This is a genomic window from Dyadobacter sp. OTU695 (genome assembly GCF_038440355.1).
Taxonomy (GTDB): Bacteria; Bacteroidota; Bacteroidia; order Cytophagales; family Spirosomataceae; genus Dyadobacter.
Window position 1 is genome coordinate 1 of the sequence record NZ_JASATN010000030.1, and the last position, 57,671, is coordinate 57,671.

36 protein-coding genes (1 of these 36 running past the window's edge) are annotated in these 57,671 nt (G+C 48.1%); 16 read left to right on the plus strand and 20 right to left on the minus strand.

Annotation, left to right across the window (positions count from 1 at the left end):
* The 4 genes from AAHB90_RS30325 to AAHB90_RS30340 all read right to left on the minus strand — a co-directional run.
* Positions 1-510: SDR family NAD(P)-dependent oxidoreductase (locus AAHB90_RS30325; RefSeq protein ID WP_342089068.1), on the minus strand; the 510-nt coding region annotated here is incomplete at its 3' end.
* Between the two features lie 78 nt (positions 511-588).
* Positions 589-1,527 (minus strand): NADP-dependent oxidoreductase, encoded by a 939-nt coding sequence (locus AAHB90_RS30330; protein WP_342089069.1) that lies wholly within the window; start codon positions 1,525-1,527, stop codon positions 589-591.
* Positions 1,528-1,636: 109 nt separating this feature from the next.
* Positions 1,637-2,377 carry an AraC family transcriptional regulator gene (locus AAHB90_RS30335; protein WP_342089070.1) on the minus strand — a complete coding sequence of 247 codons (741 nt, stop codon included), beginning with the start codon at positions 2,375-2,377 and terminating at the stop codon, positions 1,637-1,639.
* Complete coding sequence (locus AAHB90_RS30340) at positions 2,374-2,715, minus strand: winged helix-turn-helix transcriptional regulator (protein WP_090153783.1); 342 nt, start codon at positions 2,713-2,715, stop codon at positions 2,374-2,376. The genes AAHB90_RS30335 and AAHB90_RS30340 overlap by 4 nt, the downstream gene beginning before the upstream one ends.
* 119 nt (positions 2,716-2,834) lie before the next feature.
* Here AAHB90_RS30340 and AAHB90_RS30345 point away from each other — a divergent pair, with 119 nt between their 5' ends.
* Positions 2,835-3,626, plus strand: a complete 792-nt coding sequence (locus AAHB90_RS30345) for an alpha/beta fold hydrolase (protein ID WP_342089071.1) — start codon at positions 2,835-2,837, stop codon at positions 3,624-3,626.
* Between the two features lie 656 nt (positions 3,627-4,282).
* Here AAHB90_RS30345 and AAHB90_RS30350 read toward each other — a convergent pair.
* Positions 4,283-8,287, minus strand: a complete 4,005-nt coding sequence (locus AAHB90_RS30350; protein WP_342089072.1) for a hybrid sensor histidine kinase/response regulator transcription factor — start codon at positions 8,285-8,287, stop codon at positions 4,283-4,285.
* Between the two features lie 1,862 nt (positions 8,288-10,149).
* On the opposite strand from AAHB90_RS30350, the gene AAHB90_RS30355 reads away from it, so the two are divergent.
* The 4 genes from AAHB90_RS30355 (at position 10,150) to AAHB90_RS30370 (ending at position 22,049) form a co-directional block, all read left to right on the plus strand.
* A complete protein-coding gene (locus AAHB90_RS30355) occupies positions 10,150-10,824 on the plus strand; it encodes a LuxR C-terminal-related transcriptional regulator (protein WP_342089073.1) in 675 nt (224 codons plus the stop codon).
* A gap of 433 nt (positions 10,825-11,257) precedes the next feature.
* Positions 11,258-17,518 carry a T9SS type A sorting domain-containing protein gene (locus AAHB90_RS30360; protein ID WP_342089074.1) on the plus strand — a complete coding sequence of 2,087 codons (6,261 nt, stop codon included), beginning with the start codon at positions 11,258-11,260 and terminating at the stop codon, positions 17,516-17,518.
* Positions 17,519-17,907: 389 nt separating this feature from the next.
* Complete coding sequence (locus tag AAHB90_RS30365) at positions 17,908-21,045, plus strand: T9SS type A sorting domain-containing protein (protein WP_342089075.1); 3,138 nt, start codon at positions 17,908-17,910, stop codon at positions 21,043-21,045.
* 668 nt (positions 21,046-21,713) lie between these two features.
* Positions 21,714-22,049, plus strand: coding sequence for a hypothetical protein (locus AAHB90_RS30370; RefSeq protein WP_342089076.1), 336 nt, complete (start codon positions 21,714-21,716; stop codon positions 22,047-22,049).
* Between the two features lie 624 nt (positions 22,050-22,673).
* Here the strand turns inward: AAHB90_RS30370 and AAHB90_RS30375 are convergent.
* The gene (locus tag AAHB90_RS30375; protein WP_342089077.1) at positions 22,674-23,432 is read right to left on the minus strand and encodes a helix-turn-helix domain-containing protein; all 759 of its coding nucleotides are present in this window, start codon (positions 23,430-23,432) and stop codon (positions 22,674-22,676) included.
* A gap of 488 nt (positions 23,433-23,920) precedes the next feature.
* On the opposite strand from AAHB90_RS30375, the gene AAHB90_RS30380 reads away from it, so the two are divergent.
* Positions 23,921-24,565 carry a response regulator transcription factor gene (locus AAHB90_RS30380; RefSeq protein ID WP_342089078.1) on the plus strand — a complete coding sequence of 215 codons (645 nt, stop codon included), beginning with the start codon at positions 23,921-23,923 and terminating at the stop codon, positions 24,563-24,565.
* Positions 24,566-24,830: 265 nt separating this feature from the next.
* Positions 24,831-28,877: a hybrid sensor histidine kinase/response regulator transcription factor gene (locus AAHB90_RS30385; protein ID WP_342089079.1), complete on the plus strand. Its 4,047-nt coding sequence runs from the start codon at positions 24,831-24,833 to the stop codon at positions 28,875-28,877.
* 149 nt (positions 28,878-29,026) lie between these two features.
* Here the strand turns inward: AAHB90_RS30385 and AAHB90_RS30390 are convergent, their stop codons facing one another.
* The 10 genes from AAHB90_RS30390 to AAHB90_RS30435 all read right to left on the minus strand — a co-directional run bounded on the left by AAHB90_RS30390 (position 29,027) and on the right by AAHB90_RS30435 (position 42,238).
* Positions 29,027-29,290 (minus strand): GlsB/YeaQ/YmgE family stress response membrane protein, encoded by a 264-nt coding sequence (locus tag AAHB90_RS30390; RefSeq protein ID WP_342089080.1) that lies wholly within the window; start codon positions 29,288-29,290, stop codon positions 29,027-29,029.
* 41 nt (positions 29,291-29,331) lie between these two features.
* On the minus strand, positions 29,332-29,802 hold the full coding sequence (lysM, locus tag AAHB90_RS30395) for a peptidoglycan-binding protein LysM (RefSeq protein WP_342089081.1): 471 nt from the start codon (positions 29,800-29,802) through the stop codon (positions 29,332-29,334).
* An 84-nt stretch (positions 29,803-29,886) separates the two neighbouring features.
* Positions 29,887-30,312, minus strand: coding sequence for a hypothetical protein (locus AAHB90_RS30400; protein ID WP_342089082.1), 426 nt, complete (start codon positions 30,310-30,312; stop codon positions 29,887-29,889).
* 29 nt (positions 30,313-30,341) lie between these two features.
* Positions 30,342-30,611 carry a hypothetical protein gene (locus AAHB90_RS30405; protein WP_342089083.1) on the minus strand — a complete coding sequence of 90 codons (270 nt, stop codon included), beginning with the start codon at positions 30,609-30,611 and terminating at the stop codon, positions 30,342-30,344.
* A 52-nt stretch (positions 30,612-30,663) separates the two neighbouring features.
* A complete protein-coding gene (locus AAHB90_RS30410) occupies positions 30,664-31,680 on the minus strand; it encodes a bestrophin family protein (protein ID WP_342089084.1) in 1,017 nt (338 codons plus the stop codon).
* 699 nt (positions 31,681-32,379) lie between these two features.
* Positions 32,380-33,138: an SDR family oxidoreductase gene (locus tag AAHB90_RS30415; RefSeq protein ID WP_342089085.1), complete on the minus strand. Its 759-nt coding sequence runs from the start codon at positions 33,136-33,138 to the stop codon at positions 32,380-32,382.
* A 172-nt stretch (positions 33,139-33,310) separates the two neighbouring features.
* On the minus strand, positions 33,311-36,172 hold the full coding sequence (locus tag AAHB90_RS30420) for a DUF6923 family protein (protein WP_342089086.1): 2,862 nt from the start codon (positions 36,170-36,172) through the stop codon (positions 33,311-33,313).
* 1,722 nt (positions 36,173-37,894) lie between these two features.
* A complete protein-coding gene (locus AAHB90_RS30425) occupies positions 37,895-40,294 on the minus strand; it encodes a TonB-dependent receptor (RefSeq protein ID WP_342089087.1) in 2,400 nt (799 codons plus the stop codon).
* A gap of 118 nt (positions 40,295-40,412) precedes the next feature.
* Positions 40,413-41,165: a LytR/AlgR family response regulator transcription factor gene (locus AAHB90_RS30430; protein ID WP_342089088.1), complete on the minus strand. Its 753-nt coding sequence runs from the start codon at positions 41,163-41,165 to the stop codon at positions 40,413-40,415.
* Positions 41,162-42,238, minus strand: a complete 1,077-nt coding sequence (locus AAHB90_RS30435; protein WP_342089089.1) for a sensor histidine kinase — start codon at positions 42,236-42,238, stop codon at positions 41,162-41,164. The genes AAHB90_RS30430 and AAHB90_RS30435 overlap by 4 nt, the downstream gene beginning before the upstream one ends.
* 220 nt (positions 42,239-42,458) lie before the next feature.
* Here AAHB90_RS30435 and AAHB90_RS30440 point away from each other — a divergent pair, with 220 nt between their 5' ends.
* Positions 42,459-42,770 carry a transposase gene (locus AAHB90_RS30440; protein WP_342089106.1) on the plus strand — a complete coding sequence of 104 codons (312 nt, stop codon included), beginning with the start codon at positions 42,459-42,461 and terminating at the stop codon, positions 42,768-42,770.
* Positions 42,771-43,403: 633 nt separating this feature from the next.
* Here the strand turns inward: AAHB90_RS30440 and AAHB90_RS30445 are convergent.
* From AAHB90_RS30445 to AAHB90_RS30460, 4 genes are all read right to left on the minus strand, one after another.
* A complete protein-coding gene (locus AAHB90_RS30445; RefSeq protein WP_342089090.1) occupies positions 43,404-44,480 on the minus strand; it encodes a lanthionine synthetase LanC family protein in 1,077 nt (358 codons plus the stop codon).
* Positions 44,481-44,541: 61 nt separating this feature from the next.
* Positions 44,542-45,885: a RagB/SusD family nutrient uptake outer membrane protein gene (locus AAHB90_RS30450; RefSeq protein WP_342089091.1), complete on the minus strand. Its 1,344-nt coding sequence runs from the start codon at positions 45,883-45,885 to the stop codon at positions 44,542-44,544.
* 11 nt (positions 45,886-45,896) lie between these two features.
* Positions 45,897-49,097, minus strand: coding sequence for a SusC/RagA family TonB-linked outer membrane protein (locus AAHB90_RS30455; RefSeq protein ID WP_342089092.1), 3,201 nt, complete (start codon positions 49,095-49,097; stop codon positions 45,897-45,899).
* Between the two features lie 15 nt (positions 49,098-49,112).
* A complete protein-coding gene (locus AAHB90_RS30460) occupies positions 49,113-50,444 on the minus strand; it encodes a redoxin domain-containing protein (protein WP_342089093.1) in 1,332 nt (443 codons plus the stop codon).
* Between the two features lie 553 nt (positions 50,445-50,997).
* Here AAHB90_RS30460 and AAHB90_RS32890 point away from each other — a divergent pair.
* The 8 genes from AAHB90_RS32890 to AAHB90_RS30495 form a co-directional block, all read left to right on the plus strand.
* Positions 50,998-51,342, plus strand: coding sequence for a helix-turn-helix domain-containing protein (locus AAHB90_RS32890; RefSeq protein ID WP_446717943.1), 345 nt, complete (start codon positions 50,998-51,000; stop codon positions 51,340-51,342).
* A gap of 426 nt (positions 51,343-51,768) precedes the next feature.
* Complete coding sequence (locus AAHB90_RS30465) at positions 51,769-52,362, plus strand: hypothetical protein (protein ID WP_342089094.1); 594 nt, start codon at positions 51,769-51,771, stop codon at positions 52,360-52,362.
* Positions 52,363-52,383: 21 nt separating this feature from the next.
* The gene (locus tag AAHB90_RS30470; protein WP_342089095.1) at positions 52,384-53,163 is read left to right on the plus strand and encodes a M23 family metallopeptidase; all 780 of its coding nucleotides are present in this window, start codon (positions 52,384-52,386) and stop codon (positions 53,161-53,163) included.
* A gap of 20 nt (positions 53,164-53,183) precedes the next feature.
* Positions 53,184-53,768 (plus strand): hypothetical protein, encoded by a 585-nt coding sequence (locus AAHB90_RS30475; RefSeq protein ID WP_342089096.1) that lies wholly within the window; start codon positions 53,184-53,186, stop codon positions 53,766-53,768.
* A gap of 1,261 nt (positions 53,769-55,029) precedes the next feature.
* Positions 55,030-55,515: a hypothetical protein gene (locus AAHB90_RS30480; RefSeq protein ID WP_342089097.1), complete on the plus strand. Its 486-nt coding sequence runs from the start codon at positions 55,030-55,032 to the stop codon at positions 55,513-55,515.
* Between the two features lie 93 nt (positions 55,516-55,608).
* The gene (locus tag AAHB90_RS30485) at positions 55,609-55,932 is read left to right on the plus strand and encodes a DUF4134 domain-containing protein (protein WP_342089098.1); all 324 of its coding nucleotides are present in this window, start codon (positions 55,609-55,611) and stop codon (positions 55,930-55,932) included.
* Between the two features lie 285 nt (positions 55,933-56,217).
* The gene (locus AAHB90_RS30490; protein ID WP_342089099.1) at positions 56,218-56,544 is read left to right on the plus strand and encodes a DUF4133 domain-containing protein; all 327 of its coding nucleotides are present in this window, start codon (positions 56,218-56,220) and stop codon (positions 56,542-56,544) included.
* Between the two features lie 5 nt (positions 56,545-56,549).
* On the plus strand, positions 56,550-57,671 hold the 5' portion of the coding sequence (locus tag AAHB90_RS30495; protein ID WP_342089100.1) for a TraG family conjugative transposon ATPase. 1,338 nt of this gene lie beyond the right edge of the window; only the first 1,122 of its 2,460 coding nucleotides appear in the window; it begins with the start codon at positions 56,550-56,552; the stop codon falls past the right edge of the window.

Genomic DNA, 57,671 nt, shown 5'->3' on the forward strand with positions numbered 1-57,671 from the left:
CGCCACGGTGCCATTGATCCCGGCCTGTTTGACCAGACCGATCGTGCGAAGGAAGTTTTCCATAAAATAGGCAGAACGGATATGCAGCACATTCACACCTTCGAGCTGATTAAGCCTCACTTCTTGCTCGCCCGTGCCGCCCATGATGCCGTTGCCCTCGTGCATATGCGAGCCCAGACTGCTCATATTGACAATGTACCGGATTCCAGAGCGCTGGATCGCCTCGATTAATGTGCCGGTGACCTGTCGCTGGTATGCCCGTGTGTTGTCTGCTTTCACATTGTCCGGCAGGAGTACGAACGCACTGTCCGCGCCGGTGAAAGCCCGGGTGAGCTGATCCGCGTCGGTGATCTCCGCTGAGACGATCTCCACATCCTGCTCACGGTACGTTTCCAGTTTTTCGGTATGTCTTGCCACCAGCGTCACGCGGTGGCCTTCGCTAATCAGGATTTGGGCAATTTTACTCCCTACCGTGCCGGTGGCGCCGAGTACTACGATGTTCTTTTTCATTGTGTTGGTTGTTTGATTTTATTTGAATTGATACAAATGTCCCCCGCTGCGGGAGGAAAAACTTGTATCAGATCACTGTTATTCAATCACTACTTTACCTGTGTAGCCGCCCTGCTCGCCGTAGCGGTATGCTTCCTGAAACGCGTGGAAAGGAAAGACTTTATGAATCTGGATATCCAGCCCTTGCCCGGCCGCTTGCAGCAATTCATTGGTGTATTTTGTGGATGGACTGGCAAGGACGATCACGTGCTTTTTACCCGTGAAGAGGTTTTGGATCAATGAAGTAGGAATTTCTATCGGGTTAGGCGTGGGGTTGAGAAATCTGGAATGCGGCTTCATGATCTGCTTCGCATTCGCATAGCCCATTTTGCCCGACAGGTCGATGACGATGTCGTAGGTTTCGTTACCGGACAGCACCTGTTCTTTGCGATAATCGATCACCTGATCAGCACCCCATTTTTTCGCGAACGCAATGCCGTTCGAGCTGGTCACCGCTGTTACATGGGCGCCTTTTTGTTTCAGAAGTTGAAGCAGTATCATCCCGAAACCACCGGTAGCGCCATTGACCAAAATGTTTGTGTTTGAATCAATGCGCCCCATTTTTTCGATAGCCGTCAAGGCAGCAGTACTCACCACCGGAAGCGATGCCGCCTGGGCGAAAGTGATATTCGAAGGCTTTTTCCAGACTTGGAAAGCAGACACAGCGATGTACTCGGCGGAAGCGCCTTCCTTCATCATGTTTTTGACGACCCCGAAAACTTCGTCCCCTTTTTCGAATCCGGCAACTGCGCCGCCTACCTCTTCCACAATGCCGCTGAAATCAGCACCAGTGTATTTCGGGAATTTCGAGCCCGACATCAGTTTCACTTCCCCTTTTCGGATTTTCCAGTCCATCGGGTTGATGGAGAAGGCTTTGACCCGGATAAGTACTTCGCCTGATTGGATAGCTGGCTTGGGAAGTTCGGCCATTTGTAACACATCCACGTTTCCAAATTCCTGATACACGATTGCTTTCATGATATTGTTTTGTTTTGTTCAAAATGATATCACAAAGGTGCGGACGGGGCTGTGGACAAACTTGTATCAGATCACTGTTGTAGCGATGGCAACCGGTAAATGGAGGCGTTTAGTAGATTCGGATCAGGTCGCTGTTGTGTTTCAACGCTTTCGGCGGCATCCCAAACATCTCGTACATGTACTTGTTGAATTGCGGCAGGTCATAAAAGCCGGTGTCATAGGCAACATCGGTGAGCGTCCGACTTTCGTCGGAGAGAATCAGGTAAATGGCCTGCCGCAGCCGCGTCCACAGCAGGTATTTGGACAAACTGCTGCCTGTTTGCTGCTTGAAAAGCGAGGCCATACGGGATGGGGAAAGAAACACGATATCGGCAAATGTCTGCGGCGTAATATCCGCCTGAAAATAGTTCTCGGTAATGTAATCGACGATTTTGGCCACCCGCTCGTCGTATGTAGCGGCCGGAATACGCGCCAGCAAGGCTTCCAGCATATTGCCGACTTCCAGACTGTCTGTGGATGTCTGGAAAAAAGCATTTGAAACTGTGGGTGTTTCAAAAACAACATAGCTCTCATCCGCTTGAAATCGCCCTGCCAGTTCTAGTCCGATGGCAGAATACGGTTCGATGTTGAGCACATTCAATGTACCTTTCCCGGCCACACAGAAGTGGGAAACGTGCGGTTTAATCAAAAAACCGTGGATGCTTTCATGCTTCACCCCATCAATGGTCGAGTCGAACGGGGTATCATTGGTCAACACGATCTGGTAAGCCGAATGATGATGGATCTCGACGGTCAGATTGCGGGCGATCAGCGCGAGGATAAAGGGATTGTGGGTGAAAGCCGTTTTCATTTGCCTACAATTTCGTCCCGGAAGTGCTTGCCCCAGTTCCGCAGCTCATTCAAAAGCTCGCGCAGCGACATGCCCAGCGGCGTCAGCGCATACTCAACCGTCACTGGCATGCTGTCGTGCAGAGTGCGGGTTATGAGCTTGTTTTCTTCCAGCGCCTTTAATTCCTGCGAGAGCATTTTGGGTGAAATGTCGGGAATATCGCGGTGGATTTCTCCGAAACGCTTGGTGCCGTAAGTGAGCGAAATGACAATCGGAATGCGCCATTTGCCCTGGATCACCTCCATGGCATCCCGAGCTGCTTTGAGCTCGTACTGGCAAACAGGTTCTGTGCTTTTCATAGGGTTTTCAAATCGGCTGCTTACCTGGTGGTAACTACTTACCCAGAGGTAACAACTATCTTTTGGGAAGTGAATGTAGGTAGTTTTGTCGCATTGATCACCATCATTGAAGCAAAATCATGAAATATCTCATTCTTATTCTCGCATTCACTTTTAGTACCGCCGCATTCGCACAAAAGCACAAGCCCCGCACATTCATGCTCATCCACGGCGCATGGTCGGGCGGCTGGGATTACGCCAAAGTCGATTCCATTTTTAAAACAAAAGGCGACATCGTGTACCGGCCCACACTCACCGGCCTGGGTGATCGGGTGCATCTGGCGAATGCCGATGTCAACCTGAGCACATACATCGCCGACATCGTCAACGTAATCCGCTACGAAAAACTGCACAATGTCATCCTGGTAGGCCATAGCTTTGGCGGAATGGTCATTTCCGGTGTCGCCGAGCAGGTGCCCGACCGCATTGGCCAGCTTATTTACCTGGACGCGATGGTCCCCGACAACGGCCAAAGCGCGCGTGACGTCTGTGGTGAACTTTGGGATAAAATGATGGTGCCGTTTGTGAAGGACAGCGTTATGCAATACCCCTTCGGCCAGGCCGGTAGCCTCATTCCGGGAGACGTTCCGCAGCCGATCAAGACGTTCACCGAGCCTTTAAAAATCACCAACCCACAAGTCAAAAAGATCCCGTCCGCATTCATCGTCATGATCAAAAATGGCCAATCCAATCCTCTCAATGACAAAATGGGCCTGAACAAGGCTCGTGCCCGTGGGTGGAAAGTTTATTCGCTGGAAGGCGGGCACTATGCGATGCGCGAACAGCCGGTACAGCTAGTGAAGAAGTTGGAAGAGGTGGCGGCCAGCCGCCATATCAATAGTTTTCGGGTCGCTAAGCGTCACTTTAGGTGAATTCGTAAGCTTTTAAGCTGAGTGGGTATCCATATACCCCCACTATTTCCAACTGGATTCACAATTTGCAACCAAGACATCACTCAGGAAACTGTATATCTTGGATTGTTGGCGACCAGCACAGTAGGTAGCTGCCCAGTTTGTCAGCCGTTCAGATTAAGCTCCTGGTAAGCCTTCATAATTTTTCTTCTTGTTGGCTAATTACCCTGTAAAGTACTTGCCCAGACATGTATTCTGGTTTTTACGCCAGATGCCCGACGGCCCCCCTTAGAGCAGCCCAGCAAATACCAGCCATCGGCTTGCAGGCCGGTGTCAAACTAAGAGCACGCTTACTCAGGATTGTCGGCCAGCAATTAGTGCCTCGACCGCACTGAGGACCATTAGAAAATCACCAGTTCCGGTAGTGCAGATGTCAGAAGTTACTTCAAACGAACAATTTTATGCGGGATTGCAATATTGCCCCAAGCCGCAATAAATCAAGTCCGACGTCTTCAAAAAACAAAGGTCAACAACGTTATTGACCTAATTGATGTCCCAAAAAATGGAGTCCGTAGATTACGGGTTATATAGTCGGTCGACTGTCCCGTGCCTGTTTTCCGTTTGTCAAACCTCCCGGACGTACATTTTTTGTTACAATAAATTCCCATGGCCACAGTTCATGAAACTTTACCCCTCTTTGTTTCAGTCGGTGTTTTGCCAAAAATCTTTTTGAATTCTGTACTAAAGTACTTGCTGTCATCAAAGCCGATCATTGTGCTTACCTCGCTGACGTTATAAACTCCCGAATCAAGCAGCTTTTTAGCTTCATTAAACCGGACCGTTTTCATGAAATCATTGATGGTCAACCCTGTAAGTGACCTCAATTTTCTGTACAACGATGATACACTCATTCCGATCTGCGTGGCAAGTTCATTAACCCCAAAGTCTCGATCGGAAATATTCTCTTTAACAAGTGAGCTGAGTTTAGTGATGAATTCCTGGTTCTTGTCCTGGGCAATGTTTCTGCTCTCCAGTTGGTCCGCTACGACAGACTGACGGTAACGCTCTTTCAAATCGTCTCGCAGCCGGATCAAGTTGCGCACCTTTAGTTCAAGAATCCTCGGATCGAACGGTTTAACAAGATAATCGTCAGCTCCCGAGGCGAGCCCTTCGATGATTTGCTGGTTCTGTGCCCTTGCCGTCAATAACACGACTGGTATATGTGAAGTCGTAATATTCTCTTTCAAGTGGCTGCATACCTGCAAACCATTCATATCAGGCATCATGATGTCCGACAGGACAATGTCCGGAAGGTGCTCATTTGCAAGATGCAGGCCGCGAAGCCCGTTTTCGGCTTCCAGCGTGTTGAACTCGCTTTCGAAAAGCTCCCTGATAAACACGCGTAACTGATCGTTATCCTCGATAATGAGAATCGTATTGCCTTTCTTTGCAGAAACGCCGTTGTGGGCCTTAGGCAACGTTGCCACCGTTTCCAATAAGGTGCTGCCAATATAATCGCTGTTTTTCGGGGTGATTTGCTCGGGGGAAAAGTGCCGGTTTTCACGCAGCATCCGGATTGTTAACGTTGTACTGCCGGCCATAGTTTCGGTCTCGGGACGGCTTTCGGCGGTAAGATAGCCGTGATGCTGCTCCACAATGCTCTTGGAAAGCGCCAACCCGATCCCATAGCCAGGTTTTTCCGAATCCGCCTGATAGTAATACGTGAATAGTTTCCGCAAATGCTCTGCCCGTATTCCGTTGCCGTTGTCGTGGACGGTGATACTGACCTCCTTGGAGGCCTCTACAATGCGCACCACTACTTTCCCCCCCTCCGGTGCGAACTTATATGCATTGCTGAGTAGGTTATAAAACACCTTTTGCATCTGGGCGATATCCAGCCACAGCAGTACTGGCGTGTCCGGGCATGCTAGCGTCGTTTCGATGTCCTTTTCCTTCGCAGTATGCTCAAATGCGGCAATGACGCTTTTCATAATTTTGACCACGTCATGTTCTTGCACTTGCAGCCGGACCCCTCCACTTTGTATCTTACGGAAATCAAGCAGCTCGTTGACCAGCAATAGCAACCGGTCCGAGTTGTTTTTGGCATATCCCAAGTAATGCTCAACGGTTCTGCCCTCGTGCGCATGCTGGAAGGCTTTTTGCATCGGCGCCGAAATCAACGAAAGGTGTGTCCTGATTTCGTGAGAAACATTGGTGAAGAAGTCGAGTTTGACCCGGTTCAGCGCATTCTCCTTTCGGAACGAGCTTCGTAGCCAGAAAAACCTTGTAACCGCATACACTGTGGCAGCAGTCAGCAGAATATAGGCCAGGTAGGCATACCAGGTTTTCCACCTGGGTGGCAGTATATTGATTTTTAAGCGAAGCGGATCAGGGTTCCAGTAACCGTCCCCGTTCGCAGCCCGTACGGTGAACACATAGCCTCCCGGCGGCAGGTTCATATAGTTAGCAGATTGGCTACCCGTGTAGGTCCAGGTATTGTCGAACCCTTCCAGCTTGTAAGCATACTGGTTTCGTTCCGACCTTGGAAAACTCAACAGGGAAAAACTGATCGTAAAAATGTTCTGATCATGGCGCAGGGTCAATTCCTGGGTTTGATCGAGGTTTCGCGCCAGCAAACCGGTGTCGTCACCGGCTCTTACCTCCCGGTCCAATAATTTCAGCTGCGTTAACACCAACCGGGAAGTGCCGCCCCTTGCTGTCACCTGGCTGGGCGAGAACTGAAAAATCCCTTTGTTGGTCGTAAAGTAAAGCATACCGGTGACGCTCTTCACGCTCGATGCAGGCCGCGAAATTCCGTTGAAAGGAAGGCCATCTTGGTAGCCGTAGGTTTGCAGGGTGTGTTTGTCAGGGTGGTAGCGTGTCAACTCGGCCTCGGTAGCAAGCCAGAAATAGCCTTCATTGTCTATTTGGAAATCCTCGATTTTTAAAAGCGCAATTTTCGGGTCAAGCCGGAATTTGCCCGACGAGGAATCGAAGCTTTGCAAACCTTGCCGGGTGACTGCCCATATTCTACCTGCGCCATCTTCTGCCATTTGCCATACCCTGGCAAAGTTTCCACGCACTCGGCTTTTGTCGGTAGCCACTTCTTCAAAGTCGGTCGCGCCATGTTTGAGCACGAATACTTCGTCTCCGCCGCCTACCCAGAGATTTTGCTTCGAATCTTCTAACATACTGTGGGCGTAGGTGACAGATCTGTATTTTCTGAACCGGCCTGTATGTTTGTCAAACAATAGTGCCCCGAAAGTGCCTATCAACCAAAACCGGCCACTCGAATCCTCTAGAATATCGTACACCCTACCGTCGTCTAGCAGCTTGTCACTTCCAACGGCCACAGTAGGATAATGGTGGTAGACCCCGCTTTCAAGATTGAAGCTTGTCAGTACTGTATTTCCTGCGGCCCAGAGCATATTTTCCGTGTCAATGTAAAAATGATAATAGTCTGAGGAGGGTCGTAATTTCAGATCGAACGATCGCGCCTGTATACCTGAGGCGTCAAACAAGAACAACTTTTTCTGATCCTTCCCGATTACCCAAAGTTTACCGTCCCGGCAGTTCCCCATCCATGAATTGGCATAGCGAACATCGGAGATGCCGTTTACCACAAAAGGCCATGGAAGGAAACGGGGAGAATTAGGGTAAAAATTGCTGACGCCAAAATAGTACGTTCCCAGCCATATCCCTCCCTGTCGGTCCAGACACATTGTCTGAATGAGGTTGTCGGCCAGGCTATATATGTTGCCGGGTTGGTTTCTGTACCAGGTAGACTTTCGGCTCGCAGGATCGAACAACGCCAACCCGGAGTGCGTCGCCATCCAAAGTTTGCCCTTGCCGTCAGGCAGGATCTGAGTTACCACGGGAGTCCCCCCCTCAGGGTCGACGAAGCCCGTCATTGGTATGAATGTATTCGTTCCAATATCAAACTGCACGATCCCGCCCGCACTCGGCCCCAGCCAGATTACATTTCTTTTATCGAGATACTGAGTACGGAAATCGTTAATTAGCGGCGATTTATTGGCTGAACTAAAATAAAAAAAACGTTGAGGGGCCCCATTGGCGGGTAAATGGACGATCCCATTATCGCTTCCAGCCCAGAGGTCACCTTCGCTTGTTTGGCTCACTGAAAAGATGTCCTTGTCAAGCCCACCAGGACGGTGAAGAATATAAGTGATCTTCGTTCCGCCCTTTGTAATCACGATAGCGTTCAGCCCGAAAGGGGTTCCCACCAGTATCCTGTGGTCACGGTCTTCGAATATGAAATAGATGTTGTTATTGAGTTCGGGGTTGGTGTTGGGCAGATTGTGATCAATGTGCGTAAAATTGTCTGTCTCCCGGTTGTAAAAATCGAGGCCGCCCGTTCCACCTATCCAAAGATTGCCTTTTGAGTCGCAAAAGACCGCATTTAACATGTCGGAGGAAATCGAGTGTGGATCTGAGGAATTATGCGGGTATTTTTTTAGCGTACGCGAGTCATATCGGAACAGGCCCGCATTAGTAGCAAACCATATGAAGCCCTGTTTGTCCTGGACTATCCCTCTGGTATCGGACATAGACGCACCTTCCATACCGGTCAGATTCCTAAAAGCCTGTGCTTGGACAAAACGAGTAGAACAGATGATCAGAATAACGAGCACAGCCCGGCGAAAGACAAACAAAGTTTTCAAAAAACGTGAGTTAAATTAATCCCAACTATATAGAGCAAGTTGATGAAGAAGGTGCTCTTACACTCCTACTGAACACCATAGTGGTCAATCTTTCATTAAAATCCGCATCATCCCAGTTTGGCTTTTCATTGTATTTCAAGACGAGCAGGATAAACAAGAATGTGCGCCGATTTTTGGCGCCACTTGAAACTGTGAATCAACACATTGGCTCACACATCCTCATTTTTGGGAAAGTGATCTAAACATTATGGTTATTTTGAACAGCATCTCTACTCGACAGATTTCATTAAGAAAATGCTTTGCAAGTATATATCAATTTAAATTTCTATTCAAAAAAAGTTGTGGGGGGGGGGTACTGACAAACAGGATGGTTCTCTGGGAATTATGAGCTGTCTGGTTTATCGCAGGGATGTCAAAGCATTGTATTCTTTTTAAGCCCCACAATTTATGGGTAAGGCTCTATTCTTACAACACGAAATAATTGACAAAAAAACCTCCCGAAATTGCTAAAACTGTCCACCACGAATTTGTAAAAAAAATTCAATATTTACAATTAATTAGATAAACAGACCAAAACTCTTTCAATACTAGAAATTATTGTCTTTGAGATGACTAATAGGAAATTTCAAACGGCTGCGTCAATATCACATCATCTAACGCGTCCCATATTAGTCTATTCAAATAGATTTCCGTTGCACTATAACCTGGGTCAAACTCCTAATAATTGATCAGATCTTATTAGTATTATGCTTAAACATACATATCCTCAAACTCCCAATACCTATTATTTGCATTCTCTCGACTTATTACCAAATAATATTGTGAATAGGAGGCTAATAGTTGATAATTAGTTTATATGGGCACGGCGGTTTTGAGAGAATTCTTTTTATCAAGTGTTGAAATATCCCTTCATTCATTTTATACCTGTTGAACCTGTAAGTGTACTCATTTATATAGGACTGCAAATGGCGAACAGAATGGTGAGTGCCTCTTAACCAGGCCTTGAACATCAATTACGCTGCGATGCAATTGGTGGAAGTTTTCCTTTTTTCTCAGATTTTTCGCGTCTCAGATTGGGAAATTAGATCCCAAGCCCTTTGTAACCAATCCATCCATCGGCACGAACCAAAGCATCTTTATGAATATTATCGCTCATAAATTTCTTCAAGTTCTTTTTATCAGCCATTTCAATAACACGGCCATACATTCGGGAAACGCCCGGCGTCGGCCGTCCGATTTCATTTCCGTTCTACGGCAACGACCATTATTTTCTTTTTAACCTCATTGCGACCGATGGATTCATCATCTTGGCCACCAACACAGGTTGGTCTAAAAAACACCAGTAATTGACAAGATTTTCATAGCTGTGTTTCTCCATTTTTTTCGATGTTTGCAAAGAGGTACAAGGACTGTAATATCCAATAGCTCAGAATTCCTATGCCATGACAAGATTAATACTTCTGGTTTGTAAAATCTCTGGCTACCAAAGATTTGTATTCGGCTGTATCGTAGGTTGTTCCATCCAAATAACTGAATATGAAGCAGGTTCCGGCGAAGCCTTTAATTGGGGCTCCCACTGAATGTCGATAGCTGATCGAGGCGTAACCGTCAGCATCTTTATAGATATGGCACCGAAGCCCCCTCCGACAAACCAGCCAGGTCCAACCGGGTCAAATGGATATATGGTAACAATAAGGAGACTAACCCATACCGATTGCGGCTGCAATTAAAAGATCATTGAAGCGCTCAGCTAAGATGTTTTTCTTCTCTATTTGCCAATATTTATATGATTTGCTTTCCCGGGACTGAAAGACCTCGGCATTACAGTGTTAGAACATAAAATGTATCTTAATAAAATGAAAATGCCACCCACCTACGCCAATGTGGACCTAGTTGCTATTATTGACCCTCGCCCAATATTCAAAACTGGTTTCAGGGAAACTTTGGCCCAAACACGAAAATCCATAGAGATTATTGAAGCAGACAATTGTCCGGAACTGGAAAGGAACTATGCTCACCGCGCCCCGGGGGTTATCTTTATTTCCGGCACAGGCCATTCAGATTTGGAAATTATCAACCTGGCCAGCAGCCTGAACCGATACAGCCCACTTTGCTCGATAGTCGTCTACGATAACCGTAAATCTTGTGATTTCTTGTTCACCTTTTTTAAGAGGCGTATTGCGGGATATCTGTCTGAGGATTTCGATGCCCGCGACCTGGATATGTGCCTCAATTCACTTGCCATGGGCTTCCGCTATGTCAATAGCAAAATTGCATATGAGCTCATCACCCGCAAACAGCCCCGCCAAAAACAACCACGAAAAACGGAGCTTTCCAGGCTGGAACAAAAAGTAGCCGGCTGCCTGATAAGAGGGATGACGACTTCCCAAATCGCTCATACCCTGGACAGGCGCAGTTCGACAATCAGTACCGTCAAGTCGAATATCTACAGAAAAACCAATGTGAATAACATTATTGATCTAGCCAAAACCTTAAAAAAACAAGATGCATCATTTGAGGCTTTCGGGGAAAATTGACACTTGTTCTACCTCAAAATCGATCGATTTATAGAAAAAAATCAATTTGAACCAAAAGTCATCTAAAATTGATCAGATTTTCACACATGATTTGTAAACATTATGGAAATATTTGCATGTAGGATTAGATAGAATTTGTTTGACAAATTAAAACTATTTTGATTCAGGCGCCTGCATCAGAATAAACTACAAATCGTCATGTCTAAACCTAAACAGATCCGGCCAACCACCCTTCTCTGAATTTTTCAGACACTCAGAAAATGGTTACGTATATAAAGAAACGTTCTTTATATGCATGAATCTATTTTGCCCTTGTTTTCGCAATATACACTTACTCTGGTAGTGAGCAGGTGCAGGGTTGAGATTACCCAGTAGCACCTACCATTCGCCACCCGGTTCTCTCTTAATTATTTTTTATTTAACTAACCATAACATGAAAAAAAAGTTACGCAGTGGCCTGGCGATCCTTGCCCTGACGGTGCTCGGCTTGGCAGGGGCCCGGGCACAATCACCGGGGGGCGTCGCGGCTAATTTAAAGATCTGGCTCAGGCCGGAGGCTTTCTCCCCATCCAGTTGGACGGATGCATCCGGCTCCGGAAACAATTTTACCCAGACAAACACGGGTCGGCAACCATTCCTGGTGCCCGCGGTAGGGGCGGAGAAGTACAACTTCAATCCATTTGTCGATTTCGGTACGACCGGCAGCGACGCGCGCTTCATGGTTGTGCCCACTGGCAGGCCGTATAGTGCAAATGGCTCTAACAGTACACTCTTTACCACTTCGGTCAATCGAAACGTTTCGGGCTACTCGGATATCATCGGTTTTGGCGCAACAACTACGGGGGCAGGGCTCATCAATGCGAATTCTCCGGTGTACACCAACCTGGCTTCCAACATTATTCTATACCCCTACACCACAAACGCAGGATTACCGCAGGTCCAGGTAGGGAAAACGTATTTAAATGATGTCTCTTTCACAGTCGGCACCGCAGGAATCAAGTACGGCCAGAATGGCCAGACAGGAACTGTAAACAATACTTTTGCCGCCGGTAATGCAGCTCATGCCAATGGGGCTGTTTTGGGTTCACAGCCTGAGGTACGAAACGGCCTGATCGGCGAGGTAATCGCATACGAGCGTGATTTGACCGAAGACGAAAAGATCAGGGTACGTAGTTACCTGGCTATTAAATATGGACTGACCTTGCCCCATAATTACGTCGCTAGTAATGGTACGACCACATTCTGGGACCAAGCTGCCAACACCGGCTATAACAACAACCTTGCCGGGATCGCCCATGATGCGGGCACGATGCAGAACCAGAAGCAGTCTATGAGCGTCAACGATGGCAAGCAGGTATTGATCTCTACAACAGGCCTTGCCGATGGAAATGCCACCAATACAGTTGCACTTACCGATGGTCAGTTCCTGACCTGGGGTGATAATGGGCTCGCCAAAGCGCCGGTAGTTGCTTTTACGGGCGCGGGTATCAATTTCCGTTTTGCAGCGATCTGGAAAGCCCAGAACTCGGGTAGCGTAGGCGCGGTGCGCGTTGCCTGGCCTGCGGGTTTGACAAATCTAAAACTGATTCAAAGCTCCGATCAAACCATCGATAGTTCGGATCCTGTCACTGACATGAGCGCCAATACGCAGGTTATCAATGGTCTTTCCTATAACTATGCAGACGTAAGCATAGCTGATGGCCAGTATTTTTCTTTCGCTGCTTACGTTCAGTCGCCCGGCGGTGTCGCCACGGCCGCCTGGTACAAAGCGGATGCCCAGGGAACAATTTTCTCTGACGGCGGTACAACTGTGGCTACCGACGCACAGCAAGTCCAGCAATGGAATGAATACCAGGGTAAAGGTTTCAATCTTTTGCAGGCTACCACCGCCAGCCGCCCGGTATTTTCTACCACGACACTGGCTAATTTCAATCCGACGGTAACGTTTGACGGGAGCAATGATCAGATGTTTTACACTGCACCGGATGGTGTCGATGTGATCGACCGGGCCAACGGTTCGCTGTATGCGGCTGGTAAGATAAAGGATGTACAGAATAGCGGTTTTCTAGGGTTTCATGTTTCGATGAACTATCCTGGTCTGCATATGTTCAATTTCGGGGCAGACCGCAAATTGCTTTTCTTTACCGGTGGGCCTGGCTACCAGGGCTTTTCAGGCGATCCAATTACGGCTAACTCGTTTTTTACAGCCGGTGCAGGTTGGCAGAATGGTGCGGGAGCAAATGCTGCTTATTTGGGCGGGACCACCTCGTTCGATGGGGTAAGGACAAGCTATTCGGGCAGTGAAATGCAAAATGCAATCATTAATAATGCAAGCCGCGATCTGTACATTGGCTGGGATAGCGATTGTGGCCCATTCAGCGGGCAGCTTAATGAACTGATGGTTTTTGATAACAGGCTTTCGGAGGACGAAATGGACCGTGTCGAGAGTTACTTGGCTATCAAGTATGGGACGACATATGCAAAAGGCAGCAGGGACTACAAAAATTCATCCTCAGGTGTGGTCTGGGGCCAGGCGACAAATAATGGCTTTCACTTCAATATTGCCGGTATCGCTAAGGACCTTGGTGGCTCTCTCGACCAAAGGCAGTCGTGGAGTACAAATTCAGGCCAGCAGGTACTAATTGGCAGCAATGCCGAATTGAGCAGCACCAATGAATCCCACAGCTCAACACTTGCAGACGGGCAATTTTTGCTTTGGGGAGATAACGGGCTTGCCAAAGCCCCCGGAGATTACAATGCTGGCCTGGGCCATGGCGTTAACGCACTTTTCAAAGCCATCTGGAAAGTACAGAACACGGGCGGTGTTGGTACAGTCCGCGTCGCATGGCCGGCTGGTTTGAATAGCCTCTCGCTGGTTCAAAGCGCTGATGCTACGATCGACGGCTCGGATATTTTCACACCGATGGCTTCCAATACCCAAGCCATCAACGGGGTCACTTACAACTACGCAGACGTCACCTTGTCTGACGGCCAGTATTTCACTTTTGCCGGTTATTTGACTGGTCCGGGTGGTGTAGGTGTGGACCTATCCTTGTGGTACAAGGCTGACAATGGTGTAGAAGTTGACGCAAACAAGAAAGTTACAGGTTGGAATAATTCGGCGGCCAGCGATGTAAAACTTACAATGAGCAGCCCAGCCGCATACATCCCCTACAACGATCAGACCACATACGCCAAAACCTGGAATTTTAATCCTACGCTTTCGTTCGACGGGACTAATAATTACCTGAGAAACAACACTACTTCTTACCTAAATACTGGCGGCTCAGTCCACTACATTACGGTAGCGCGGCTAAGTGCCTCTACTTCAAGTGCCAACAGTATATTTGCTATTAGCGGTAACGATGACGGTTTCTTCCTATATCCGCAAGGAGGTCTTATTTATCCCTTGCCTGCCATTGGCAATGGATATAATGCAGCCGCAGCCGGTCCGGGTACGGAAAACCGTTTTGGTATTTATTCGGCTATCTTGCCTAAAACGGGGTCTCCTGCCAACCAGCGTGGCTTCTACAATGGCCTTCAAAAAGTATATACATCCCCATATCCGATAACTGGCGGATCTTATACGTTGCCCACTATGGGTGCCTATGTTGGCGCAGATGGAACTACTGCTGATAACGCAAATGGAGATATAGCAGAAGTTATTTTGTACCACGAGCCTACCGGCGGGGATATGGCTAATGAGGATCTTGCCAGAATACATAGTTACCTCGCGATTAAATACGGGATCACACTAGATCAGACTACCGCTCAAAACTACATCAATTCTGCCAGCAGTGTTGTTTGGGATGCGTCGACGAATACCGGCTATCAGCACAACATAGCAGGGATTGGCCGTGACAACGAAGCAAGTTTGTACCAGAAACAGTCCTGGAGTGTAAACGCCGGTCAACAAGTTTTGATCGGGACTACCGGTCTTGCGAGCACTAATCAAGCTAATGCCATTGGATTAGATAATGGCCAGTTCCTGATCTGGGGTGACAACGGACAAACGAAGGCCCCCGGCTCTTACAATGGTGGACTCGGACACGGGGTTAATGTTCTCTTCAAAGCCATCTGGAAAGTACAGAATACCAGTAGCATTGGAACCGTACGAGTTGCATGGCCTGCCGGCTTGAACAATCTCTCTCTGGTGCAAAGTGCCGATGCAACAATCGATGGCTCGGATACCTTTACACCGATGGCTTCCAATACTCAGACAATCAACGGAGTAGCTTACAACTACGCAGACGTCACCCTGTCTGACGGCCAGTATTTCACTTTCGCAACATTGATCCAGAATGCGCCGGGCGGCGTTTTCTCGGGGCTGTCACAATGGTACCGTGCCGATATGAGTATCACTAACACCGGCGATGCCACTGACGTAACAGCATGGACCGACGTAGCCTCTGGAATTGTCGCCAGTGAAGTAACAGGAGTCGCGCTTCCGAAATTCAAAACAGGGGCGGCTGATTACTTCAATTTTAACCCCGGTGTTAACTTTACGGCTGCCGATCAAACTATTGGAAACCTGGGCATTCAAACGCTCTCAGCACAGCAATATGATGTCTTTACGCTGACCAAAGATGGAATTTCCGCAGGCTTTAACGGACGGATATTCAGCTCGCTGGTTAACAATGCTAACCAGACAGGCAATATCGCATATTGGGACGGGCTCGGTATTAATGCGGCCAACAGTGTTGAAAGGGTAAACACAACTTACAGTTACCGCTACCTGGCCAATCCAGGCAATATTAGCTGGTCGACAAACAGCCCAAGCATCATGTACCATACCTTTACCAACACGACTGTGGCCAAAGGGCTCAACGGGGCGGCAAAAGGTGCAACGGCCACACACCCCGCCATTGGCGATTTAAATGGTGGCTTTACAATCGGAACAACCCAGTTCCCCGGCAACGGTAGCGATAATGCGGGCTTTACCGGCCACATCGGAGAACTGGTAGTTTACGGGTCGGGCAATATCACCCCCCTGGAACGCAACAAGGTCGACTCTTACCTAGCCATCAAATATGGCGTGACCCTGGCTGATACGGTGAACTACATTACATCTGCCGGCGACACTGTCTGGAACTCGGCCGCCAACACCGGGTTTTACAGGAACGTCGCAGGCTTAGGCCGCGACAATATCTCTGTCCTGCACCAGAAGCAAAGCCGCAGCCAACACGTCAATACCAATGGTCAGTTAACCATCGGTCTAGGGCAGATCGCAGCTACCAACCCTGCCAATCCCGGCACTATCGCTGACGGTCAGTTCCTGATGTGGGGTGACAATGGGCAAATTCAGGCCATGACCAACAGCGCTGCCAGCTATGCCACATTCACCTACGCCGGAGGCGCGACCAACGGCCGTCGTATGACCCGCGTCTGGAAAGCACAGAATACTGACATGGGCCAAGAGGTGTTGATCCGCTTCCCGCAGGCGTCAGTTGGAAATACCACATTCCCCGGTGAATCGTGCAGTCAATTTGTATTGCTCGTGGCCAATGATGCGGAATTTGCCACAGGTAGACAATTGAGGGCGTTGACATTGAACGGCACCGACTACGAGGCCCAATACAGCTTCCCGGCGGGAGTGAAATACTTTACCTTCGCCAAGGTCAATGGTTGGGCTTCGGGAATCGTGAATCTACCAGCTGCGGTTACCGCAGCACCGGATTTCTCTACCTGCGCTACCGATGGTTGGAACTATGCAAAACAGACTACCTCAACAGATAAATATCTGGCGATTAATGGTCTGACAGGCGCACAGCTCGGCAATTTGGACGTGACCATAGATCCGGTAGGGACTGAATTCAACGGCACGATTCATACCAAGCTGATGCCACGGGTGGCGACAATAACCGATGCTACTAATGGCACGTACACAGGCGTGAAAGTGCGGGTATATTTCAGCCAGAGCGAGCTGGACGCGACGATCGTGAGCGGTGCGGTTACCAACGGTTGGTTTAAATTCGAGGGGGATGCGGATGCGGCCCGCTCGGACATCAATGCCGACGGACTTCTAAATCCTGCCAAGGCGATCGCCCTGACCCCAAGTGCTTCGGGTGTCGAAGATGGTATCAGTTACGTCGAGTTTGACGATGTTACTTCATTCTCTTCATTTGTTTATGTTTCGACCACCAATGAAACGGCGCTCCCTGTACGTCTCGTCCGTTTTGAGGCGGCCAGGAAAGGCAGCTCGGCACAGCTAACGTGGGAAACCGCGGACGAGTCTGATAACAAGGGGTTTGAAATCCAACGTGGCGCCGCGGGCAGCGACTGGCAAACTATAGGCTTTGTTGGTAGCCAGACCGCAGACGGGAACAGCAGTTCACTGCTCCGATACAGCTTCACGGACGAAACCCCAATGACAGGCAAAAACTACTACCGCCTTAAACAAGTGGATTGGGATGGCAGCTCAGCATATAGCAGAATCGAAGTCATAGACTTCAGCGCTTCCGGTAAAGGACTGGTGCTGTATCCCAACCCCGTTGCTGGTGGTGTCATCACGCTGGATTTGCCGGAAGGCGGAATGCTTGAGGTTAATATCTATAACCTTTCCGGCAGCCAGGTGAAGGCATTCAAACAGATCAGCCGCGCGCTGGATGTGAAAGGACTTTCGTCTGGCAAGTACATCCTCAAAACAGTTTCGGAGAATGGACAGGTCTATGAAAAGACTTTCATTATTCCATAATGCCTTAGTAACTGATTACGAAAATGCTGGTAGCAGTCGGAGAAACCGACTGCTACCAGATTTCAACGCTATGGGGCCAGCTCTGGGCTCTTCAATAATCCATTTCATCACTTTTATGAACTTTATCCAAATCAACAACCATGAAACATCGATTTACTCGCTTGAATCCTTCGGGAACGTCCGGTACATCCCCGGCAGGGAGGATTTTTGTCATCGCAGTTTTTTTGGGCCTCTTAATTCCGTCTCTCCTACTTGCGCAGGACTGTAGTGTAAATGCTGGTGGCAACGCTCTTGTTTGCGGGTCCAGTACAACCCTGGTCGGAGGGATTGAAAACAACGCAGGCCCCGGGGGGCCTACCTGGACATTTGTTTCCGGGCCCGTTACTCCAATGATTGCGTCACCCACCCAATTCACCACCAATGTCACAGGTATGACAGTGGACGGAAACTATGTATTTCAACTGAGCCACGCATGTGGTACAGGAACTGCGACCAGTCAGGTGACCATTACCGCGCGTGCGAGACCCGCTTCCTTCACGGCAGGGCCGGACGTTACCGGTATTTGTGCCACAGTAGGTACAACTCCCCTGGCAGGTGTAATACCAGCCGGCTTTACCGGACAATGGAGGTCAGTGAATATTTTTAGCAGAAACAGGTTTGGCACTACAGTATCCACAAACTCTGAATTCAGCAGCACTACTTCTTCAACCCCCACTTTTTCCCTGACCAACAAAGCGAATCACCCAATAGACCCTGCCTATTGGGCTATTTTGAAGATAACTTCGAACGATGGCCTTTGCAGTTACGAAGACACTACGGTGGTAAGATTTGTTCCGAATCCGATAATCGTTCCACCTGCAACAAAAACAGTATGCCGTACTCCTGAATCGACAGACGATTTTATTGACCTGCTAGCGGCTTCACCTCTTTTCAATACCAATTACGCTGGTTCGGCCGGGACGGTGGCCAATGGCACAACCATCACTGTAAATCCAATTGTTCAGCCGGCAGGGGGTAATATCAGTTTTAACCGCCTGGACGATGTGAGAAGAATGTACTTCAATGGTATGAATGTTGACGGGTTGTACCGGTTTACTTTAACAGTAAGCAATACCTGCGGTAACTACACAACACCTGAAATTGCTTTTACCTATACGGGCACCCAACCACATCGGGTTAACTTCCAGGTTGCCGGGCATCCTGAACAGATGGTTGCATATGCTGCCGGAGCATCCGGCGGAGAGCTGCATTGCAGCGACAAAGTGGGTTCTACTATGCCCGAAACATTCTACTTTGATGTCGACGCTCTGGATAATGCCGCGAACGTTACAACAGCGGTTACCTCCACTGGCATCAACCCTCCGGGCGGTGCTCCCGCTTCCATAGTTGTGAGTGGTACCGGAACAGCAAACAGAGTAGCCACAGTGACCCCTCCAGCAGGTGGCTGGCAGGTTGGAACTTATAAGTTCACTATCACTACAAGCTTCTCGGGAACCTGCGGAAGAACTCAGAATTACTACATCCATATTTCAGACAGCAGCAGACCAGATGTAGCAGTGGCCGACCAGAGCGTTTGCTATCCGGGAACCGGAGCCATATCCGCAAATATCCCTCTGCCGGCAGTTTACCAGGGTGTGGTTAACAGCAGTTACTTTCAGGATTTTTCAGGGGTTTACAATTTTACTGTGGTATCCAAGCCGGCCGGCTCCGGAAATCCGACTTTTGGTACATCCAACGAACGCGCAACCACGCTTACCAGTACCACGATCGGTAATTTGACCACTGCCGGAGACTATGTGTTTAGTATCACGGCAGCACCCACATCTGGTAGTTCAATAGGTGCATTTTTGGCTGCGGAATATGCTTGTTCAGGGACATCGCTTACCAATACCTTTACCATACATGTAGAGAACCTGGTCAATGCCAATGCGGGTAGTGACGTATCCATTCTATGCCCAACCACGGTATCCCTGCTGGGAAATTCTCCCGGTGCAGGCAGCGGAGAATGGGTGGTGGTGTCATCACCAGCAGGATCCAACCCTGTTTTCACAAATCCAACCAGCCCTTCCACCAGCGTTACGGGTTTGACCGAGGAAGGCAATTATGAATTTTCGTGGCAGATTACTTCGCCGTTGGGAGGCTGCACAAGCACAGATAATGTAATCATTAACCGGGTTTGTGGTCCGGCAATAAATATTCCCGGCCAGATATGGATAGATGCTGACGGCGATGGTGTAACCGACGCAGGGGAAGGCGGTGTTGCCAATGGCTTGTGGGCCAATTTACTCGACCCTTCCGGTAACGTAATAGCGTCGGTAGAAATACAGCCGGACGGTTCATACAACCTGGAGATACCCAAAAGTGTTCTGACAGCATCGGGCAGTTATTCCATAGCATTAACAAATAGCAGCCAAATTCCCGGCACGAATATTACCGCGGGAGATACGCCGCTGAACAACTACCACTACACCGGCACCAACCGCGGTGGTACCACTTCTGTTGACATAGTAAACCAGACAGGTCTTTTACCCATTGGAGATTTAAGTACGGTAGCAGCCGGCACCACCACGAATCCGGTAAACTTTGGAATTGACCAGGAGCCTAATACTAACCCTTTATCTCATGTTTTGACCGGTCAGCCAGCTGTAAACGATGAAGTTTCGCTCAATGGCATAGCCAGTCCGTTGCCGGCAGGTAACGACCCCGAAGATGGTGTATATACCGGTAGCGCAGGCACTACAAACGATCCAAGGGGTGTGGTGATTACTTCGTTGCCAACTCAAGGAGAATTGTGGTACAATGGTTCTGGGTCTCCTGTTCTGGTATCAGCGGCAGACGTAGCCAATGGCGTTTTGTTTCCTGACCCCTCATTGTTTAGTGTCATACTTACCGGTACAGGTTATACCAGCACTACTTTTGAGTATGCTTATGTTGATGCAGCCGGGGTAGTAGATCCTACACCTGCCAGTTATACGATTAGCTGGGAAAAGCCGCTGCCGGTCAAACTGGTTAACTTCGTTGCGCAATTAGAAAGCAATGTGGCCAGATTGGCCTGGAGTACGGCCCAAGAGGAGAACAGCGATTACTTCGAAGTGGAGCATAGCATCGACGCTAAGCACTGGACCGCACTGGGCAGAGTAAATGCAGAGGGAGAGAGTAGCGCACACAAGGATTATGGTTACGAACATGCTGATTTAAACGGTGGATTCAATTACTATCGTCTAAAGATGGTGGACAAGGACGGAACGTTTGCCATGAGTTCGATCCGCACTTTGCAGTTTGATAATTCCGGGCATGTTTCGCTTTATCCAAACCCCGCGTCCGACCGCTTTGTTCTCAAAGAGATTGACCTCAGTAAAATAAAATCGGTGAAAATCCTAAACACGGCAGGAACAACGGTGTGGGAGAATGAAGGTACCTTGTCCAGTGAAGATATTAAAATAGGCCTCGCAGACGGCCTGTACCTGGTGCACATTGAGAAAACTGACGGAAGCAGAGAAATACTCAAACTTGTGGTGAGTAAATGATCATTTGTGAGATCAATACAGAAGAAGTAGTAGCGCCGAGCACCGATTGGAAAACAGTTTCGGAGAATGGCCAGGTCTATTAACATACTTTCATTGTCTGGTAATGCCATGGCTGCCTAATTAAGAAAACGCCGTTAGCAGTCGACTTTTCAGACTGCTGACCACATTTGATTTAGACTTATGACACCTTTCTGGCAATGCCTGAAAGGTGTTTTATTATCTTCAACTCAGTCTCACGACCTATCTGGTGGAAATTGCATTGAACGCCTGCCGGATTGAATGCAATCTAATGGCGGTTTTGTTAGCAAGCGGGAAGGACCTAGCAATTCATCCGTAAAAAAACGATTGTGCTGGTCTGGGCTCATTCCGTGAGCCACGTCACCGGTATGCAAACAACCGCTCTCTCGCAGGCTTTTTTGGATAATCAGGATTTGGTCAGAACCAACCGGTTTCTGATAGATTTCAGTATGCATCATAGAAGCAGGAATTAAATGGTTAGTACGTTTATTCATTGACCGGGTAATGAATGTGCGTTATAATGGCATCCCGATAAGGACGATAGCCTTCGAACCGTGGCAAAGGGGTTACCTCGCCTCCTGCCTGTCGGCCGACTTGGCCTTTGTTGGCACGCACTCGACATTCTCAAACTCAACGGACTTGTCACACAGTTGAAAAAGAAGCTGATCGATGGCATGATCGGTCCTGGCTATACAGAAGAGTATGCAAGGCACATTTTTAAACAACTGGAAGGTGTCGCAAAATACGGATTTCTCGAAAGCCGCACGCCCGCTTTGCGCTTGAGCATATATCTCCTGCTGGGTGAAATGCTATTATCCGGATATGTTTGCCGCGGCGCTCTTGAATTCTCAGTCTATTCGCTTTTAACAGCCTTTCCGAATCGAGATCGACATCCAAAAGCGTGGGGTGAAGGTCCCGCAAGTGGATGTGAACATTTTTTAATCGAGGTAATACGCTCGGAGAACCAGAAGGAAAATATAGGGTGATCAGGCTCGGCTTGCGTTAGCCCGAAGGACTTTTAGAGCAAGATCTCGCGACTTTGGTAGCCGAGCGCACCAGGCAGTATACGGCCGTGCACTTGATCAGGGATGCCGGCGTAAGGGTGCTGGAAAGACCCACCGAGGCGGACGCTTTCTAATTGATGGGCATGGACCCTGGCCAGATACTTATAGTCAGATCAGAGCAGTGGCGTCTGAAAATAGCACCAATGTATACGCTTACCCAAATCTCGCCACGGACGAATTGACCATAGACGGATAAAATGGATCAGAGGTGATTAAAGTTCTGGATATTTCCAGGCGCACATTGATAGAAGGCCACAACAGCGATGGTAAAACAAGAAGACCATTAACATCCTGTCTCTTCCGAATGGAGCATACCTATTCAAGATCCAAATGCCGGACGACTCGTCTGTTTCACAAAAAAGTTAATTTAGAAAAAATAGCGTTCAAACCTATCCGATAAGCTCCTGGAGTACAGTCCATTAATCACCAGCTAAGTTTACAAATCAACCCTTCCGGAATCCGGAAGGGTGATCTTTTACTCAACGTATGCCGAACCATCGGCAATATTTTATCCAATTATTTTACCGCAGACACAAAACCGTCATTTCATTGCGCATTGATACGATGCTTCACCTCCATTGGAGTTTTACCGAAGAATTTCCGAAATTCCCTGCTAAAATATTTGCTATCCTCATAACCGATTGATGCGGCCACTTCATTAACCGGATAGATTCCTGCCTCCAACAGCTTCATCGCCCTTTGCATTCGAATTTTCTTAACAAACTCATTTACAGTGATACCTTTAAGAAATCTAAGCCTACGATAAAGAACAGAAACGCTTATACCCATTTGAAAGGCCATTTCTTTAACACCAAAATTGGGATCAGAAATATTTTCAAATATCATTTGTTCCAATTTTGTAATAAACCGGCCACTTATCCCTTCCAATTCCGATTGGACCCACATTTCCTGTACAGCTCTGTCGCGCATGGCATCCCGTAACCGAATCATGTTTTCTATGTTTAGCATCAGTACGTGGCTATCGAATGGCACTGAAATATAGCCGTCGGCACCGGCCTGCAAACCGACAGTCCGATACTCAATCGGCCCCAGCAAAATAATAGACACATGGCCCGTATACGCGTCAGATTTCAATTTCTGACATATCAACAGTCCGCCTCGCGACGGGTCAGAAATATCACAGACCACCACGTCAGGCCTTAATTCCCTGGCCATTGCAAGACCCTCTTCATCATTATTACTTTCCATCAGATGGAAATTTTTAGCCAACGCCTCACTTCCCAAACTATTCCGAGCAATACTTTTGTCAATAATCAGAACCGGTCTCCTGTCTTCCGAATTCATAACACTTCCGATACATATTAAGTTGTACTAAAAAATGGGATTACAATTGATGAACGGCATTGGCGAATAAGTGGTCGGATCACACCTGGCAGTCAACTATTGTAATATCGAGCAAATCAGTAGAACCACTAATGTGGCTTCTGACGACGATGCACAAACTTAGCTCAATGCCCACTTGCTATCAATGGGTTATAGGCACAAACCGGACATAAACACAAAATCCCCACCAAATAGGCAAGATTTCCCACCATCTCGGGCTGACTAAAATATCCATGATTCACTGCTCAGAAAACCATCACTGTCTCCTGTTCAGAAATCTTTGCATACACTTTGATTTTTTTGTTTGAATAAAAAAACAGACCAAAATGGCAATTTAGCCTCCCATACCTTAGGAAATAAAGCGACAATTTGGGCCAACAAAAAAACACAGTTCGGACGCAGATAATGTAAAATCCTTTACGATTTCATCAACACTACCTCTCACAAACATGAGCCATAACATCCAGGAAGATTATTTAATGGTCATTGTCGACAATCGGCCAATGTATAGAGCCGGCATCCGATCGAGGGTCGAATTGATGATACCGGAATGCAGATTTTCGGAGCACGATTTGTTTGCTGACTCGCTGTTGGATAGACAAGTTGGAAGCTCCATTTACTTCATGATCAGCGTCAGAAATATGTCGGACAAAACCATCATCCACAACATCAAAAAATTACGATTGCTACAAGAGACATGCAAGATTGTTCTTTACGGTTACCAGCAACCCGTTCCCAACATTATTGCCTTCTTCCGGGAAAAAATCAGCGGATACCTTCCCGACGATTTCACCGATAGTGAGCTTGGGGAATGTATTACAGCTCTGTCTGCCAACCGGATTTATATCAACATGCAAATAGCGATTGAATTGATGATTACTCCCCCGCCGGTCCGTTCCAGAAAAAAGCCGCTGCTAACCCAGACAGAAACCAAGGTTGTCAATCTCCTGGTCAGAGGACCAAGCCCATTGCATATTGCCCGAGAAATGGGCAGAAAAATATCAACAATAAGCACAATCAAATCCAACATTTTAAAAAAGACACAGGTCAACAACGTAATCGACCTGGCAGAAGTATTGGAAAAAGCACCGTAGGAAATGAGCATCTGATCAATGCCATCTGGCTCAACTAACGCATATAATTATACGAATGCGGAACAATGCAGGTTAATGTGCCCAAGCAGCATTGTTTAGACCAGTGTTTTGCGAATAAATTTCGCGAATGCTGGCTTTAAGATCAAGCGCTTCATCTGATCCGGTGCGACGACATTGTGAAAACTATACTGGGTCTATACGTCACAAGTTGTACCTTTGCATAATTTTGCAAGAGCATTCGTCTCTACCCAAGTGCGCTTCGTTGATGACCAGTTATAAAAGTATCCTGCTTAGCCTGATTGCTATTTTTGCCTGTTTCGGCCGTACGAGAGCGCAGCCGTTTAAAAACATTTCAGAAAAAGAAGAAGAGCCGATCAACGGCGTCTTTGCCATTGCGCAGGGCAAAGACGGCCTGATGTGGTTTGGTACGCAGAACGGGCTGATCCGGTATGACACCCGCAGCCTGACCCGCTACCTGACGGATCCAGCCGGAAAGCAGGTCTTTACAGACATTAAGGACATCATATGCGACTCACAGGGTCGAATTTGGGCAGGTAATAGCTCAGAATTAACGCTCTATGATCCAAGTACGGCCCATATTACGCAGTTTAAATATGATTCGACCCGCGCTAATTCGCTATCCCACAAGTGGGTTAACTGCGTGATGGAAGATAGCAAAAAACAAGTCTGGGCAGGGACCCAGCATGGGCTTACCCGCATTGTTACCCGTAAGGGATCCGTTAGCGTATCCCGCCACCTGCAAAATGAATTCAAGGGCGCTGCGCTTGAAATCAAATGCATGGCCGAAGGCAAAGACGGAACGCTTTGGCTGGGCTCGGCCGACGGGCTGATCAGAATGCCGGTCAACGGTGATAAACCCAAACTATACCGGATGCCGCCATCTGCACCCGAACCGCTGCGAAACGAATTTCTGACTATTTTCACAGATAACAATGGTGCGGTGTGGCTGGGAAACAGCAACGGCGGACTGATCCGGTTCGACCCGGCAACCGAAGTTTTCAAGACTATTGGCAGTGTGAAAAACACAGCCGGTGGCATGCCGGTCGTACGGGACATTATTTCGGACGGACGCGGCAGATTGCTGCTTGCCACGGACTCAGGCCTGGCCCATTTCGACCCGTCGACCGGGGAGGTGGATTGGTATGTAAACCGGCCCGGCGATCCGCAGAGCCTGCCCGACAATTCACTATACGCTGCCTATATTGACAACCAGGGCGGACTTTGGCTGGGAAGCTACTATGGTGGGATCAACTACGTACACCTCAACTCCCCCCGCTTTAAACGCTGGCCATTCAGCCCCGAAGACCCACGCGCTGGCTCGTTCGTGAATGCGTGGATCGGAAAAAGTAAAACGAATCGCATGTGGAGCGTTTCGGACGATCTGCAAAAACTACTCCTCTTCGACGTAGCAGGCAAAAAATCCGAGACATTTCCACTGAAACTAGACGGCAGGGCAGATTATTATGCTTTTTATATCGATCAAAACGAAGTACTTTGGGCTGGTGGCAAGGCCGTATTGACCAGTTTCGATATCAGACGGGGCATCTACCGCCATTACCCCCTGTCGGTCCCGGGACAGCCAGAACTCCGAAAAACACGGACTTACGCGATCACCGAGGATAGTTACGGGCATTTTTGGGTAGGAGGAGCTTATGGTTTGCTCCTGTTCGACAAAAAAACCGGCACCTTCACAAGGGCCCCAACGGTTAACTATGCGACCTCAATTTTCGAGGATTCGCGCAGAAATATCTGGATCGGCGGGAAGGCCGGGCTATACCGGATCAAACCGGAAGCAGCCAAAGCACCCAGTCCGGCCATTGAAAAAATTCGTTCGAATTCGGAGTTCGTCATCTCATGGCGTGTGAATGAAGACAAGTGGGGAACGATTTGGGCCGCTTGTGAGATGCAGGTACTAAGCTACAATCCCGAAAAAAACCAGTTTGAGCTGAATGCCGATATTCCGCAGGATGGCGCGCTTGACGTGGTTCCCGACAGCAAGGGCTACATCTGGATCAATGCGTATACGAAGTTATATCGCTACCATCCCAAGGAAAAGACACTCCAATCGTACAGCGGGCAGGACGGCCTGCCTGCGAAAGGGAGTTTGATGCAGGGCGCCGGAACGGCCGACCGGAACGGCCATCTCTATTTCGTGACCAACATAGGCATGTTCAGTTTCGATCCTACCACTATATCCATCCCCAACCGCCCCGCCCCTATTGTTCTCAGCTCTTTGAAATTATTCAACAAAACGGTGCGGGTGCGCGACAGTACCGGTATTCTTCCTGTACCGGTTGAAAAATTAAAGGAAATCACCTTCCGGCATGACCAGAGCATTTTTACGCTCGACTTCGCGCTGCTGGATTACGTGCGATCGGACGTGAACCGTTATGCCTACAAAATAGAAGGCATCGACCGGGACTGGAACTATGTAAAAACGCCATCGGCTACCTATACGAACCTCCCGTCAGGCAGCTACATTTTCCAGGTCAAGGCGGCTAATGGCGACGGTATCTGGACGAAAGAACCGCTTCAAGTTAAAATCAACATGCTGCCACCTTGGTGGCGGACGTGGTGGGCTTACCTGGCCTACCTACTGCTGGCGGCCGGCGTCGTATATGCCATTGCGCGCTTCTTCTGGATCCGGAGCTCATTCAGAAGGGAAAACGCATTGAACCAGGTCAAACTCGACTTTTTCACCAACGTTTCGCACGAAATCCGTACGCACCTTTCGCTGATCAGCGGGCCATTGGAAAAGGCCTACCAGCAGGCCACCGAGGGCAAAAACAACGAAAACTACCTCAGTTACGCACGTACAAACTCCGACAGGCTCATGCTCCTGGTGAACGAACTGCTCGATTTCCGCAAAATCCAGAGTGGCGGCACACCCTTGCAGGTGCGTGAACACGACCTGATGAAGATCATCAAGAGCGTGATCGCCGCATTCGAGCATATGGCCAAGGAAAAAGGTATCGAAACCGTGCTGACAGCCCCGGAAACGCCGGTTCTGTTGTGGTTTGACATCGCCCAGATGCAGAAGGTGTTTTACAACCTGCTGAGCAACGCCTATAAATTCACCCATGAAGCCGGCCGGGTAGCGGTGCGCATTACCGAGACTTCCAACGAAGTGAAAATTACGGTGGAGGACAATGGGAAGGGTATGTCGCAGGAACATCTGCAAAAACTTTTCACCTACTACTACCAGGCGGATTCCGAAAAACCAGGCTACGGCATCGGACTGGCGCTTTCCAAGGCTATCGTCGAGCAGCACCACGGGTACCTAACGGCCGAAAGCCGCCTACATAACGGCCACGCGCTAAATGGGATTGCGGCACCCGGCGAGGCTTCGGCCGGCGGCACCACGTTGACGATCCGCATGTTGCGGGAAAACCTGCACTTCGCCCCCGAACAAATAGCCATTAACGGTCAATTATATACGGAAGACATGCTGACCGAGGCGATGGCCTTACCGGCCAGCAACCAGGTGGCAGGAGGAAAGCAGGCCAATACCATCCTCATCATCGAAGATAACGACCAGTTGCGGGTGTTTATACGCGACCTTTTTGAAGGAGATTTCAACATAATAGAAGCGGAGAATGGCGTGCGCGGGTTGGAACTGGCCAACGAGCATTTGCCGGATATCGTGCTGTCCGATGTGATGATGCCGGAAATGAACGGGCTTGAAGTATGCAGCCGGCTGAAAAGTAATATAGCCACAGCGCACATTCCGGTGGTACTGCTTACCGCCCGAACCCAGAACGAGCACGTGATCGAAGGACTCGAATCGCGCGCAGACGACTACCTCACCAAACCATTCGACCCGCGGATTCTTGAACTGAAAATCAACAACCTGATCCGCGTACGCGACGAGCTGCGAGCGCGCTACCGGGAGTCGGTACTGGTGGACGGTGCCGCAAACAGTATTGCCCGGGACGTGAACGAGGCATTTATCGGCAAGCTCAGAGCACTCCTTATTGAAAACATTTCCGATCCGAAGTTTGGTGTTAATGAGCTGGCTTTTCAGGCCGGCATGAGCGTATCCGCGCTTTATAGAAAACTGAAATCACTCACCGGGATTACGGTTAATGATTTCACGAAAACAATCCGGCTCGGCGAAGCTAAAAAGCTATTGGAGACGGGGATATACAACGTAAGTGAAGTAGCCGCCATCATCGGGTTTGAAGATAGCAGACACTTCAGCAAAGAATTCGCAAAGGCGTACGGCAAAAAACCCAAAGAAATAAAAAATCAAATGCCCGGCCAACTCAACAGTTCCTCTGAAAGCAATTGATTTACAATACAAATCAACCATCAAAAGCTGGCGACATTGCATAAGGGCCTGATGTTTTGCGCAAGGATCAGCATATGACATAAACTCACCAAACTGCTTTACATTTTAGTGAGTTTGTGTTTTTTTCCGAAGTTATTACGGGTGCCCTTTTACGCAGGTTTATTCCCCTTGATTAATCCAACTACACCCAGAATAACAATTGCCCCGATAAATGCAGTCAAGCACCTGGAAATAATCGCGGGGAATCCTACTACCGTCTGAAGGTCATTCCCTAACAACCACCCACCTACAACCCCTCCAGCCATACCTAGCAAAATCTGAACCCACAAGAATAGCGAAAAACGGCTGAATGCTTTGCCGGCAAGCCAACCTGCCAGACCTCCGATCGGAATCGATACCAAAACACTTGTCATAGTAATTGGATTTATGTAAGACCTTCGCAAAAGTAGCCTGTTTATAACGCGGGGATCCTCAGCGTCTGCCCAGGGTAGATCAGGTCAGGGTTTTTCAGCATAGGTTTGTTAGCCTCAAAAATGACCGGGTATTGGGTCATATTGCCATAATAATAAGTCTGTGCGATTTTTGAGAACGTATCGCCTCTTTCAACGGTATGGAACCGGGCAGCCGCAGTGGGCGCAACCACCTCGATACGGTTGTCAACCAAGTCTACATCTTCTACATTACCGACAGCCAGCGCAATTTTTTCGGCATCCTCCTGCCAGGCTACATTCCCTTCCAGGATCACGGCGTGTTGGGAAGTTTTTACACTGAGGTTGTTATAAGGAAGCCCCAGCGACTTTATGTACGCGAGCAGAGCACTCGCACGCAGAGGCTCGGCAACTTCCGCAGGGTGCGACGCCGTGCCAGCTTCGTCTTTCTGGAAGATTTTCTCACCAACTCCTTTAATAAATGATAATAGACCCATAAAATAAAACTGTTTAAATTAATATTAATCAGCACTAGTATGTTTTAATAGAAAATAGCACAGGGTAATTGCCAACTCGCCAGATCATTTGTTTAATATTCCGTGTACGGCATATTTACGTTTAAACCGTCCGCGCCAGACAATCAAACTAGCCTGGTATTCACTTGTTTGTTGATCAATTACTGTTTCCTGCTTAACTGACAATATTACGCTATAATCGGCCCCGGAGAAATACATATCAAACCCTCTTCCGTTCTTCAATGTCATGGTGTAGCTCAGCGGCACCCTTTGGCTTTCATCAATGTAAATGGCCCTTTTCAACGGATCAGCAGTGAATATGTATTGTCTTGTATGCAAAGGCACTTTTTGTAAAGCAAAAAAATATCCCGCCCCTTCTGTGGGACGTATTTCATTTAATGCAGGGTGTGATACATGCTTAACGAACGGATCGCCCGCCGCGGCGAGCGTTGTTATTGCACAGAAATAAATAAGGTTGATGAATAGCATCACAGTATGTCAATACATTTAGATGTAGCCCTCTAAGCGGCATAGGAATGTTGTTGATATTTTTTTCGTCTGATCTTCGCCTTAGCTTCCATTAGGCTTCTCCGCCCGCTGGTATCTAGATCAATATAGTCGAACTTCTTATATCGGCAGAACGACCCCACATCCCGATCCCCGTTGATAAAAATGCCACCGACCAGAATGACATGCTCTTCGATGACGTCCAGCAGGCGATCAATGGTGTCGATGGAAGTCATCGCATTAGGGTACCCCCGACGAACGGCTTCAAGATGTTGATTTTTCATGTTCTTTTGGAATAAATGATTTAAGCTCCCGAACCAACGGGCATAGACTTGCCTACATCAAAATGTTGTTAACTGCTACCAATGGCTGGGGCACCTCCCTCTCGCCCAGCATTTCCCTGAGATCTATCTCTATGTTACGGCTAATCTGAGTAATCGGGATGTCGTTCGCATTACCTTCAAATGGGTTTTCAGTAGACTCGCCGATTTGCTCTAAGACCAAAAAGACCCAGCCTAGCAAAACGCTGAGCGGTATGGCCAGCCAGACGATATTATCTCCCAGCTTGTCGGTCAGCTTGGAAAGCTCGCCAATAAATCCCAACGGCAGCATCAGGCAAAGCATATTGGTGAAGTACAAATTGATGCTGGAAAACTGGCGTGGATAGGGAGAATTCTTAATGCGTTCGCATTTGCCCTGCTGATCGTACAGGTCTTTGAGCATATTTTCCAGTGCCACGTCGCTAAAATCACCGATCATACCCTGCTCATTGAGCGTTCTGAGCTGTGCAGACTGCATCGCAACGAGTTGTGCCGCCTTGTTTTTAGTGGATAGGATGTGCTGCAGTTCTTCGTAGTTCAAAAAACTTTTCAGCTCCTGGTCCAGCGTGCTTTCCCATTCCGGAACTTTGTAATACCTCAGATACTGGCGGTTATAGCTGCGGGTTTTTACGTTTTCCCAGCTTTTGGTTTCGCGCAACTGAAAGCGCAGCGCGGTAAGCCAGGCCAGATGTCGGTAAACAATCTGCCGGTGAAGGGCCGCCTCACTTGCCTTTTCGGGTGTCCTTAGAAAATCCCTGACCATGATTCCCATCGCACGACTACTGTTGATGATTGCTCCGTACACTTGCCTTGCTTCCCAGCTCCGGTTGTAGGTCTGCGTATTTCTAAACCCGGAAATAAACGCTGTGGCCGTACCCAGCAGCGCCACCGGCACCCAGGGAAGGGCCAGCCATTTCCAATCCAGAAAATAGAATAATGTGGTCGGAACGCTGCTTATCAAAAGCATCTTGTAGATTTTCGTCCGTGTCCAGGGGATGAAATGGTATAGGTTATAATGGCTGGATGTGTTCATTGGGTTATTGACTGTCGGAAGAAAATTTACTGATCAGAAGGCCCACCAGCACAACAGTATAAAACTGCCCGACAATACCGATGAATGCGGCAACCAGCTTGGTGGCAGGCAGGTTGGGCGTGATGCCCCAAAACCGATGCTGGTAAAGATAATAGAACAGAAATACACAAGATCGATAAAAGTGTGTGCGGGCGAAGAGGTGTCGATCCCCTTGGAGGCCCGATGGTCCTGATATTGGAAATACTGCAATAAGAAAACGGAAATTTCTATTAGTAATAAATAGCCGCAAGCCGCGGCGGAAATGATGTCGGTATTAATATAACCGGGCTTTATCAAGAGACTGAGCAATTTGGCAAGTAGAAAGCAAAAGAAGACCACATAATTGATATTGAGCAAGGTAAAGTACCAGTGGACATCCTTGAAAAACGGGATACCGGCCGGGAGCAACAGGATGGCTACGAAATGTAAGTTACGTATCCAATGTTCCCAGCTGTGTTTGCCGGCAAAAGTAAGAACGCTGCCGACACCTAGTATCAATATTCACCGGCCAGACCACCCGGGTATAAAATCGAGATTAGGCAAGAAAATACCGACGAATAAATGCTGCACCAGTACTAATAACAGCAGTTCATACTTCCGTTTTTCAAGCCTTTTCGCGATATTCATAAACGATCCTGGAACCCTGTCTCAAACTAATTTCTACCGCGTTGTGTATCCGCCGTTAGCGAATATAGTCTGACCGGTAATCCACCAACCCTCGGATACCAGAAACTCCACCAAGGGGGCAATGTCCTTAATGTCGGTCAATCCGCCGAGTGCTGCGGCCGATTTATGGTAGGCAACCGCATCGTCGCTTTCCTGACCGTAAAAGAACGGAGTGTCCATCGGGCCAGGTGCTACGGCCGTTACGGAAATACCCCTTGCCCCAAACTCTTTGGAAGCTGCGCGCGTATAGTGCTCCACAGGAGCTTTTTGACCGGCATACGTAGAATATAAGCCTGTGTATGCCGCCAGTAGGGAGGTAACGATCGTGCATATCTTGCCGTTTTCACTTAACTTCTTGCCTGCCTCCTGGATAAAGAAGTAAGCCACTTTCGAATTGATGTCGGCCATGCTGTCGTATTCTTCCTCGGTGGTTTCGCTGAACGGCTTCTTTAGCACTTTTCCAACGGTGTTGATCGCAATGTCAACTCCTCCGAAGTTAGCTATGGCCTCATCAAAAAATCGGGTGATGTTGCCAATCTTGGTTAAATCTCCTTGAAACAGGAAGCCCTCTGCCCCGGCAGCTTTCACGTCTGCAAGTGTTGCTTCCGCTTCTGACCGGGAACTTTCACTGTTGTAATGAATAGCAAGCTTGGAAGCTCCTTTCATTGCCAGGTTGCGAGCGAGCAAGCCGCCCAGATTTTTTCCTCCACCGGCGATTAACACCGTTTTGCCCTTGAGATCGCTTTTTAGCATAATCTTGGTTTTTAGTTTATTAATGAACACTCTATTAAACAATTACCTCTGGTGCTAAACTTTAGGGCATGCATTCGCTGCTTCAATGACCATAAGGCTCCCCTGTCAAGAAGATATGGAATCAAAAATCCCATATCTTCTCTCCATGCCGGGATACACGGACTCCTTACTTTTATTTCACAACAAACATCTTCGTTTGCACGTCGTCGTTGGAGATGAAGCGTAGTATATACATGCCTGAGGCAAGTCCATGCAAGTTCAATTCCTGGGTTTTGGCCAGGCTCTGTTGCAGCACCAGCTTCCCCGTCAGAGTCGTTAATTCAGCACGATACCGCTCGGAACCTGGTATAGAGATAATCAATTTGCCATTCACAACCGGGTTAGGATAGACAGATATCCGCTCCGTGCCATTTTCAACAGACACCGCTCTGATAGCGCTGAAAGCATATGTGCCGTCATTGTCGACCATTCTTAGGCGGTATAGATTTTCACCTTTTTCCGGTGAACCGTCGGTGTAAATGTAATTTCTCAAAACACTGCTTTCCCCGTTTGACCGAACACTGCCGATTGTAGACCAAACTTTGCCATTGAGGCTACGCTCGATCTCAAAGCGGTCCGAATTTACTTCCTCGGTTGTCGACCAGGTAAGCAGCGCGGTGTTTCCTTCTTTTCTAGCATCAAAGGCTACCAGTGTTACCGGCATCGGGCAGTCGACAATGATGGTTAATGTAGCAATCGATTCCAGGCCATTGCCATCGGTTACCACGTAATCGATAGATATGGTATCGCGCAGGCCATTGACCGGAGTAAATGTGATCGCACCCGTCACGGTGTTCACGTTATATTCGCCCTGTCCGGCGACAGTCAGAGTCGTCACCCGAGCAAGCGTGCCTGGCGTCAACAGTTTCACACTGGAAGGGACCACCGGCGCACTGCCCGCCACATCATTGGCCAGCACATCGACCGTAGCCGCATTGCAGGTAGTGGTACCGTTATCGTCCACTGCCACTGGCGGATCAGTCACGATAGCACTTGGGCAGCGCGCGCCATCACCCGGAGTTACGCCGGAAGCTGTCGAAAACAGTGAGGCTGTAAGATTTGTAAGCGGCGCGCTGATCTTGAAAATGGCCCCGCTGCCGTTATTACCTACATACATATCGCCATCCGTATCAAAGAATGCGGTGCCAAAAGCACCGGTGTAGGTAGATGTTTCAATGCCTGCGCCGGTTACTGAGCCCAATGTAGTCCGGTTACCCGTTGCCGGATCAAACTGATATAGCACCTTGCTTGTGCCAAATCCATAAAGCAGGCCATTGGTCGGGTTGAACGACCAATCGTTCAAGTCGGTCGGCGTAGTGGGTAGTGTTACGGCAGTCAGGTAATTTGCGGAGCCGGGATTCAGGTCTACCTTAGTGATCTGGTTGGAATTGGAGGCATACAGATACAGAATGCCATCCGGGCTGACATCTCCGGTTGCATAACCCGGCACTGGCGAGGGAAAGCCGGTCACATCATGGAATGTCACAGACCAATCACTGCCGATCCGGACGAGCTGATTGGTGCCGTAGCGGAAACCCCAGATGTAGTTGTCAACCGTGTTGTAGCCGATGGCGTTAATGAAAGCATTCGGGCCTTCGATCAAGGTCTGTTTGCCCAGGGCGGTAACACCGCTCGAGAGGTCAAGTGTGTAGCCGTCCGAAACGTTGGAACCGCTTATGTTCCGATTACCGATTACATAGCTTAATTCCGAGCATGGAAAGGCAGGCTGAGCAACCCAGGTTGCGGAAGCTTCCCGAAAGGGATATGTAATATCACCCTTGCTTAACCCAATAAATCCCTGATAATCTTCCAAACCCGTGCAGGGTTCATACACAATGAGATTGTTGACATTCCAAAAACCTGGTTGATTGTATACAATCCGTAACGTCGCTGTGGTACTTGTAGCACTGGTAACGGATACTACCGCGGTAGCGGGCGATGACGCAAACGTCATGGTACTGTCACTTGGATTATAGGTCGCCCCTGTTACCGAGTTCAGGGTTATGCCCGTGGGGAGCTTTAACTTAAAAATTCTCGAATGTCCACCATCGTCTGTCAGGTTAACAGTAAAATTTTGAGGCGTCCCCGCCGACACAGCGGACGCCGGGCCAGTAATTGAAAACACTGGCTCAGCCGGGCTTGGCAGGCTGGGAATAGCGTCGATCGCATCTCCATGAAGACCCGCGTAATGAACCGTATAATCAGGCCCGAGCGTAGTATTCACCGCTCCCTGAACATCCATGAAGTTTTGATAAGTCGTTGCCGGTGTTGCAATGTTATTCATCAAATAGACCAGGCGAGCTGCCTTTAATTGATCAACGGCGTCTGCACTTCCTGATTTATCCAGGTCCAGGCGGGCCTGTGGAAAAAAAACAACCTCTCCTATGTAATTACTGTTCGCCATAGAAGGTGAGGGTTTCCCGTAGTCGATACAAAAAGAGATTTCGGAAGAAACAAGATTCTTATTCGCATCAAAATAGGCAGTGGCGATTGGCGTAGCTTCCTCGGGATAAGAGTCCATCACAGTATATGAGTTGGGAGTAATAAACTTTTTCCAGTAAGCAACCTGAAAACCAAATGCTGACGTAGCAACCTCATCCCCAGTTGTGTAAGGGATATAGATTTTAAAGTTCCCTCCCGTGGAAGCGACGGAGCTCTCAAATGTCACAGTAACAGATCCTGTATAGGTACGGGTTTGCAACAAATAACCCGACGCGTTTGTCGATGTTATAGTTTCGGCCGGTGTCCCCGTAGCAGAAGTCCCCTGATAAATCTTGATAACCGCGGCAGGGGCCATGTCCAAAAAATCAAACCGAAGTACAGCTTTGCCCGTTGTTCCGTCGGACAGTTCCGGATTAATTGTAACCGTACGAAGGGGATAAACGGCATTCATAGTCTCGGAGAGTGTCAATTTGCCTGATGTCGCCTTTCCGCTCCCGCTTTTTCCGGCTGGCACATTCTCCGGGAAAGTATTCTCGTCATTGCTCCCACCCAAAAAAAACCACCTGGTTCCTCCCCCAGGATCTGGGCATGATTGAGCATTCGCAAATGATAACGATACGCATGTCAAAATAGCGGCTAGCATCAAGCCCGTGAACCTTGTAATAAAAATACTACGTTTTGGGGAGATATTTAACATAGAAAATAGTGATTTAAATTCAGTTGTTTTTAAGAAGTATTTGCTAATTGAATAAGATATAATTTTTGTTATCAGGACTATTTTTAGACAACGACACAAGCAATATCAGCGCCAAAACGACTTGCGCAAATACAGATTAATTCATTAAAATAAATCGCCAAAAATCCTTCCAGAATTGCGAATTGTTTTACATATAGATTGATTTATCATTTATAAAATCAGTAGACCTATCCCGCCGTAAACCACAGGTGTCGTGCATCAGCCCTATTCGTGGGGCGATTTATTTTGTAAATCTATTGTTTTTCAACCTTGCAGGTGGTTGAAAAACCTGTCTATTACCAGGGAATATTTTGTCAAAGTATCCTGCTATCACTACCACCCACAGCGGAATCCACATTCTCTGTAATCCTAACCCGTATATATTGATAACAAGTTTGATCAAACACACCAATTTTGCTATCGATTATATCCGAGATGCATTGATGGCAGATGACAAGTCATAAGCACAAAGCCGCATCCGGAGATAGCAAGGTTTTGAAGAACTACCACTTTGAAGATCAGCAGCCCGTACCTGGCCTCAATTATTATCGTCTCAAAATGATCGATCGCGATGGAACTTTTCATACAGCCATATTGAGCACGCAGAACTCAAAAACCCGTCAAATTTTTAGTTATTCCCTAATCCGGCCAATGATAAACCGATGATACGAGACTATCAGGATATTCCGGAGCAAACAGGTTCAGCGTCACTTTAGGTGAATTCGTAAGTTTTCGGGTTGAGGTGGTCAGAAAGGGTACACGTCCCTATCAATGGACCACCTTGAAAGAAAGTATGAAATGCAGCGGCATATTGACACCCTTAAAATGATCCTCTCTAATTTACAAAATCATGACACAGTAATGCCGTATTAACATTACTGCGGGGTACGATTACAATCATCCCAAAGAGAACGGAACCTCGTCAGCGGCGTTGCAATTAGACCATGACGCCTTGATCGTTGGCTCCTCCTTGTGAAACGCAGCGACCACTGAATTCTCAGATTCCTTATCCATATCACTTCCCCGATCGATACGCCTACTGTTTAAACCAAAATGATTTAGCCTAGTTTAACAGCGCTTACAGAAATGCAAGAGATATTAAGCATACTTCCCGTTGAAATGACACCCAGGGAACAGTCGAAACTTGCAACCTTCACATCACCGTTCCCAGAACATGCCTAGATTGATAATGGAACTCACGACGTACGTGCTGAATATGTTACTTTTCATAACCAAATTATCAGATACCCTGGGGCAGACGGCACCGACACAACAAATCGTTAGGATATTGCTGTTAATACAAAATCAGCCCGACGGCACTGTGGTATGCAAAGGAAACGATCTACCCGAATGGGGGCAATACGTACATGAAAGATCGCTAGCAATTTATGGGGAGGAAAACGCTACTTAATGAGCTTTCCATTTCTCCCGCTGGAATGAAGTTATAGGTACGATCTAACCGGATAAGTACGTCACAATGACAGTGTCCATAGCCGGAGCGGTTGAAACGTATAGTTTTTGCTATAGCTTTATAAAAAATCAAAATGTTAGCCTGTAAAATGGTATTGGCAAAAACCCTTGCTGGTAAGCGGTTCCAACGCGGTTTGTGCGGGCATTGTAGGCTTGCTGAAAGATGTTTTTATTGTTGGTGAAATTCTGTAAATCCAATGCAAGTTCATGGGTAAGGCGGCGTTGGTTAATTTTATAGCCTATTTTCAAATCCGTGCGGAAATAGGCGTCCTGTTGCTCGGCAAAAGCCTGGTCGTAGTCATCTACCTGCCTGTTTTCCTCTGCCGAAGCTGCGGTGTTGATGGGTATCACATATTTCCCCCCGGACACCGTTAACTTCCAGCTAATGGTCAGCACATTCCCCCTTTTTCCAAGCTTGAACTCCTTGCCTGCCAATGTATTGACTACATACCGGTTATTGAATGGCGTGTTCCGCTCAATGCCATCGCTGCCCTTATATTTGGAGTCGAACAGGGAAGCGGTAATGAGAAAGTAATAGTTATCCGAGAAATATTTTTCCAGGGTCAGTTCCAGACCGTAATTACGCCCGGTGCCCTCATTAACCAGGTTACCCTTGTTCTCAGGACCGAAATCCGCCCCTTCCGTCAATGCGGAATAGTAGCTCGGGGCTCGCTCTACCGGTGCATTAAAAAGCCATTGATAATAGGTTTCTATTTTCAAACGCAAGTTTTCGGCCAGCATACGGTCATAACCAACTACAACATGGTGGCTCCGCGTAAAACCTAACTCTTTATTGGTTAATGCATAAGATCCGTCGACTTGTTCGGTTTGGTAAAAATAAGTCAGCATAGGCTGCATCATGCTGTGCAGCCCATAGGCCACGTTCAATGAAGCGCCACGCAACTGATAACTCAACCCGAGCCGGGGTTCTAATGCCCTTGAAGCGTTCAACTGAAGGTTCTGAAAGGTGAGCCCTGTATTTAATGTCAGGCGTTCGTTGAAACGGTGCTTCCACTGGCCAAATACTTGTGTAAACATGGTTTCACCCTTTGAATCCCGTCGGATAATATCCAGCGGGTACAGCTCCCGGTTCCCCAGATCATACCGGATAAAGTCCATGATGACGCCTGCCGATACCCGGTCCCTGGCATTGAATTTATGCGATAAAAAAGTGTTCACGGAAAACTTCCTTTGCATATAGTCAATTTTGGCAGACAGTATTTCCGCTTCTATTTCCTTCCCGCTTCGATAAATTACCGTATCCACTTCATTATTCTGGTCTGTTTGAGATCCTGAAAAAGTCAGTTTTCCATACGTACGGTCCGTGAAACGGTGTTCATAGGAAAGTGCTGCTGCCCCATTCCTGAAATTGGCCCGTATATTTTCATTTTCGTTGCCATAGGCGTCGGGTTTGTCCGTATCTATATCTTTGCCCAGGAATGTTACTTTGCTGCGGCCACCCAAAGCCCAGGCTGTCAATTGCCCCTTTTTGCCCACGGGAATGTCTGTCTTGAAAGTAAGGTCCTGGTAATAAGGCGTTCCGGCTACTTCAAAGCCTACATTTTCAAGTAACCCGAAAAAAGAATAACGGTAATCGACCAGGTATGATGCTTTCGAGTTTTTGGAATAGGGTCCCTCGGCCCCGGCTTCGAGTCCGTTAAAACCCAACTGTCCCCAAAATTCATGCTTTTCGTCATTCCCTTTCCGAAGTTTGAGATCAAATACTGACCCGAGGGCATTGGCATATTCTGCTGGGAAAGCCCCTGTCAAAAAATCAGACTTGGCCAACAAGTTAGCATTGAGTATCGAAACAGGCCCCCCAGATGTGCCTAGTGCGCCAAAATGGTTAGGGTTAGGGATATTGACGCCATCCAGCCGCCAAAGCAGTGAAGCAGGTGAATTACCGCGGACAATAATATCGTTCCGGGTATCATTAGCCCCGCTGACACCGGCAAAGTTGGCTGCCATACGGGAAGGATCACCCAGACTGCCCGCATACCGGATGGTTTCTGATGCATTAAAAGGTCTGGCGCTCACCGTAGCCATTTCATTGTTTGCCACGGTATGATCTTCCGAACGCTTATGGGAGACTATCGCTTCATCCAGGCTCAGCACGCTTTCCGTCATGGTCAGGTCGAGCACTACTTCCTTGCCTGCATTCACGATTACTTCACCCAGGACGATTTCTTCGTAACCGAGCGCTGTGATTTTCAACCTTGTACGACCTACAGAAACATTGGCCAGACGGAACCGGCCGTCGGTATCCGTTACGGTGCCTGTCAATGGATTGCTGCCCACGATCTGAACGGCTGCACCGATAACAGGTGTTTTGGAAGAAGCATCAAGAATGGTACCCCGCACGGTCTGGGTACCCAACGAACGTCCCTGCGGGTTTCCAACCGGAACAGACTGCGCAAGGGTAACGACATAATTTAAAAACAGGCAAGCAATGACGATAGTAGTTTTCATGACAGCCGGATAGATTAGTTGACAGGCAAAAATCCGCTGCAAGAAGATGGGGGACTATCGTTTTCTGGTGGAATGTGCAGGTGTGAAGGCCAACTGTAAAAATTACCGGTTGAACGGTTCAGGCATCAAGCCATTCTTTAAAGTCGGCAACCCGCTCGCGGCTTACAAATACTTCAAAGGAAGGTAAAGGGTGCAGATCAAGTTTAAGCCGGCTATTAAAATAAATATGGATCCGCAAAATGGCCGGAAGGTGTACAATCAGTTTGCGACTGATGCGGAAAAACTTTTTGGGGGCCAGAAAGCCTTCGGCCTGATCAAGGGTATAATCCAGTATGGTCTTGTTACCGTCGGTCGCCACGGCAAATGTCACCCCCTCTTCGGAATAAAGATAGGCCAGTCTATCGACCGACACAAAAGCCAGTTGCTGGCCTGCTTTGACCATCAACCGTTCTTTATAGGCAGGTACCGCCAATTGCTGCAGGAGCCTTTCCAGCGACGGCGACATTCTTGTGGGCACAGTGTACGAGTCGTACTTGGCCAGGGCTGCCAAAAGCTCCTCTTCCCCAATGGGTTTTAGCAGGTAATCAATACTATTGACTTTGAAAGCTTTCAGAGTATACTCATCATAGGCGGTGGTAAAAACGACCGGGGCATGCACTTTCACCCGTTTGAAAATATCGAAGCTGATACCATCCGCCAATTGGATGTCCATAAACATAAGGTCGGGATGCGGGAATGCCTGCAGCCATTTCACGGAAGCCTCTACGCTGTCGATAACATCCAGAACCCGTAATCCCGAACGCAGCCCGGTGAGCATCTTCGTGAGATACTTAGCCGCAGGCTGTTCATCTTCAATGAGTAGTACATTCATGGCTGTGGTATATCTTTTGTTATCATCGGCGGTTTGACATAAGCGGATTGGCCAAGCAAAGGTAGGCTGACCGAAAAACTCTGTGTGGTTACGATGACGTCAACCGGCTGGTTTCCCAGCAGTTGATACCTGTTTTGAATATTCTGAAGGCCAAGGCCAGTAGAATCTGTCTGCTGGTTTTTTCGCTGCAGATTGTTGCGGACGATGACGCGCCCATTTGAGATAAACACCTCAATCCATAAAGGTTTATGAACAGAAAGTATGTTGTGCTTGACCGCATTTTCGATCAACATTTGTAATGAAAGAGGTAAAATGTGGTCGGTCAAGTAGCGGTCCGGAATATCAATCTTCACGTTGAGGCTTTCTCCGAACCGTATCTGCAACAGAAAATGATACGCTTTGAGTGCCAATAGTTCTTTTTGCAAAGGAACAGTATGGAAGTCCCTGATTTCTAATATATAACGATACACCTTTGACAGTTTACGCACAAAATCAACCGCCAGATCGGGTTCGTCCGGAATGAGGGACACCAGGGTATTGAGACTGTTAAAAAGAAAATGTGGGTTAACCTGGCTCTTGAGCATTTCCAATTGCGACTGCACCTGTTCTTTTTTCAATTGTTCGGCATCTAGCAGGGCCTCCTGCAATTGTGCAAAATAATAGGAGCTTTCATAGTAAGGCAGGCAAAGTACCAGTATGGTCACACTGACCGCGTGCTTTCTGAAAGTAAAGACCCCGGCATTACTCTCCGGAAAAATCCGCAGTGTGTCCTCGATCATGTGAAGCAGGAAACTGGCCGAAATAATAAAACTGATGCTCAGGAAAAGTAACCAGAGGATCCGCCTGGAAGTCTGGGAGACATAAGGAAATCGCTTACGGGTCTGAAAATAAATGAAACGGACCCCTTCCCAATAGATCCCGATGTGAACGATAGCCATGATCCATTTGGGCAGAAAAGCCATAAACCCGTTGTCCAAATTGGCATGAAAAAAGACAACGGGGATCATAAATGCCAAAACAGGTATACCGATGAAGCGCGCCAGCCTATCGTCGAAGCGTTTGGAAGGATACACCTGGTTCATAACACGTTTTGACTACGGGCAAATGTAGAAAAAACACCTTGATAAAACGGACGAAAACAGACAGATTGTCGAATCCGGTTGGTGGATGGTAGCCCGATCAGCTTGAACTGCGGCTGGTCATCCTGACTAAGGTCCCAGGCATTGGGAGCACCCTGCTTCTCTCCGCCTTTACTTTCAGATTTTTGATAGGCATTCTTACATGGCCTTAATAATGCGATGCTGCACTTTTTCTCACAATGGTCGGGAGGAGCGAGAGGGGTGTGAGAAAAAATGGTCGTTCATTTTACCGGCTTGGCGCAGTACAATAGAGCCGGTCTTCGGAAGCCTTGTACATCATTATGGACTAAGTAAAATCAATGTTCGAGGAAAACCCGCGGCACATAAGGTGATGCTGGCGTCGGCCATCTGCTTTAATCTTAAAAAGTACCTCAAAACATTCAATGGGAGAATCGTGCAGAGTGCAATAAAGGAGGTCTCAGTACATTTTTATGGTACATTTTTGGCCTCGCTTTATCACTTGTGAGAGGTTGTTCAAATTGGTTGAAAACAGGTTCTGAAATTCAACCGCCGGAAACATTTGGCCAGTTCCGCAACAGCGTAATCAAAAACGATTGATATACTTACAAAATGAATTGAAGACTTTAGGCGTCAGTGCCTAGGTCCAAAGTGAAAGCCGGGAAGATTTAGTGGAGGGAAAGACCCCGCTCATGAAACAGGTGTTTTTTCGCTAAGCACACAGGGTTGAGTCACAGAACTCGCAGATGAAATTTTACATACTAGCAACACTGTTTGAAATAACCCCGAAACAAATCAGCCTTTCCACACGCATTTAGGGATGAAAATCTAAATGTTTGCCAGCCACAATTACTCCTTTTTTGACAGTAACCATTTCCTATACTCCCTTCCCCGTTGCCTCATTGATTCGATCACGGGTTGGAGGCTTGAAATTCAGAATGATGCACCCTCGAAGTCGTGGTATATGACATGCATCATATTTAATACTTTTATTATCAATATTTTGATACGTATATTACCAGTACCGTCGCAAGCACCATCGATTGAAAGCTAACTAGATCAGATTTGTAGAAGTAAGGATTGTTAGAGAAACAAGGGCATAGGATAGCTCTGAAATTATTTCAGCCCTTTAGACTACTAACTACAACAGCCAGACAAATTCATTGAGCTCTTCGGGCCGGCCCTGTTGCCAATGCAGCGTCACGAGCCCAATCCCTGACAGACCATGATAGAAGCTGTATCCCTGATCGATGTTACGCTCATTGACTAGCACGCCGGATTTCAAACTCAGCCATCTTGCCTGATGGGCAACTCGTCGAAAGATATCATAGCCACTCAGATGGTATAACTTATTAAACGCCAAGGCTATGCCAGCTGCGCCAGAGGCCACATCTAGCGTTCCTATGCCTTGATCGAGTATCGAGTACGCACAGTCAATTAAAATTTGCAGCCCGGCCGTGATCCACTTGTCGTTGTGAAAGCACATCCCCGCGCGCAGCAGGGCGTAACCCTTGCCGACATCTCCTGTCTGGAACCCGTGGTCGATTTGGCTGCTGACCTTTACGTTTCTACAAATCCTTTTGGCAAGCGCTGAGACCGCACCCAACCGCTCGCTTTTTTCCACCAGTCCGATCTCTGCCGCTGCCGAAACAAACAGCAGGGCTGCGGAAAGGCCCGCTTGAAGGCTCTCATTTCCGTGCCCGGTCGTAGCAACATCAACGCCAGCGAGTATGGTTGAGGTGAAGTGCCTGATTGGCCCTGAAAAATGCGCCGCACCTGCGCGATGCCGCCTAAGCGCATAAAGGCCTGCTCCCAAATCAGAATTTTCAAACCCGGCAATATGGCCGGGACGAGCCATTACCGCAAGAGCAAGCTTATCAATATCCTCGAAAAAATATTCCTGCTCAATCTGGACAAAGCTCTGCCCGGACAACTTGTGGGCTACCAGCGCCAAATCAGCGAAATCCAACCAGCTAGTCTTCCCCGAGACAACGCCATTACAACCCCGGTCAAAAAGCTCCTGAATTTCTGCGGTAAGCTCAGCCCGCACGCACATAGCAGCATACTGGCTCATAAACAGCGCGCAGGAAAGGGCTCCCTTCGCGAGCCCGCAACCAGAGACCTTCCAACTTGCGCTCAGGATCTGTTGATGGATTTGCTCAAAATCACCGGCAAGTACACAGGGGTATACCAAGTTTGACGGGACTAAACGCTGCATATTGGTCTTTTCAAAATCAAAACAACGCTAACAATTCGGGATAAATCCGCCCAGCCCGGTTTCATCTTGGGTTTTGCTGGATTCCACTACCGGAAAGCTCATTGGGCGGGATAGGGAAGGTGTACCTTGGGCTACCCGGGAAAAGAACATATTCCTTGCCGTCAAACCTTCTTCGCAGCGTGGTCTTAAATGCCTCTTCCCTATTTAGTCTACGCAGATCGGCCCATCTTAGCCCACGGGCGACGAGCTCTTTTTTTCGCTCGGCGATCACTAACCGTAGTGCCTGCTCAGCGCTCGCCGCGGTAAGCGGGTTAAATGTCCCTTTTTTGAACCGTTTCACCAGAAGCGCATTCAGATCCGACAGCGCCTGACCGGTCCTCCCCTGCCGGGCATAACATTCCGCCCTTGTCAGGTAAACTTCATCGGTGGCAAGGCCACTAAAAAAACCAAAGCTCCCCGCATAGCTTCCCTTATACCATACCGTTCCGTCCGAAAGGGTATCAAAATAGCACTGTTTACGCAGATCGTCCGGCCCGTAGCTAGCATAGAGCGAGGAGTCGACCTGGTAGTAAGGTGTAAAGAAAAACAGGTAAAAGTTCATCCTGTTATAGTAGAGCACCTCCTGATTGGCATCCTTGGGCGAATGGGGAAAGCTCATCTTAGCGCCCGGGTCCAGGTCGTTAAAATCGACAAGTTTACCAGAGAGCGCCAGGGAGGCCGAGGCGCTTTTCCCGGCGCTTTCGTAGTCACCCATCGCAAGCTGAACCCTGGCCAGCAGTGCAAAGACCGCTGCACGGGAGGGCCTGTTCTTCCAGATAGATTCGGCCGTGATTAATTCGGCCGCCTGTTGCAGGTCAGCCAGAATTTGCTGGTAGGTATCAAACAGGCTGGCACGTGCAACGGTCCTGGTAACCTCGGTGGTCAATTTCAACGGTATTCCTAGCTGTGAGCGGGCACTGCCAGCTTCGTATGGCGGCGCAAACTGCTGGGCAAGCCCGAAAAAGGCGTTGGCGCGGTAGAAATAGGCATACCCGATCAGGTTGGACAATTCCGCGCCGGGGCTGAGCTTACCGGCGCCCTCCAAAACCAAATTGGCTGCGAAAACTGCCTTGTAAGGGACGTCCCAGTCTGCTGAGCCTGCTCCACTGTATAGATCGTCGGCCCACAAGTATGCCTGTCGTTCGACGTATTCCCATGACTGCACCTGCTCGGCGCTTGCCGTAAACTCGTCGCCTGCAATCAGGCTGAGTCCCGGGGAATTCATACTATCAAAGTTATCGAGCACGGCTTGATAATCGGCCAAAGTGGCCGGAACAACCAGTGCCTTGTCGGGTTTGACGTCCAGAAACGAATCCTGGCAGCCCGAAAGCATGGTCACCATGGACAAGATAAAATATTGCTTCATAGGTGTTCGGTTTAAAAGTTTGCCCGGATGCCCAGGGAAATGCTTCGTTGTGGTGGGGTCGTGTCGACAAAATCAGGATCAAGCCCACCAGGCATTTTTTTCCAGAGTATGCCCAGATTAACTGCATAGAGGTAAACTTCGAAATCCCGGATGAAGCTGCCTGCAGCCGAAGCACTCCACGAATAACCCGCTCTGATATCCTGTAAACGGACATGGTCTGCTTTTTCGACCAGGTCCTGGGAGCCCGTATAGAACAGATCACGGTTGGTGTTGGTCGCGGCAGGCATCGAAGGCACATGGGTTTTGAGCTCGTCACCTGGCTGTTTCCAGCGCTTAGAAAAATCCCCGTGAGCCGTAACCCCTGTCAGCACCTGCGAGTAGAGCACAGACGGCAGCCGTACGTAATACGCAAGCCGGTAGCTGATATTGGCCGATAAGGTCCAATTAGCCCAGCTGAGTGTGTTGCGCACCCCGCCGAAGACAAGCGGACGGGAAGAGCCATGGTAAACAAGCGAATTTAGATCCGATACAGCCAGCAATGCCGGATAATTCTTACTGACCTTCCCATCAAGCCATCCGCGCGGATCGCCGTTCTCCGGATCCAGCCCGGCCGAGGGCAAGCTATACATCCCGGTCAGATAACGCCCTTCGGTGGGATACCCGTTTGACGAAACTACATAATCGCCCCTGAGGTTACTGGATTTGGGCAGGTATTTACTGACTTTGATGCTCGCATAGCTGAGCATAAACTGCGTTTGCCAGCCCAACTTACCCTGAAAGTTATTGCTGTTCAAGACAAGGTCGATACCTTTCCCGCTGGTATTGGCCGTGTTCCCCCGGTAGTTGGTTAATCCCGTCTGCGGGGCAAGGGGGGCATCCCCTATCAGATCAAAGCCCTTTTTGATATAGTACTCGATGCTCCCAGAGATCCGGCCAGCCGCGGTCTTAAAGTCCAGGCCCAAATTCATTATCCTGACGCGCTCCCAACGCAAATCCGGATTTGGCGGGTTGCGTATCAGCGAATAGGGAAGCCCAATCTCTGTTTGAGAGGCTATACTGTAATAGGCTGTTACATAGGCGGACAAAGTGCGGTCGATGTTTCCGTTATAGCCGTAGGTAGCGCGTAGTTTCAGCTGCGGGAGCCACTTAACATGAAAGAACTTCTCCTGGTGCACATTCCAACCTACGCCCAGCGAATAGAGCGGTACGCCCCGCTGATTGGCGTTTACACCAAAAAGGTTAGACATATCCTTTCTGCCGCTGGCCGAGATCAGGTATCTGCCGTCGAAAGCGTAGGCGGCATTGGCATAATAAGAAACAAACCGGTCAGTCGAGCCACTCATCCCACCATATTGCGGAATGCGGTTCGAGGCAGAGGCAGGATTGACATACGACTTAAAAGTGGACAGGTAATCGACTTGTTGAAAGCTGCCCAACGCATCATCGTATCCATAACTTCGCCACGCATTGGATTTTGATCCCAGATCGCGTACCTCAGCGCCGGCAATGGCTGTCAATTGATGCTTTTCTGAGATCGTTTTCTCATAATTGACTTGCGCCCTTGCAAAGTAGCCGGAAACATCAAGGGCAGACTGATCGAGCATATCGCCAAGCGGGACCGGCCGCACCAGCCCTGTTTCGGTCGCAATCGTAAAACGGTTGATCAAATCACGTACCGTCCAGCTTTTCTGACTTTGCTGCCGCCAGCCACGCGAGCTGCTGCCAGTATATTGCAACAGCGCCTCTGCGCTTAATCCGGGAAGGATCTTGTATCGAAGCGCAGTATTGATGCGGTAGTCCAGCTGTCTGGTATGGTAGTTGCGGTAGCCCATCTCCTCCAAAGGCACAAAGCCCCAGTCCAATAGTCCTTTCGAGGTGGCCTCATCCACAAAATCGTTGCGATAATAGTGGTTAAGCCTGGCAGGGTTACCGACCGCATCCGTAAAAGACGCATACGGGTAGACTGCGCTGGTAGAGGTAAGATTCAGATAAGATAATCCCAAGGCGTTCTCGGCGGTGCGCTGCCGTGCAAAGTAGATGCCCGTTGAAAGTTCGGCTTTCCCTTTGAAAAGCGTCAGGTCGTTATTGGCGTTCACAGTTACCCGCTCGGAACTATTGCCAACCTGCGATGAGAGCCCCTTATCATAGCCTGACGACAGATGAAACCTAGAAGCCTTTCCCCCACCCTGCAAGCTAAGCGCGTACTGTTGATTGACACCGTTCCGGTAAAGGTATTTACGGTAGTCGTTTCTAACGTCATTGCCCCGCAGTGCACCGATCTGTGCACCGGCGCTCTGGGCCGAAATCTTTCCATCGCGCGCAGCGATCAAAAGTTCGACCACTGGCGTGAGCGCTGGTTTATTGGGGCTGTTTTCAGCGGTCCTGTAATAGCCTCTCGAAAATAAAAGCTGTTCCATGTCGACTACCTCAGAGCTTGACATCCTGGGTAGGTAAAACGGATCAGGCTCCTGAATCACAGTCACATTGGTATTCATGCTAACCCGCATTGGCTGCTCATAGGCGGCCTTTTTGGTTGTAATCACAATGACCCCATTAGCGGATTGTGCGCCCCAGATCGAGGCAGCGGCAGCGTCTTTCAGGACAGTGACGCTTTCTATATCATTGGGATTGATTGCGTTCAAATCGCCGGTATAGGGAAAATTGTCCAACACAATTAGCGGATCGGCTTTGGCAAAAATCGTGCTTTGCCCCCGGATCGAAATGTTGGTTTGACTACCTGGTTTGACGATCCCGCGGTTAAAGATCAGCCCAGGTGTGACATCCGCCAGACGACTGATCACGTCTGGCCCGACGCTGCGGTTGAAAAGTTTCTGGTCTACCTGGGCAAAAGAGCCCGTCGCGCGCTCTTTAGGCAGCTGCTGATAGCCTATTGATACAATCACCTCTTTCAATTGGCTGCTGTTGAGATCCAGCACGACCTCCAGCTTTTGGCGCTGGCCGGCGCGAACCTCTTTTGTCACATAGCCAATAAAGGATACTGTCAAAGTTGATGTATCAGATGCCACCCAAAGCCGGAACCGGCCCAGCGAATCAGCCATCACTCCCTGGCGCGTGCCTTTGACGACAACAGAAGCGCCAGGAAGCGCAGCCCCGTCCGGCCCCTGCACCCGCCCAACTACTTCGCGAGCTCTCTGCGCCCAGATTGCGCAACTGCTCAGCAAAAAAACAATTATCAATATAGATCGTCTCATAGCGGAAGGGCTCAATTATTTTCGATCACGAATTACCAGCAATTCGATCGGGGCCTGGACCGGCTCCAATACAAACCCATATTTGGCCAGCTCAGAATTCAGTGCCTTCAAATCAGACCATCCCGCAGTGAGCAGCATATCCATTTTTCCAGTGTATCCGGTCTGATCGACAACCATGGTGTTTAGCCGCTGAAAGTAGTTGAGCCGGCGCACAATCTGGCCAACAGATGCGTTGGAAACTTTCCATTCGTAGGGACCCAAGTCCAGAACGGTTTTACCTCCGCTGCTGGCCAGTGCCCTGGCCGTAGAAATGCGTTTCAGGGCCAGACAGGCTGTATCCCGCTTTTCAACTGCGGAAGTGTATTCAGGAAAAAACATTTCAAGATCACGCTGCATTAATTTAAACGCCTGCTTTTCTTGATCCAGACCAACGGCGAGCTCATAACAAAATCCATTGCCTGATTGAAGCCACTTCTCATACGGTCCGCCGACAAGGGATGAGGTTAGCCGGCCTTTGTCGCGGACCTGGAAAACGGTGTTGGCTTCACTAAAAGGCACCCCGTTGACCGCGTGCGCAATCTTAAAAAACCAGGCGCGTTCGCAATTTCGGACCGTAATCCGAAAATGGGATGTGCTGTCACGCAAGATAGAATGCCCGAAACCGATGCCTGGCGTGTATGCAGTGAAAAGAGAATGGTAAAGCATGTTTGAACCATCCCCTCCGTTGCCATTTAACATCAACGGCCAGTAAGCGCTGTACGGAATCTTTTTCTCATCGCTTTTCTGCGCCATAACAGGCATGGTACCCGAGAGCATCTTTTTGACATTAGCAGGCGTCAGCTCCTGCATCCCGGTGATCGCCCGAACTACGCCCGAACCGTCTACCCACACATAATGCGGAACCGAACTGTGTTCAAACAAACGCGACATCACTGTGTCACCGGTTATACCGGGTATACCTATACGCTTTGGATTGCGGCGATCATATTTAGAAAAAAATGAACGAATCTCTTTTTCACTTTGATAGGTGATCGACAGGATCTGAATCTTACCTTCAAACTGACGCTGCAAGGAATCCAGCACTGGAATCATTTTAACACATGGGCCACACCAGCTGGCCCAAAAGTCAAGAATCAGTAGTTTACCCCGAAAATCGGCAAGTGAAACGGTTGGTGAACTGTAATCCATCACACCGGAAAGACGAAGATCGGGTAGCCGGTCACTGACCTGCAGAGGAGCTTTGGCTTGGCCCCTGACAGGGCTCCACATAACCAACAGAAAATAGGCCAACAGCAGATACAAAATATAGGACAGTCTTTTCCCAGGAGAGCAAAAAATGAATTTCATTGCAATAGGTTTTGGAGTGAATAAAAGCGAATAGAACGACAGGGCATACCTTCCCCACCCGATTCGGATTAACGGAACGGGGCTAAAAGAGTGAGCCTGATACAGCGCTATTCAGGCTTGCGGATAATCAGCCGGAAGATTTGGGTAGTTTTCATAACGGTAACAATGGTGTCAACGGTGAAACTATAATTGTTACTGAAAGGCCTCAGAGCCGAGATCGAAATTAAGCTGCCCTTTTTAAGGGCGTGGATCTCAACTTATTGACATTAGAGGCACTGGTATACCCTGGAACGAATAAGCAAAACCCACGCCTAGGTCGTGAGCTATTCTGCTTGTCGTCTCGTTCCAAAAAATTACCAGTTTTCTAATGTGAGACTCTAAGCGAATGCTTCAAATTTCTTTGTGAAGTATCGCGAAAAATGCAAATCCAGTTGTCACCGGAAGTACAGACCAAAGTTAAAAAAAATTTGTGTTACGCCAAACCGTAACACAAATTTTTTATTGTTCACCATTCTTTGTGTCCATGGATGGTCACGACAAGACTTTTATTCGAATGAAATGTGCCTTTGTTCTTAATCAGCTATTAGATAAGAACAAAGCCCGACATTCCATCAATTTGAGCGAAGGGGTCGATGATCTCAATCTGGTGCATAACCTAGCGCAACTGTCAAGCGCAACTGGTCTAAGGCCCGCCACAATATCAAATATTTTTAATGGGGACTCGGCACCATCCCTTACGAGCCTGATTCAAATCCTTGAAATTCTGGGATCCTCAATAATGCAATTTGGAGACGCTTACTCACACGCGTCAGTTTCGGAAATTAATAACTTCCAGAAAAACATCGCAGAAAAGAAGGAACGTGAACTTGAGAAAAAAGCAAGATCGTCGGATGTCTAAGTAATACCTGGTACCCAAGCTGGATTGCGACTTTGTAGTTTCTCCGTCTTCTCCCCGCAATTCTCGGAGAGCAAATCACCCAAAAAGCTCCGGCAATCCGTGAAAATTCTATTTGCGCATTGATCGTTGCCCTTCATCGCGAAGGCGGATGATGCATTCATTATCTCGTTAAATAACTAATCGGTAATTTTCCGCTTTTTTCCTGTTTTTGCTTGTACTGGTAAAAGAAATGCCTGGATTTTCTTTTGTTTTCTTCGACTAACACCGCTTAATCATTCACGCCGTTCATTCGTCAGTTAAAAGTAACACATTCGTCGATAAAGTATGCCTAACCGGTCGAAAACATCTCATAGAGTATTTATTACCAAGAACAACATATTTAGCAAATTAATATACTTGCATTGTAATCAAACAAACTAAATATTTATGTTCAAAATTAGTTATGCGCTTAGCATTCTAAGCCTCCTATTCTTCTCTTTGGCATCTTGTCAAAATGATCAAAATCTCTCCCCCAAAACTGTTGAAATGAAGTCTCAGGAAGAGGTAACCAAGATGGTTAACGATTCCAAAAAATGGTTTGAAAAACAACCATGGTCTGAAGTTGCTTCAAACAACATGAGGATGTCTTTGCCGGGTAAAACATTTTTTGGAGTTCCGAAATGGGACGGCGCATCTTTTTTTAAGCTATCGGAGACAATCCCTGTTTTTATTAGGTATCAGCTCAATGATTTTGTTGTAGATGTATCCTACACAAAAAAGATGAATCCCAAAGGATTTAGAGATATGCTTATGCGAAAAATGGATGACGGAAGTTATGTTGTGGATATCATCGAAATACATCCTGATACCAGCTACTTGGAAAAAAAGTCGTTAGAAAAGAAGATTAGTAAAGACGATTTAAGGGCCCTTGTTGATGACAACGACTTCACTGGATATTTTTTGGTTTATTCAAGAGAAAACGGATTGCGCTACGGTGAGAGACGTGAGAATGGCCTACCTGTAGCAAGACTTCAACCTTAAAAACACTTCATCAATAAAAATATGAGAGTTATTTATTGTGCCTTCATTTTGGCATTGACTATACTGAGTAAGTCACATGCCCAGACCCCCCCATGCCCTTATGTACCAAAGGAGCTTGAACAATTTGGCCCTTGGATCTGCCCAGACTATGTGCCAAGCCCCGGAATGCCTGGAAGCGCAAACCCCGCTCAGTTGCAGGAAGTGAAAATTACCAGGTCAACTAGCAATCAAGCTGAACCCGGAGCACCAATAAATATTACCACTCCAAATTTCATTTTCCGGTATAATTACCAACCGTGTCCCGGTGATCCATTGAAGTTTATGAGCATCGCCCCACCTAGTGCCGGGAACTATCGAGGGGGAACCTATGGCTACACCAGATATGGAGGAACAAGATTACACGATGGGATTGATATTGCTTCACCAAGAAATGCTAACTTGTACTCAATGCACGGTGGAACTGTTACAGATATGAAGAAATCGTTCCTACCTGGACAGTATTCTTTTAAGTCATACGGCAATTATATAACGATAAAAAGCGTTATCAACGGCCAGACAGTATACTTAAAATACAACCATTTGGAGTTTGTAAATAGCGCTTTGGTCGTAGGAAGTGTGGTTAACCAGGGGGCCTATATAGGAGTGACTGGAAACACTGGAAACGCCGCAAGGCCTGGCATTATCCCGCACGTTCACATCCAAGCGAAAAATGCGAACGGACAACGTATTGATCCGATGCCGTTCCTTTCCACGCAATTTAACATAAATACTGGTCAACCAACAAATACCCCTTGTCCTTAATTTAAAACACGTGATATAAAATGAAAACAAAATCAATAATTATAGCAATATTATTTGCTATTGTATTAAGTGTAACATCAAATGCTCAAATGATTGATATTAACAGAGCAGCCCTGATGAAAAGCACCAACACCAGCATTGGGTTACTCCATGGTGAAAGTCCAACAAAATGCATACAAGTATTAGGACAGCCAGCAAGCATTACAGATCAATTTTCTGAAGTTGATGATGCCACAATGAAAGTGTACAAGTATGGGAATAATAGAATTTGGTTCCTTGACAACAAAATGATTGCTTATGAAATTTTAGATAATACAATCAGGGTTGGAGCGGTTAATGGACAGACATTTAAAATTGGTGATCCAATGACAGTGACTATCATAAAGGTACCAATTGACCCAAGGCAACCAGGGAGAACTAGGGATGAAACTAGATATTCGTTTTTAGATTTTCGAATGTCCATTGGCTCAGGAACAACAGATGGAAAAGCTTTTCGCGCACTTAGCGTTGCGCAATTGAAAAATGGTGCAACAAATACGGATGGCCGACTTGAACTCCTTTTTAATGCCAGCAATCAACTTTTCTGCATTTCAATGCTAGAATAATAATTTGAAAAATACTAAATAGTTAATTTGGAAAGGGCTATCTATTTTTGATAGTCCTTTTTTGTGCCCATCGATTTGTTTTAATCCAATCCTAATATGTACTCCGGCCCGTCTAGGGGCCTTTCTTTGCTTTCTCCTGGTGTTTCCGCTGCTGCTGTCGCTCTTACAGTTTGAAGGTATTCTTTGACTTCCTCGATTGCTCTGAGGTTCTTGAACAGGAAAGTTTTCAAGTCTTCTGGTTGTACGCCAGCATCACGGGGGGCCTTGGCCACGTTGTACTTCCCCGTGTAGGACTCAGTGTGCTTGATGGCCAGCGTCAGTGACTTGTCGAGTTTTCCCCTCTAAGCCTGGTAAAAGCTGCGGATCGATTAAGAGTGGAGTTTTTTTTCCTGACGTTTTCCCCGCAGGGCTCTTTTAGCGCTTCTGATTGCTACCTAAATATTGATCGTTCAACACTATTAATGTTCCCAACACGGGCCGGATTCGCTTTATCTTTTGTAAAATCCCTATCTTCTTTTGGATTTGATCGCTGGGAACGGCGATCAAGCCCTAAATGAAAGGAACCAAACTTAGGGTGCTTGAAATCTTGACGGACAAATCCAACAAAAAGAATGTCGAGTATGTGCCGGTCAAGGCGGGTTACCGGAGCAGTTGCACAAACCTGGAATTTATCGCTTCGCTGCCTAAGTTTCCAGTGGCAGGCCCTGCCCAGACAGGAACGTTCAGGATGTTTCCTACCATAGGGACTCGATGCTGCCGGTGCCCGAAGGTGCGGACGTGGTTTGTTGGGCATGCAGATGACTAAACTTCTTTGAAGCCCGGTACTCAGTGCAATTGCGATCCTGGAGGGGGAAGGACCTTGTCTTTAAGAAGGTGACTGTTTTACCAGAAGGGCAGAAAGTGCTTTTGCAATCACTAAACCCCGCGAATAAGCCGTACGAGGTCAGCGCAGACGATGTGTTTGAAATCTTGTATAGTTGGTTCCAGGGCTTGACAACCAGAATCTCATCACCTTTTATAAATTGACTCCTCTTAAATAATTGATTGAATACTCAAAATGCCCAATTACCTACAGGCTTTGCAACTTTACTTTCTTTCTCGAAACGGTCTTCATACTCTTCGATTACTGATTAGAAGGGGTACAAAAAGGTACAACAAAACTTGTACTTTTCTGTACCCCTTTCCGGAGACTTACTTTGTAGCGTAACAAAAATCACCGGCAGCAGAAACCGGTCACTTCAAATGTAAACGCAAAAAGCATATGTTCACCACAACCCCATGGGCTTTATACACAGAAATTGTGACTGGCGGCCTGCTGATTTACTACCTGTTGATCGGGTGGAAATATTTCCGGACGGAAATCACAAACCTGAGCAGAGGCAGGTCAAACAAAAACCGGTTTGGTCCGGGCATTTTGATCAAGGAAAGCAAGAAAACAACTGAGCCAAGTCCTCAGAACGAGCAAACCAGCCAGGACGACGGCCATCCGGTCAGGCGAAACCAAGACATTCAGATAGAGGATCTTTGTGAACATCTGGCAACAGAAATCCAGGAAGCTCACATCAAACAATACAGCAAACAGGATCTATTGCTGATGATCCAGATGATCCTGAAAGATTATTCAATGCTTGAAGGCACGCAGTTCCAGCTTGCGGTCAACAGCCGTATCGAGGCGGAATGCGCAAAGTATGGCTCCATACACCTCAGCAAGGGTGAAATCACTGACGTTTGGAGAAAGGTGGTGTGATGGAGCCGCCTGACGCATGGCCCTTCCGCAGCAGCGGAAGGTGCCTGCCGAGGGCTTTGCTGAAAATGTTTTAACTTAAAATGATAGAGGAGTATGAAAACAAGGAGAAAGAATCCAGGGGCGCGCTATGCCCTGTTATTTACGGTGGTGGGCATCGCTGCGTCCCTGAAAGCGGTCGCCCAGGATGGGGCAGCCGGCATCCAGGAGGCTGATTCGCAGGTAAGGTCTTACTTTGAGCCGGGAACTAACCTGATGTATGCCATCGGCGCAGTATTGGGGCTGGTTGGGGCGGTAAAGGTTTTCCAAAAATGGAACAACGGCGACCAAGACACGGGCAAAGTGGCGGCGGCATGGTTTGGAAGCTGCATTTTCCTGGTAGTAGTTGCGACAGTACTGCAATCATTCTTCGGACTTTAAGCTGGCGGCAGGTAGGCTTAAAGGTAAGACGTATAGCGATTACCGGAGACCTTTAAGCTCCTGCGTTTGGCCGCTGGCAGGATTTCACCCAGCACGCTGGCGGGCGAATACCATCTTCATAGCAGGGAGTGCCCTGCGTTTTCTCCATCCAGCTTGAAGGCTGCATTTTTCATCCCGGCTAGGATTTTGTGTTCGGCGATTGGCGATGGTATGCCAGTCACCTGAACACATGCATCAAGATGCCGGCAATTGACACATCGATAGGCAAAATAATAAGATCACATAATGGCACGACTCACTTACGCGATCAATAAGGGAATAAACCGCAGTATCGTCTTTCGCGGGCTCAAAGGTCAATACATCTGGTATGCCGGAGGGGCAATGTTCATGGTCATGATTTTGTACGCTCTGATGTATATCCTGGGAGTTAACACCTACCTGTGCCTGTTGATTGCCGCCCTGATAGCGGCCGGCTCGATCATGACAGTCTATCAACTGAGCGCCAGCTACGGAGAGCATGGCCTGACAAAGGCGATGGCGGCAAGAAAAATCCCACGCCTTGTCAAGGCTACTTCCAGAAAACGGTTTATAACCAGCAACAAATCAAATTAGGGCAAATGGAAAAGCTACTGGACCAACTGCTACCGATCCTGGATGTCGAGCACGACATGATACTCTCCCGTCAAGGAGATGTAACAATCGTTTTCCGGGCCGGGATGCCTGAGATCTTCACGCTCTCCGAGCAGCAATACGACGCATTTCATCAAAGCTGGGTCAAGGCAATCAGGGCGCTTCCCTCCCGCGCTTTGCTACATAAACAAGACTGGTTTCTCACCAGAGCATTCTCGGCTAAACAGCCCGCGCCCGAAAGCTTTCTTAGTCAGTGTAGCGACCGATTCTTTCAGGGCAGACCCTATCTGTCCCATGAATGCTATGTGATGCTGACCAAGTCACCCGAAGAAAGAAAGCTCTCCAGCTCGCTTAGCAGCAACCTTCTTCGGGGTTCGATCGCTCCCAGGCAAACGCTGCACAAAGCGGCCCTGGAGGATTTTCTAGAAAGTGCAGGCCAGTTCAAACGCATCCTTGAGGACAGCGGATTGACCCAGGTCACCCAGCTAAAAAACGATGAGCTTGTAAGCCACGCTCGCCGGGCAGGCCTGATTGAAAGGTATGCTTTCCTTCTGACAGACGCCGACCAGAGGCTGCTCCGAGACATCAGCTTTGAAAAAGGAATCCAGGTCGGTGACAGGCTCTGCAGCCTTTACTCGCTGGCTGACGCGGCAGATCTTCCCGGGTTTTGCAGCGCGGCGACGACCTATGAACGCTATTCTACTGACCGCACCAAATTCAGCGTCGGCTTCACAAGCGTTCTTGGGCAACTGCTGGCATGCAACCATATCTACAACCAGTATGTGTTCACCTCAGAAAGTGAGAAAACCCTTAAACGCCTTGAAAGCAAAAGGCTCAGACTGCAATCCCTTTCTATTTATGCCCGCGAGAATAGCCTGGCCCTTGAGGCTACCAACGAATTTTTAAACGAAGCCATCCGCGAGCAGCGCCTTCCGGTCAAGGCGCATTTCAACATCCTTGCATGGACAGAAGAAAAAGGCTTGGTCAAAGAACTTAAAAGCATGGTCTCATCGGCACTTGCCCAACTGGACATATCAGCGAAACAGGAGACCTCCGGAGCCCCCCAGATTTTCTGGGCGGGCATACCGGGAAACGCCGCGGAGTTTCCC

What these genes read in the sequence shown, in the direction of transcription:
- AAHB90_RS30330 (WP_342089069.1), bottom strand. Translation starts at nt 1,527, where the DNA reads ATGAAAGCAATCGTGTATCAGGAATTTGGAAACGTGGATGTGTTACAA.
- AAHB90_RS30335 (WP_342089070.1), bottom strand. Translation starts at nt 2,377, where the DNA reads ATGAAAACGGCTTTCACCCACAATCCCTTTATCCTCGCGCTGATCGCC.
- AAHB90_RS30340 (WP_090153783.1), bottom strand. Translation starts at nt 2,715, where the DNA reads ATGAAAAGCACAGAACCTGTTTGCCAGTACGAGCTCAAAGCAGCTCGG.
- AAHB90_RS30345 (WP_342089071.1), top strand. Translation starts at nt 2,835, where the DNA reads ATGAAATATCTCATTCTTATTCTCGCATTCACTTTTAGTACCGCCGCA.
- AAHB90_RS30355 (WP_342089073.1), top strand. Translation starts at nt 10,150, where the DNA reads ATGCCACCCACCTACGCCAATGTGGACCTAGTTGCTATTATTGACCCT.
- AAHB90_RS30360 (WP_342089074.1), top strand. Translation starts at nt 11,258, where the DNA reads ATGAAAAAAAAGTTACGCAGTGGCCTGGCGATCCTTGCCCTGACGGTG.
- AAHB90_RS30365 (WP_342089075.1), top strand. Translation starts at nt 17,908, where the DNA reads ATGATTGCGTCACCCACCCAATTCACCACCAATGTCACAGGTATGACA.
- AAHB90_RS30375 (WP_342089077.1), bottom strand. Translation starts at nt 23,432, where the DNA reads ATGAATTCGGAAGACAGGAGACCGGTTCTGATTATTGACAAAAGTATT.
- AAHB90_RS30380 (WP_342089078.1), top strand. Translation starts at nt 23,921, where the DNA reads ATGAGCCATAACATCCAGGAAGATTATTTAATGGTCATTGTCGACAAT.
- AAHB90_RS30385 (WP_342089079.1), top strand. Translation starts at nt 24,831, where the DNA reads ATGACCAGTTATAAAAGTATCCTGCTTAGCCTGATTGCTATTTTTGCC.
- AAHB90_RS30390 (WP_342089080.1), bottom strand. Translation starts at nt 29,290, where the DNA reads ATGACAAGTGTTTTGGTATCGATTCCGATCGGAGGTCTGGCAGGTTGG.
- lysM (WP_342089081.1), bottom strand. Translation starts at nt 29,802, where the DNA reads ATGGGTCTATTATCATTTATTAAAGGAGTTGGTGAGAAAATCTTCCAG.
- AAHB90_RS30405 (WP_342089083.1), bottom strand. Translation starts at nt 30,611, where the DNA reads ATGAAAAATCAACATCTTGAAGCCGTTCGTCGGGGGTACCCTAATGCG.
- AAHB90_RS30410 (WP_342089084.1), bottom strand. Translation starts at nt 31,680, where the DNA reads ATGAACACATCCAGCCATTATAACCTATACCATTTCATCCCCTGGACA.
- AAHB90_RS30415 (WP_342089085.1), bottom strand. Translation starts at nt 33,138, where the DNA reads ATGCTAAAAAGCGATCTCAAGGGCAAAACGGTGTTAATCGCCGGTGGA.
- AAHB90_RS30425 (WP_342089087.1), bottom strand. Translation starts at nt 40,294, where the DNA reads ATGAAAACTACTATCGTCATTGCTTGCCTGTTTTTAAATTATGTCGTT.
- AAHB90_RS30430 (WP_342089088.1), bottom strand. Translation starts at nt 41,165, where the DNA reads ATGAATGTACTACTCATTGAAGATGAACAGCCTGCGGCTAAGTATCTC.
- AAHB90_RS30440 (WP_342089106.1), top strand. Translation starts at nt 42,459, where the DNA reads ATGCGATGCTGCACTTTTTCTCACAATGGTCGGGAGGAGCGAGAGGGG.
- AAHB90_RS30445 (WP_342089090.1), bottom strand. Translation starts at nt 44,480, where the DNA reads ATGCAGCGTTTAGTCCCGTCAAACTTGGTATACCCCTGTGTACTTGCC.
- AAHB90_RS30450 (WP_342089091.1), bottom strand. Translation starts at nt 45,885, where the DNA reads ATGAAGCAATATTTTATCTTGTCCATGGTGACCATGCTTTCGGGCTGC.
- AAHB90_RS30455 (WP_342089092.1), bottom strand. Translation starts at nt 49,097, where the DNA reads ATGAGACGATCTATATTGATAATTGTTTTTTTGCTGAGCAGTTGCGCA.
- AAHB90_RS30460 (WP_342089093.1), bottom strand. Translation starts at nt 50,444, where the DNA reads ATGAAATTCATTTTTTGCTCTCCTGGGAAAAGACTGTCCTATATTTTG.
- AAHB90_RS32890 (WP_446717943.1), top strand. Translation starts at nt 50,998, where the DNA reads ATGAAATGTGCCTTTGTTCTTAATCAGCTATTAGATAAGAACAAAGCC.
- AAHB90_RS30465 (WP_342089094.1), top strand. Translation starts at nt 51,769, where the DNA reads ATGTTCAAAATTAGTTATGCGCTTAGCATTCTAAGCCTCCTATTCTTC.
- AAHB90_RS30470 (WP_342089095.1), top strand. Translation starts at nt 52,384, where the DNA reads ATGAGAGTTATTTATTGTGCCTTCATTTTGGCATTGACTATACTGAGT.
- AAHB90_RS30475 (WP_342089096.1), top strand. Translation starts at nt 53,184, where the DNA reads ATGAAAACAAAATCAATAATTATAGCAATATTATTTGCTATTGTATTA.
- AAHB90_RS30480 (WP_342089097.1), top strand. Translation starts at nt 55,030, where the DNA reads ATGTTCACCACAACCCCATGGGCTTTATACACAGAAATTGTGACTGGC.
- AAHB90_RS30485 (WP_342089098.1), top strand. Translation starts at nt 55,609, where the DNA reads ATGAAAACAAGGAGAAAGAATCCAGGGGCGCGCTATGCCCTGTTATTT.
- AAHB90_RS30490 (WP_342089099.1), top strand. Translation starts at nt 56,218, where the DNA reads ATGGCACGACTCACTTACGCGATCAATAAGGGAATAAACCGCAGTATC.